Genomic DNA, 57,092 nt, shown 5'->3' with positions numbered 1-57,092 from the left:
AGCCGCCGGGCAGGGCGGCGGGCCGGGCGAACCGATTCCGCCCGCTCCCGCGTCGGCCACCCCCGCGACGGGATCCGTCCCCGGCGTTCCCGAAGCGACCGCGCCCAACCCGGCCCCCGCCCTCCCGGGCGCTCCCGCCGGCCCGTCCGCAGGGGCGACCCCGACCGGCCCGGCCCCCGCACTCCCGGACGCTCCCGCAGGCCCGTCCGAAGCGGCGACCCCGACCGGCCCGGCCGTGCCCACGCCCGGCTCCCTCCCGGAACCCGCACCCGCCACCCCGACCGGCTCGGCGGAACCCGCTCCCGGCGCCACCGGCCCCGTACCCTCCCGGCCCGCGCCGGCGCCGCGGCCCGCGCAGCCCGCTCCGAAGCCGACGCCGAAGCCCGTCGCCGCGCCGATCCCGGCGTCCGCCCGGGCCGGCGTGGGCAAGGACTTCGGCGGGAGCCCGGCCGTCGGGCGGATGTTCGTCATGAAGGGCGGCGGCGCGTACTTCTGCACCGCGAGCGTGGTCTCCTCCCCCGGCCGCAACCTGGTGCTCAGCGCGGCGCACTGCCTGCTCGGACCCGACTCCCGCCGGGTGGCCTTCGTACCGCGCTACACCAAGGCGAAGCCGCAGCCGTACGGCATGTTCCCGGTGCTGCGCGACGCGGGCGGTCGGCCGAGGATGTGGATCGACCCGCGCTACCGGCGCGAGGGGCCCGACCGGGCCGCCACCCTCGACGTCGCCTTCGCCCGGGTCGGCCCGAACTCCCGCGGGACGGCGGTGGAGAACGCGGTCGGCGGGAACCGGCTGGTCACCGGGGCCACGTTCGCGCACTCCCGGGTCACCCTGATCGGCTACCCCTCGTCGGCGGCGCGCCCGCGCGTCTGTTTCAACCGGACGACGAAGTTCACCAGCAAGGAGGTGAGGATCCCCGGCTCCTTCCTGCGGATCGCCTGCACCGGCTACCCGGGCGGCACCAGCGGCGGCCCGTTCCTGACGCGCTACAACCAGCGGACGGGAACCGGCGACGTGGTCGGGGTCATCGGCGGTTGGAAGACCGGCGGGACCACGCCCGACATCTCCTACAGCTCGTACTTCGGCGCGCAGGTCAGGAAGCTGTATCAGGCTGCGGTCTCCGGGGCGCGGGTGGGCTGAACACGGGCGGGGGGAGCACGCGTGGACCGAGCACGCGTGGCGGGAGCACGGGTGGCGTGAGCACGCGTGGGGTGGGCACGGGCGGGGTCAGGCCCCGTACCCGGCGGGTCCGGCGCGGGTTGCCCACCGAACGCGGGGTGGCCGGTACGCCCTCGGCGGTCAGCGGGTCGGCCGGCGCGAGGGTGAGCCGGCGGCGCAGGTCCGCGAGGGCCGCGTGCACCGGCGCGAGGGCGACCTCGGCGCCGGGGTCGATGAGGGCGAGGGCGTGCGCGGTCGTCTCGATCGTCTCGGCGGCGTCCTCGGCGGCGGTCCGGCTCCACCCGCCGGGCCCGCCGTCGCCCCAGAGCCGGACGGCGTCGTAGAGGTGACAGGCGGCGTCGGCCGCGGCGTCGGCCCGTTCTGCGACGCCCGGCGCCGCGATGGTCGGCAGCAGCTCCATGCCCGCTCAACGAGCGGGACCCGCCGGGGGAACGAGCCCGGGGCGTCGCATCCGCCCCGAGTTCGCGCCCCGAGTTCGCGTCCGGGGTTCGCCGCGGGGTCGGACGACCTGCGCCTCATCGAACCGGCGGAGCGCGCCCCGGTCGCGGCAGTGGTCCGGGCACGATGACGGGGCGGTTCCCGGCCGGACACGGCCCCGTACCCGGGAAGCGGTCCGGCGGAAGCCGACGGGCGAGCGCCGGTCAGCTCGGGCCTCGGCACAACCGGCCCCGGGGACCGGCGGCGGTCCACGGGAACGACGGGCCACGGGAACGACGGGCCGCCGCCCCTGGCGTCGTACCGAGCCCGGCACTGCCGCGTGCGGGTCCGTGCCCTCTGCCACACCGGGCCCCTCTCCCCGCGTCCGCGCGGGCCCCCGGCGCATAGGGTGGTCCGATCATGAGTCTCAGAGACCGGTTCCGTGCCCGCGGCGCCGCCCCCGACGCGGGTCGCGCCGTCGGGGTCGAGCGTGCCGCCAGGAGTTCTCGTACCGGGCGGGGGGAGGCCGGCGCGCGGGCGCGGGTCTCCGTCCTGCTGCGGGCCCCCGCCCGGCCGGGCGAGCCGCTGTTCGCGCGGGCGCCGGCGCGGTGGCAGCGGATGCTGCCGTACGTGGTCGTCGGCATCTTCGTCGTGACGCTGATCCCGGTGACGATCGCCGTGCTGATCAACGACTACGGTCTGGGCGGCGGCTGGGCGGGTGCGCTGGGCGTGGCGCAGACGGTGCCGCTGCTGCTCGCGGTGACCCGGCCGGTGGCCGCGTGGGGCATGGTGCTCCTCGCGGACGTGGTGGGGGCCCTGCTGCTGATGGGCGCCGACCGGGTGGCCGGAGGGTCTTGGCCGTGGCCCCCGATGGTCATCGTCGGGTACCTGGTGCTGATGGCCTGTCTGGGACTGCGCGAGTCGATCCGGACGCTGGTCCAGGTGTGGCTGGCCACGGGCGCGGTCGGGATGGTGCTCGGCGGCTTCCTCCAACCGGGCGGGGTGACCAACACCGGCGCGTTGCTGTTCGTGTTGGCCGGTGCGCTGTTGGCGGTGACCGGGGTGCTGCGCGGGCTGGGTGACGCGCAGCAACGCGTCGCCGAGCAGGAGAGCATCAGCGAGGCGGAGCGGTCGCGACGGACGTTGCTGGAGGAACGGGCGCGGATCGCGCGGGAGTTGCACGACGTGGTGGCCCACCACATGTCGGTGATCACGGTGCAGGCCGATTCGGCGCCGTACCGGCTGCCCGGCATGGCGGAACCGGTGCGTGCGGAGTTCGAGGCGATCGCCGCCGGCGCGCGTGAATCCCTGGGCGAGATGCGGCGGTTGCTGACGGTGCTGCGCGGTGACGGGACGGGTGACGGCGAACGGGCCCCGCAGCCGGGGATGGACCGGCTCCAGCAGTTGGTGGAGGCGATCGTACGGGCCGGGCAGCCGGTGGAGTTGTCGCTGGCGGCCGGCGCGGCTGAGGGGGTGCCGCCCGCGGTGGACCTGTCGGCGTACCGGATCGTGCAGGAGGCCCTGGCGAACGTGGTGCGGCACGCGCCGGGCGCGCGGACCCGGGTGTCGGTGACCCGGGATGCCGGGGAGGTGCTGGTGTTGGTGGTCAACGGCCCGGCGCGGGACGCCGTGGTGGAGCTGGAGGGTTCGGGTACGGGCCACGGTCTGGTGGGGATGCGCGAGCGCGTACGGTTGACCGGCGGGACCCTGGACACCGGGCCGCTGCCCGACGGGGGCTTCCGGGTCGCCGCCCGCCTCCCGCTGCACGGCGGGGACGGGTCCGCCGAGACGAACGAGGACAGCAGTTGACCATCCGCGTGATCATCGTCGACGACCAGGCCATGGTGCGCGCGGGGTTCGCCGCGCTGCTGTCGGCGCAGGCCGACATCGACGTGGTGGGCGAGGCCGCCGACGGGCGCCAGGGCGTGCTGGTGTCGCGGACCGTGCACCCCGACGTGGTGTTGATGGACGTACGGATGCCCGAACTCGACGGGCTCTCGGCGGCCCGCGAGCTGCTCGATCCGCCGCCCGGGGTGGTGCACCGGCCGAAGGTGCTGATGCTGACGACCTTCGACATCGACGACTACGTGTACGAGGCCCTGCGCGCGGGCGCGTCCGGGTTCCTGCTGAAGGACGCCCCGCCGGCGGACCTGATCGCCGCGGTTCGGATCGTCGCCTCGGGCGAGGCGCTGCTGGCGCCGTCCGTGACCCGGCGCCTCATCGCGGACTTCGTCCGGCAGCGGCCGGCGCCGCGCAAGGATCCCGCGCTGCGGTTGAACGGGCTGACGCCGCGTGAGACCGAGGTGTTGGAACTCATCGCGCGGGGGCTGTCGAACCAGGAGATCGCCGCCCATCTGGTCCTCGCGGAACAGACGGTGAAGACCCACATCGGTCGGGTGCTGGGCAAGTTGGACCTGCGCGACCGGGCGCAGGCGGTCATCTTCGCGTACGAGGCCGGTCTGGTCCACCCCGGCGACTCCGCCTGACCGGCGGACGCCCTTCGACCCCGGGTCCGAACGGGTCCGCCACCGGACCCGAACCGGCGTCGTCTCCTCCACCCCCTACTGGGGTATGACCCTCGGGTTGGCTCCCCGGTGGGACGTGCCTGGCGGTACCTCCTTCTTACCTTCCTCCTCGTCACGAGGAGAGGAGAAGGGGCATGCGCCGCTTCGCAAGGACCATGGGGGCGGCCGTGCTGGCCGTGGCCGTCGTCGCGGGAACCGCCGGTTGGGCCGCGGGGGACAGTCAGGTCGTGGTCACCGGGCCGCCACCGGGTGCCGCCGCATGGCGGGCCGCCGGCACGGCGGAGCGGCCGTTGCCCGATCCGTGGACGGCGACGCCGGCCGAGGTCGCCCGGTTCTTCGGCGGACTGGACACCGACCGCGAGCGGGAGTTGCTGCGCGCCCACCCGTTGGTGGTGGGCAACCTGGAGGGGACTCCTCTCCCCCTGCGGTACGAGGCCAACCGGCTGGCCATCACCGCCACGGGTGAGGCGCGCTTCGCCTCCCTCGCCGCTCCGGGCCGGCAGATCCTGGCCTTCGACCCCCGGGGGCGGGGTCAGGTCGTCGAGGTGTTCGGGGATCTGGAGCAGGCCGTGCACGTCTCGGTGATCGTGCCCGGGGCGGACAACGACGCCGTGTCCCACGACGCCCCGCGCAGGCCGGCCACCGGCCCGGCGGGCACGGCCCGCGCGTTGTGGGCGGCGGCGGGCGGGCGGGGCGCCGTCATCGCGTGGAGCGGTTACACGACGCCGGTCGGGGTCGGCGTGGACGCGGCGTCCGGCCGGCTCGCCGAGGCCGGCGCGGTCCGGCTGGCCCGGTTCACGGCGGGCCTCGACGCGGTCGGCGCCCCCGATCCGGTGCTCTTCTGCCACAGTTACGGCTCGGTGGTCTGCGGACTGGCGGCCCGGCACACCGATGCCCGTGACGTCGTCGTGTTCGGCTCGCCGGGGATGCGGGCGGGCCACGTCGGCGCGCTGCGGACCGGCGCCCGCGTCTGGGCCGCCCGCGGCCCCTCCGACTGGATCGCCGACGTACCGAACGTGGAGGTCGGCGGGATCGGGCACGGCGCCGACCCGGCCTCCGCGGGGTTCGGCGCCCGCCGGATCCCCGCGGGCGACGTCGAGGGCCATACCGGCTACTTCGCCCCCGGCACCCGCACCCTGACCGCGTTCGCCTCGATCGCGCGGGGAGAGTCCCGATGAGCGCGATGTCCCTCGTGCGCGGGGCGGCCGAACGGATCGAGCGGCGGACCCCGTCGCACCGTGACCGGGCCGTCGACGGGCTGCGGGCCCTCGCCCTGCTCGCGGTGCCGACCGGGCACTGGCTGCTCGGCGGCTTCACCCTGGACGCCGACGGCGGCCTGCACAACGCCAGCCCGCTCGCCGCCTTCGGGGGCCTCGCCCCGGCGAGCTGGGTGCTCCAGATGCTCGGCGTCTTCTTCCTGGTCGGCGGTTACGCCTCGGTGCTGTCCTTCCGGCGTCGCCCGGGCTCCACCGGGGCCTGGCTGAAGGCGCGGATCGTCCGGCTGGGGCGGCCGGTGCTCGGGGTGACGGCCGTGTGGGCGCTGGTCGCACCGGTGTTGTACGCGGCGGGGGTGCCGGAGGTCACCCTGCGGACCGGGGCCACGCTGGTGGTCCAGCCGCTGTGGTTCGTCGGGGTGTACGTGGTGGTCACGGCGCTGACCCCGTACTGCGTGCGGGCGGCGCGGCGGCTCGGCGGATGGGCGGCGGCTCCGCTGCTCGTGTCCGTCGCGGTGGTGGACCTCCTGCGCTACGGGCCGTTCGCGGAGGCCGTGCCGTCCTGGCTGCCGGTGCTGAACGTGCTGCCGGGCTGGCTGTTCGCGTACCAGCTGGGCGTGTCGTGGGGTGAGGGGCGGATCGGGCGGCGCGGGGCGTGGCTGCTGCTGGCGGGCGGGGCCGCGCTGTTCGCCGTACTGCTGGTGGTGTTCCACTACCCGGCGTCGATGGTCGGGGTGCCGGGTGAGGCGCGGACGAACTCGCACCCGCCGTCGCTGCTGGTGGTGGCGCTGGCCTCGGCGCAGTCGGGGGCGGCGATCCTGCTGCGGGACCGGTTGGCGGGGCTGCTGGCGCGGCCGCTGCTGTGGGCGCCGGTGGTCGTGGTCAACCTGTGCGCGATGACGATCCTGTGCTGGCACCAGAGCGCGATGCTGCTGGCGGCCGTCCCCGCCTCCCTGGTGGGTGAGGTGGCCGGTCTGACGACGGCGCCCGTGACCGCGGGGTGGATCGCGGCGCGGGCCGCGTGGCTGCCGGTGTTCGCGCTGCTGCTGGTGGTCATCGCCCGGTACGCGCGCCGCTTCGAGGCGCCGCCCGCGGCCGGCCGGCGGTCTTCGGTGGCGCGCAGGGCCGTGGCGGGGCTGCTCGCGGCGGGGTTCGCGGTGTTCGCCCTGGGTCTGGCATAGCAGCCGCGGACAAGGCGAGAGCGCCGCTCCCGATGGGGAGCGGCGCTCTCGTGGGTGCCTTGCGGGCGCCGGGTCAGGCGATGGAGGCCGCCACGATGGCGGCGACGGCGAGGTTGCAGCACGCGGTGACCCAGACGGCCGGGTGCGGCTCCGGGTCGACGACGATGGCGCCGAGCTTGCCCGGGGTGACGAGGTCCAGCACGAGGAAGGCCACCGCCATCAGGATCAGGCCGAGCAGGCCGAAGGCCGCGGTGGACAACAGGCCCTTGCCGAAGTCCTCGTACGTGGTCCAGATCGAGGTGAAGACGATGCCGCCGATGCCGAGGAGCGCGGAACTGAGCAGGAGGGCGGCGTTGCGGTTTCGCTCCTCCCAGATCTGCTTCGGGAGCTTCCCGGGCGTCAGCACGTCCACCAGGACGATGCCGAGGATCAGCAGCACCAGGCCGAGGGCGCCGAACGCGCTGGTGCGGCCGAGTCCGTTGATGATGTCGCTCATTGAGAAGCCTGTCTCCGGGTGGGTAGGAAGGGTGGCGGTGGGCGTACCTGCCGTGGGCTGGCCGAATCTATCGCACGGCCCGGTGGTGGACCATGGGGAGGTCAGGAAATGGCAAAGGTCAGAACCGCACGGCCCGCGGAGGCGGCGGAGCTGACGGCGCTGGTCCTGCGGTCCAAGGCGTACTGGGGGTACGACGCGGAGTTCCTCGCCGCCTGCGCCCCGCAGTTGCGGATCGCGGGCGCGCAGGTGGCGGCCCGGCGGATCGTGGTGGCGCAGGACGAGGGCGACGGGCGGGTGTTGGGTCTCGCCTCCCTGGAGGGGTCGTGGGAGCGCGCGGAACCGGCCGGCTCCGAGGAGTCCCGGGGCGGTCGGGTGGCGCGGCTCGGGCTGCTCTTCGTGGAGCCGGACGCCATCGGGCGGGGCATCGGCCGGCTGCTGTACCGGGACGCGGTGCGCCGGGCCGCCGCCCTGGGGGTCGGCCGGCTGCTCATCGACGCCGATCCGCACGCGGCGGGCTTCTACCGGGCGATGGGCGCGGCGCCCTCGGGCAGGTCGCCGGACGGTCTGTTCCGCTTCGAGGTGGCTCCGGTGCCGCCGGCCGGCTGGGCGCTGGCCTGGACGGGCGGCGTCGCTGCCGTGCACCTGGGCAACGTGGCGGAGTTCAACGCCCAGTTCCAGGACCCCTCCTTGGACGACCGGCAGCACGCCGCGCACCACTACGCCTGCCTCGCCGCCTTCTACAGCCCCTCCCCCGCCGTCCTGGTCCTGCCCCGGGCGGTGCCGCCGGGCTGGATCCGGCTGCTGGGCCGACAGTTGGGATGGGGGCCGGAGGTGGAGGTGTACGACGGGGTCGCGGAGCGGGATCCCGGGCTGTCGGACGCCGTACGGGCCCGGCCGGCGCTGGCCGGGCGGGTCACGGGGCGCGGGCTGCCCCTCGTACCGTGGGGGCGGACCGCGGCGTTCAGCGAGCTGGCGGGCCTGCCGTGGCGGCCGCGGGAGTTGCGCCACGAGTCGAAGTCGGCGGCGCACGAACTGTTCGGCCGGATCCTGGCGGGCGGCGGGCATCCGCTGATCGTGCTGCCCGGGCAGTGGCGGGCGGGTACCCGTCGGACCGCGGTACGCCTGCTGGCTGCGCGGGCCCGGGCGGGCGAGAGCACCGTTCTCAAGTCGGAGCACGGCGTGGGGGGTTCGGGCACCACGGTGGTGACGCCCGCCGGGGTCCGGGCGGCGGGCGGGGCGCGGGCCGTGCTGCGGGGCCTGCCGCGCGGGCCCCTGCTGGTGGAGGAGTACGTCCCGGGCCCGGCGGGCGCGGACGCCGGCCCCCGGGACCTCACCTACGACGGTTTCGTGGACGGGGCGGGCCGGCTGCACGAGGTCGGCGCGGCCGTGATGGACGTGGTCGACGGCGCCTACCGGGGTGCGACGGTGGGGCCCGGGGTGGTGCCGGGGGCGCTGGAGGGACCGCTGTCGGCGTTCGGTCGGGCGGTGGGCCGGGGGTTGGCGGAGTACGGCTACCGGGGCTGGTTCGACGTGGACTTCGTCGTCGACGGGCGGGGGCGGCTCGCGCCGACGGAGACCAACCTGCGGCTGACCGGACCGTCGGTCGCGTTCATGGTGGCGGCGCGGCTCGACGTGCTGCGGGGCGCCGGGCACCTCGTACGGATCGTCGACCGGGTGGAGCTCGGCGCCCGGCTGCCGCAGGCGCAGTGGGACGAGCTGTGCGCGGGCCTGGCGCGAGCCTGCGCGGAGCTGGGCGCGGTGTTCGTGCCGTCCGTCCCCACGGCGGCCTTCGATCCGGCGCCGTGGTTCGGGATGCTGGTCGCCGCGCGCGAGGCCGGAGTGCTGGACGCGGCCGAAGAACTGGTGCGGGCGCGGGCCCTCGCCGTCGGCGAGGGCTTCGCACCGGCCGGGGTTCAGTCGTCGAAATCGAACGGGCTCGTCGGTCTGCGGGTGACGTAGAAGGCGAGGAGGCCGGCGGCGATCATCAGGGGGACGTTGAAGGCGTAGACGAGGGCGGCTTGGCGGGGCCAGTCCTGTTTGGCGGCCAGCCGGTAGAGGTTGTCCTGCGGCCACCAGGAGACCAGCAGGTACACGATCGCGAGGTGCGCGGCCGTGGTGATGCGCCGGCCGCGCCGTTGGGCGAGCATCCGGCGGCGGCCGTTGAACAGGAACATCACCCCCAGCCCGAAGGCCACGCATTCGAGCGCGTGCAGGAGGCCGAAGAGGACCGCCCAGGTGAAGGGGATGCCGGTGAGGTCGGTCGATCCGGGCCACAGCAGGTTCGTGACGATACGGGCGAAGAGCCCGACGGCGAGTGCGCCGCAGGCGACGGCGCACGACAGCGAGCCCTCGCCGGTGCTCGCGCCGCCGTACTTGGTCGCGCCGGGGCGCGTGCCGTACCCGGGCGGGGTGGGGGCGAGGAGGAGCGGCGGCTGCGGTACCCGCGTCCGGTCCTCCTGGCCGCCGCGGGTGCGGGGCAGGGTGCGCAGCCGGATCACGGCGCGGGGGGCCAGGCCGGCGGGCACCTTCTCGGCGAGGTGGGCGCGGAGTTCCCAGGTTTCGGGGAGGGTCGTGCCCGGGGTCCGGGGCGGGTCGCCGTGCGGCGGGGCGACGTAGGCGACGAGGCGGTCCTCCCCCTTGCCCGAGGGGACGGCGGCCACGATGGCCGCGCCGATGCGGGGGTGGGTGCGGATCGCCGCTTCCAGGGGGTGGGGGTCGACGGGCCGGCCGGCGAGGGTGAAGCGGTCGCGGAGCCGTCCCCCGAACTCCAACAGCCCGTCGGGGCGGAGCCGGCCGAGGTCGCCGGTGGGGACGGCGTCGCCGCCGCCGGGCGGGACGAGGTGGATCTCCCCGTCGTGCACGTCGGCCCGGCAGCCGGGGTGCGGGGCGCCCAGCAGGCAGAGCCGCTCGGGGTCGTCGAGCGGTCGGGGCAGCTGCGGGAGTTCGAACCAGGTGCCGTTGCCCGCGCACTCGGCGAGACCGTAGACGTTGAGCACGCGGGCGCCGGGGCGCAGGGCGGCCTGGAGGGCGGACTGTTCGTCGAGGTGGAGCCGGTCGCCGGTGACGGCGACGAGCCGCAGCGTTGCGGTTCCGGGGTCGGCGTCGCGGCGGGACTGCGCGGGCAGGGACGTCCTGGCGGGGTCGGGCAGCAGGGCGAGGGCGCCGGCGGGGTCGGTGTGCAGCACGCTGACCCGTTCGTCGGCGATGGTCCGCAGCAGGTCCTCGGCGTGCCGCCCGGGTTCCTCGGCCTGCCGCACGGGGTCCCGGGGCAGGACGAGGGCGCCGCCGGAGCACAGGGCACGGGTCCAGCCCGCGGCGAAGGCGGTGGCGTCGGGCCCGCAGGTGAACAGGTGGCGGTCCTCGGGGGTCAGCCGGGCGGTCTCGGCCCAGCCCTCGTGGGCGGCGAGCAGCAGCGCGTGGCCGGTGCGGACCGGGCGGGGTGCGGCCGACCCGGTGAACAGGACGGCGGCGGGCGGGCCGGCCGCGGCTCCGTGCGGTGCCGGGGCGGCGTCCGGTACGGGGCGGGCCGGTGGATCGGCGGGCCGTTCGGCGATCCGGGCGGATTCCGCGTCGAGCAGCAGGGTGCGCGGGCCGTCGATCCGGTCGAGGCGGGCGTGGTGCGGGGTGTGGGTGAGCAGCAGGTCGGGGTCGAGGGCGGCGAGCAGGTGCTCGGCCGTGTGCGGGTCGCCGGTGTCGAGGAGGGCGTACGTACCGCCGGCCTTGAGGACGGCGAGTACGGCGACGAGCAGGTCGGGCCGGGCGGCGCCGGCGACGGCTATCAGGGGGTGGGCGGGCAGGCCCGCCGCCAGGAGGTGGTGGGCCAGCCGGTTGGCCCGCGCGTCGAGCTCCGCGTACGTGAGGCCGTCCGGGCCGGCGAGGAGGGCGGGGGCGTCGGGGGTGTCCCGGGCCCACCGTTCGAACCGCTCCAGGACCGTGTCGAGGGCGGGCCGGCCGGGGCGGGCGGACTTCGGTGCCTGCGTCATCCCCTGATGATGGCACCGCGGGCCGGGCGGCACGAGGAGCCGGGGCGACTCCGAAAGACGTTCGTACGGGCGGGAGTTGGCGGCGCGTACGGGTGGGTTCGACCCCGACACCTTGACCTGAACCAATGTTGAGGTTTTACCGTGGACGCCATGGACATGGAAGTCACCGCGTGGACCTCGCTCCACAGCGCGATCAACGCCCAGCAGGACCGACGCCCCTTCAACCGGACGAGCCTTCGTCGTATCGGGGCCTTCGCCGGTCCGCACCGCCGCGGGCTCCTCCTCTTCCTCCTGCTCAGCGTGCTGGGCGCCCTGCTCGCGGTGGCCACCCCGCTCCTGGCCAGCCGGATCGTGGACGCCATCGTCAAGGGCGGGGACGGCGGGGTGGTCACCCGGCTGGCCCTGCTCATCGCGGTGATCGCCATCGCCGAGGCGGCCCTCGGCCTGCTGACCCGCAAGCTGTCCGCCACGCTGGGCGAGGGGCTGATCCTCGACCTGCGGACGGCGGTGTTCGACCACGTCCAACGGATGCCGGTCGCCTTCTTCACCCGTACCCGGACGGGAGCCCTCGTCAGCCGCCTCAACAACGACGTCATCGGCGCCCAGCGGGCCTTCAGCAACACCCTGTCGGGGGTGGTCGCCAACACGGTGACGCTGGCGCTGACCCTGGTCGTGATGCTGAGCATCTCCTGGCAGATCACCCTGCTGGCCCTGGTGCTGCTGCCGGTGTTCGTGCTGCCGGCCCGGCGGATGGGCGTACGGATGGCGGGCATGCAGCGGGAGGCCTCGGAGCTGAACGCCGCCATGGGCACGCAGATGACGGAACGCTTCTCCGCGCCCGGCGCCACCCTCGTCAAGCTCTTCGGCCGCCCGGCGGACGAGTCCGCGGAGTTCGCGGCCCGCGCGGCGCGGGTCCGGGACATCGGGATCCGTACGGCGATGGCCCAGTCGGCCTTCATCACCGCCCTGACCCTGGTCTCCGCCCTCGCCCTCGCCCTGGTGTACGGCCTGGGCGGCTACTACGCGCTGCGCGGCACCCTGGACGCCGGTTCCGTCGTCGCCCTCGCCCTGCTCCTGACCCGGCTGTACGCCCCGCTGACGGCCCTGGCCGGGGCCCGCGTCGAGGTGATGAGCGCCATGGTCAGCTTCGAGCGGGTCTTCGAGATCCTCGACCTGAAGCCGCTGATCGCGCAGAAGCCGGACGCCCGCCAGGTGCCCGAGGGGCCGGTATCGGTGGAGTTCGACGCGGTCTCCTTCGGCTACCCGTCGGCCGACAAGGTGTCCCTGGCCTCCCTGGAGGAGGTCGCCACGCTCGACACCCGGGGCGGCAGCGAAGTCCTGCACGAGGTGTCCTTCCGGGCGGAGCCCGGCCAGATGGTCGCCCTCGTCGGCTCCTCCGGCGCCGGCAAGTCCACCATCGCCCAACTGCTGCCGCGCCTGTACGACACCGACGCGGGCGCGGTGCGCCTCGGCGGGATCGACGTACGGGACCTCACGGCCGACTCGATCCGCGACACCCTCGGCATGGTCACCCAGGACGGCCACCTGTTCCACGAGTCCGTACGGGCCAACCTGCTGCTGGCCCGGCCGACGGCCACGGAGGAGGAGATCTGGGAGGCCCTGCGCCGCTCCCGCCTGGACGGGCTCGTCGCCTCGCTCCCGGACGGCCTGGACACCGTCGTCGGTGAGCGCGGCTACCGGCTCTCCGGCGGGGAACGCCAGCGGCTGACCATCGCCCGGTTGCTGCTGGCCCGCCAGCGGGTGGTGATCCTCGACGAGGCCACCGCCCACCTGGACAACACCTCCGAAGCCGCCGTGCAGGAAGCCCTGGCGGAGGCCTTGAGCGGGCGGACCGCCCTGGTGATCGCGCACCGGCTGTCCACCGTACGGGCCGCCGACCTGATCCTGGTGGTGGAGGACGGGCGGATCGTCGAACGCGGGACGCACGACGAGCTGCTGGCCGCGGGCGGCCGGTACCAGGAGCTCCACCGGACCCAGTTCGCGGCCACGGGCCGTGCGCCGGGCGGCGCCGTGGCGGCCTCCGGAGCATGATGGCGGCGGGGCCCCGACGCGGGCCGTCACCGATCCGGGAGTGCGTGATGGACATCAAGCTGGAGCTGGTCGCCGTCCCCGTCACCGACGTGGACCGCGCCAAGGCCTTCTACGAGCGGGTCGGCTTCCACGCCGATCACGACGTGACGGTCAGCGAGGAGATCCGCTTCGTCCAGCTCACCCCGCCCGGATCGGCCTGCTCGATCGCCCTGGGCAAGGGCCTCACCCGGATGATCCCGGGGTCGCTGGACAACCTGCAGGTCGTGGTCGGCGACATCGAGGAGGCCTATGCGGACCTGCGGGGCCGGGGCATCGAGGTGACCGAGATCCAGGACATGCCATGGGGGTCGTTCGTCTACTTCTCCGACCCCGACGGCAACGGTTGGGCCGTCCAGCAGACGAAGCCGCGCCCGACCGCCACCGGCTGAGCGCGCGGCCGTCCGCGTCGATCCGTCCCCGCTCCGTCCCGCTCCGTCCCGCGGCGCCCCCTGCCCTCGTCAGTCGTCGAGGAAGACGATGCGCCGGGTCGGCCCGGAGGGGCCCTGGGCGGCCGTCGCCGTGAACCGGCCGGCGGGGACGGCCCGCTCGCGGCCCCAGGCACGGATCTCCTCGATCTGCTCCGGGTTGTTGCGGCTGAGCGGCACCGTGTTGGCGAAGGTGTCCAGGACGAACGCGGGCCGCATGTGCTGCGGGCCGCCGCCCAGGTAGACCTCGGCGCCGACGTCGTGCAGCGCCGCCTCGATGTCGGAGCCCGCGAACCCGTCCGACAACTCCACCAGCCGGGCCAACTGTTCGGGGTCGGGTTCGGTCTTCAGGTAGCGGCGGTAGTAGATGCCGATGATCTCCTCGCGGTCCTGCGCGTCGGGCAGGTCGACGAAGAAGAGTTCGTCGAAGCGGCCCTTGCGGAGCAGTTCGGGCGGCAGGCTGCGGACGTCGTTGGCGGTGGCCACGACGAAGGTCCGCGACTGGGACTCCTGGAGCCAGAACAGGAACTGGCCGATGATCCGCTGCGGGACCCCCGTCCCGTCGCCCGCGCCGGCCAGCCCCTTCTCGATCTCGTCGATCCACAGCACACAGGGCGCCACCCGGTCGGCGGTCTCCAGCGCCTCCCGGAAGCGGCCCTCCGACTCACCCAGGTACTTTCCGTGGATGGATCCCATGTCGAGGCGGTACAGGGGCAGTTGCCACTGCGCGGCGATCGCCTTGGCCGAGAGGGACTTGCCGCAGCCGGGAACGCCCACCAGCAGGACGCCGCGCGGGGGCCGCAGGTCGGTGTCGCGCAGGTCGGCCTGGAGCAGCCGCCCCCGGCGCCGGAGCCAGTCCCGGAGGTTGGACAGGCCGCCCACCGTGTAGTCGGCGTCCTTCAGGGGCACCTTCTGCAGGCCCGTCAGGTCGTTGAAGATGCGGTCCTTGGACTGGGCGAGGACCACGACGTCCCCCGCCTCCACGGATCCCTTCGCGGCGACCGTGGCCATCAGGTTGATCGCCTCGCCCTCGGTGACCCCCACCAGGAACTCGGCGGCGCGCCGGGTGTCGCGTTCGTCCCAGGCGATGGGGATGTGACCCCGGTGGTCGTCGAGGAAGGCGGAGATCGTCGCGTACATCTCGTCGGCGTCGGGCGGGTCCAACTGGAGCCCCATTCCCAGGCGTTGCAGGCCGCTCCAGACCGGACTGTCGGTGATCAGGATGATGCTGCCCATGTTGGTGTCGGCGAGCCGCGCGAGTTCGGCGACGTGCCGGGTCAGCGGGGTGTCGGCGTCCAGGTCGTCCGGTTCGACGAGGACCAGGGTGGCATTGGGGCGTGAGGTGAACTGGGACGCGGCGAACTCCATGGCCCCGGTGAGGGAACGGTCGTCCATCAGGGGCGCGTTGGTCCGCAGGTCGCGCAGCCCGGTGGCCCTGGTGTAGATCCAGAACGGCATGGTGCCGCGCCGGGCGTGGGTGGCGGCCGTGCGTACGAGGCGCAGCGCCCGCTGTTGTTCGATGGTGCGGATGCAGATGACCGGGACCCGGGCGGAGATGTAGCTGTCGAGATCGCGATGGCATTCGGCGTGGTTGGACATGGGGGTACCGGTCTCCGTCAGTCGGTGATGATGCGGCGGCGGGCGGGGGCCGCGGGGTCGTACGACCAGCCCTCGCCCGGCGCCGGTCCCGGCCGGCCCGCCCCGGGTCCGGGGGCGCCGGAGCCGGGCGTGGTCAGCGGGTTCTCGCGCAGGGTGCGGCGGCGGTCCTCCAGGAACCGCGGGTCCGAGCCGCCGCGCGCGGCCCGGTCCAGGGAGGCTTCCAACTGTTCCTGGAAGCCGGTGATCTGGCCCTCGACCAGCTCCGACAGTCGTTCGCGCAGGTCCTCGGGCAGGGACGGGTGCGCGGCGAGGGCGCGGACGGCGTCGAGGCCGGTGCGTGCCTGGACCAGGGCGCGGCCCGCGTCGAACTCGTCGCGGGCGGCCTCCAGGGCGGCGGTCAGGGAGGTCGCCCAGTCGCGCAGGCGCCGGTCGAAGGCGTCGGTGAGGTGCTGGGAGAAGAGCGCCCAGGTGTCCTGGTGGTAGTCGTCGGGGTGCAGTCGCGGGAGCCGGCCGGCCGCCTCGGCGGTGGCGGCGGCCCCGCCCGCGCTCCAGTCCCGCAGGTACCGCGTCCATGTCTGGTAGGCGCCGCCGTGGCCCCACAGGCTGCTCATGGTCAGGGCTGGTCCCGTCGGGCGCCGGGGCGGCGGACCAGTTGTTCCCCGGGTGGCAGCGGGGACCATGCGGGCAGGCCCTCGACGACGCGGCGCAGCCGGGCGGTGGTGCGCTCCTCGGCCGGTTCGGCGCCGGCGGCCCACAGCCTGCGGCGGGGCTGGGGGGCTTCGGAGTCGGATGTGGTCATGAGGGTCGCCCTTCCGGGGTGACGGTACGGCCGGTGAAGGGGGAGTTCCCCTCGGTGGCGGTGGCCAGTGAGGCGATCAGCTCGCGGACCCCGCCCTCGCCGGCGTCGGCCTCCTGGTAGGCCTGTTGCCAGTTGGTGAGGTCGGCGGCGGCGCCGACGAGCCGGTGCAGGGCGTCGCGGCGGGCCTCGCCGAGCAGGAGCTTGGCGGAGTCCTGCGCCTGGCGGGTCCGGGAGGCGCCCTGGTGGATCAGGAGCCAGCCGATGCCGCCGATGAGCAGGGGGATCACGGCGGCCGCGGCGGGGCTGATCGCGTTGCCGATGAACAGGCCGATCACGGCGGCGGCGAGGAGCGCGATCACCTTCGCGGGGTACTTGTAGCCGAGGGCGGCCACGAAGGGGGCGGTGTGCCGGTCCCAGTGGTCACCGAGCTGCTGCTCCAGTTCGGGCAGCGGGGTGTGGTACGAGCCCGTCCAGACGGGCAGGACGAAGTGCTGTCCGGCCACCGGGTGGGTCGCTTCGAAGCGGGCCTGGACGTCCTGCGGCAGGGCGGCCCGGTAGTCCCGGGAGAAGCCCTGGTGGGCGTGGTGGAACCAGTCCCGGCAGGCGGCGACGGCGAGCCGCCGGGTGGCTTCGGACAGGCCGATGGCGCCGGGGTTGAGGGCGGCGGTGCTCTGGACGGTGAGGTAGTCAAGGGTCACGTCGTAGGAGGCCGAGTCGGCGTCGGCGTCGACCCGCGCCCGGGTGGTGTCGCCGTCGTGCGCGACGACGGCCTCCTGGTAGGCGAGGTCGCGGCGCAGGGGCAGTTCCTCGTTGTCGTACTCGGAGACGAGCCGGTCCAGGATGTCGTCGACGGCGTCCTCGATGCGGTGCGTCGGGGCGGGTTCGATGTTCAGGAGGGCCGTGTACTTGTCGAGGACGACCTGCTGCGTGCGGGCGGCGGAGAGCACTTGGCCGAGTTGCGGCCACTGCGGCGAGACCTGGTGCAGGAAGGGGAACTCGGCGCCGGTCACCGTCGGGCACAGGGAGCCGATCTCGGCCCGCCAGCGGTCGATCTGGGCGTCCTGGGCGGCCGTGTCGCTGCCGAGCAGCTCGTGCCATTCGTCCAGGGCCTCGCGGAGCATGGCCCGGCCGGCCGGGCCGAAGGCTCCTTGGGCCACGGATTCCAGGATGACGGCGAACTCGCGGCCGAGGGCGGCCGGGTCCTGGGCCAGCAGGTAGTGGCGCAGCCAGCGCGCCGATTCGGCGTGCCGGCCCTGGCGGCGCAGGACCAGGGCGAAGAACAGCGAGGTGCGGTCCGGGGAGCGGCGGAAGGATTCCTGGACGGCCCGTTCGCACAGGGTGGGGTCGTCGGCCGACCAGGCGGCGAGGGCCACGAGCGCCGGTGCGAGCCAGTACCGGGGGGTCTGGAGCATCAGCTGGTCGCCGACCATCCGGACGGTGTCCTCGGCGACGAGGCCGATGTCGAAGGCCTGGAGCATGCCGACGGCGGTGCGCCGGACCACCTTGTGGTGGCCGAACTCGTGGTCGATCCGGTCCTGGATTATGCCGACGCGGGTCTCCGCCCGCTGGAGCGCCGCCACGAGCCGTGCCTGCGCCGCGAACGCCTGGAACTCGTCGCGCAGTTGCTGGAGTTCGCTGCGGGTCTGCTGCTGCTTCGCCTCGACGGAGTTGACCTGCCCCGAGACGTGGCCGACCTGTTCGGCGACGCCGGCCACCAGTCGGTTGATCTCGGCGACCTTGCGGTGCAGCCCGTGGTCGATTTCCGTCACTTGCCCTCCCCCGATCGCGGCCCGCTGGGCCGCACCACCGAACCGTTCTCCAGTACGGGCAGGACCAGCCCGTCGGAGTAGACCTCCACCCAGGCGTAACTGGGGTTGCGCGCCAGCATCCGGGCCGCGCCGTAGGGATCGGGCAGTACGTCACCCGGTGCGTAGTGGGTGAGGATCGCGCCGAAGAGGTTGAGGATGTGGTCCACGTACGGCGGGCCGAGGTGGCAGCGGGCGAGGAACCCGATGGGCGCGTTGTGGTGCTGGACCTCGTACTGTTCGCGGATCCAGTCGGCGAGCCGGCGCCCGGCGGCGGCGTCGAGTCCCGCGTCGAGCCGGGCCACGGCTTCGAGCAGCTCGGGCGATCGGCTGCGCAGCCGATCGGCCTGGAGTCCGGGCGCGTTGGCGGCGCCGGTCGCGGCGGCCGCCCGGCCGGTGTGCTGGTGGAGGTCCTGTGCGGGTCCTACGACACGGCGTGGACGCTCGATGTAACCCATGGTCTCCCCGTAATGACGCGTGGAGCACGCAGGCTAATGACGTTGCGTCGATCGTGCGACCCCAAAAGGGATTTGCGCCACCAACACCCCGCAAGTGACCTCGATGCGACCGGTTTTCAGCCAGTGGCCGCCCCGACGGCTGCGCCAGACTTGGGTCATGGCGAAGGTGTACGCCCTGCTCGTGGGCATCAACGAGTACCGCACGGCCGTCCGGCACGGCTTGGCCGATCTGCGCGGGTGCGTGGCCGACGTGGCCGATGCCCGCGCCGCGTTGGAGGCGTCGGCGCCGGGCCGGCTCGACGCACGGGTGCTGCTCAACGGTGAGGCCACGGCCCGCGCCGTGGAGGAGGCCATCCGCGGTCACCTGTACCGCGCCGAGGAGGGGGATACGGCGCTGCTGTGGTTCAGCGGGCACGGGACCGAGTACGCGGCGAGCACCCCGCAGGAACTGCTGCTGGAACCGACGGGCCGCTGCCAGGCACTGGTCTGCGCGGACGGGCCGCTGCCCGACAAACTGCTGGGCGCGCTGCTCGACGGGGCCGCGGCGGCCGGCGGCCGGGTCGTCGCGGTGCTCGACTGCTGCTTCTCGGGCGGCGCGAGCCGTGAGGGGGACGTGCCCCGTTCGTCGCGCCCGCTGCCGCACTGGCGGCCGACCGTCGGCTCCCGGGACCTGACCGGGCCCGACACCGCGCCGCGGCACCTGCTGTTGGCGGCGAGCCGGCTCGGACAACCCTCCTTCGAACGTCCCGTCGACGACGCGGACGGTCGCACCGACCCGGACGGCCCGGCATGGTCCGACGACTTGCCCGTCCGCGGCGTGTTCTCGTACTCCTTGGCCCGCGCCCTGCGCCGGGCCGGTCCGAGGACCACCGCGCGGGAACTGCTCGCGGAGGCGGACGCCGGGGTGCGGCGACTGGTGTCCGGGCAGCAGCCCGTCCTGTTCCCCGCCGATCCGGGCGGGCTCGCGGACCGGCCGCTGCTCAGCGCGGCGCTCCGCGGCGACCTGCCGCGGGAGGGCCCGGTCAGCGCCCACCTGCTGCGGGAGGGGCCGCAGGGCTGGGAGGTGGACTGCGGGCGGGTGCACGGCCTGAGCGGGGGTCCGGGTACGGAGTTCACGGCGGCGGGCGGCCCCGTACGGGTCACGGAGGTGCGGACCGACCGGGCGCTCGTCGACCCGGACGGCTGGATCCCGGACCCGGGGTCGGTGCACGCGGTGACCCTGTCGGCGCTGGCGCTGCCCCCGGCGGCCGTGGTGCTGACCGGGGACGCCGCCGCGCTGCCCCCTTCGCCGCTGCTGCGCGAGGTCGCGGACGGCTCGCCGGAGGAGGCCGGGGCGGGGTTGCTGTTCCGCGTCGACGTGCGGGGCGGTCGGGCCCGCGTCCTGCGCCGTGACGGGTCCCCGTACGTTCCGCCGCTGCCGCTGGCGGGTCCCGCCGACGCCCGACGGCTCGTCGACTGCCTGACCGGCCTGACCCACTGGCACCGCCTCCGCGACCTCAGCGCCGGCCTGTCCCCGCTCACCGGGCACGTCCGGGTGGAGGTGCTGCCCTGGGAGCACCAGGACGGGGAACCGCTGCGCCCCGACGGGAACGGGGAGATCGTCCTCTCCTACGAGGACGGGCAGGAGCCGTTGGTCGCCATCAGGATCCGCAACTCCGGGCCCCGGCCGCTGTGGTGCGTGCTCGTCAACCTCAACGACCAGTTCGGCGCCGGGTCGGCGCTCTTCCCCGGCCAGTTCATCGGGCCCGGGATGACCGGATACGCACTCGACGGGGCGCAGGTGCGGATGGTGCTGCCCGCGTCCCGGCCGGTGCGGCCCGGGGCCTCGGCGCGGGACTGGCTGACGCTCATCGTGGCCGAGGGGGAACTCAATACGGTGCCGTTCCACCTGACCGCCTGGGACCCGATCACCAACCGCTGGGGAACGACGGCGAGCCCGCTCCCGGAAGGCCTGCTGCGGCTGGCCGGGGCGGCCCCCGCGCCGGCGGGCGGGCGGGACATGCTGCCCGCCCGGCCGTTCGCGCCCGGGCAGTGGGCGGCGAGCAGCGTCGCCCTGCGCACGGTGGTGCCCGCGCTTCCCGCCGGCGAGGACTTCACTGTCCGAGGTGGGTGAACCCGGCCCAGGCGGTGAGGTCGTGCGGGTCGAGTGTCGCCAGCCGGGCGGCCAGGGCCGGGGGCAGCCCGGCGGGAGCCGTCCGCGCCGGGTCCAGCATCCACAGCTGGGCCCGGCGCAGGGCCCGCGCGGGTGGCTCCTGTTCGCGGCGCAGGAAGTGGTGGGTCAGGAACATCAGGACGGACGTCGTGTCGTCCGGCACCGGCCACAACGAACCGATCACCGAACGGCTGCCCGCCACCAGGAAGGCGGTGGACAGGCTGTACGCCTCGTTGTGGCCGCGCCCCGAGACCTGGCTGCGGCAGGCGGCGAGGACGACGAGCCCCAACCGGCCGTGCACGGCCCCCGCCAGCTCCTCCGCGGTCAACTCGCCGCCCTTGAGGGAGAGGTAGGAGCTGCGGGGCCGGTTCTCCTCGACCGTGCCGTGGCAGGCCAGGTGCAGGACGGCGCCCTCGTCGGCCCGCTCCCGCAGCCAGGCGGCGACCTGACCGGGTTCGCCGTCCCCGGTGCGCAGGCCGAGGTACTGGCCGTGGGGGTAGAAGAGCCGCTGGAGGGCGTCGGCCTCCTCCCCCGCGTAGGGCAGGTCCCCGGTGGGGTTGCCGACGATCAGCGCGGTGCCGGTGTGCGGGGCCGGCGGGCGGGCGCCGACCTCGCAGAGCAGGCGCGCGGAGGCGGCGTACGAGAACTCGGCCCGTTCGATGGCGTAGCGGCGGCCCCGTCCCTGCTCGGCGTAGGCCGCGTGCCAGGGGACGAGCCCGAGGGCGCCCATCGGGACGAGGACGAGGCGGGGCACCCGGCCCGGCCGCGCGGGGACGTCCATCACCTCCAGGAGCGGCTGGACCGCGGCCCGCCAGGCCCAGGCGCAGAGCCGGTCGAGCTGGTCGCGCAGCGGCGGGGCGGGAGGCGGGCCGAAGGTCGTGTGGCCCGGGGCGGGTTCCATGTTGCGGGGCCCGCCACCCGCTGCCGGGCGGTAGTCCCGCAGCGGGGCCGCGTCCTCGCGCAGTCGGGGCAGCGGGACCGCGTGCACCTGTCCGGTGGCGGTGACGAGGAGGGCGGTGCCCGGGCAGGACTCGCCGGCGGGCACCAGGTAGACGAGGGCGTCCTTGCCCTGGACCCGCAGGGCCGCGCCGATCTCGGCGGGGTCCGGCGGGTCGAGCAGGCGGGTGCCCTCCCCGGTGAGGGCCTGCACCACGCGGCGGCGCAGGTCACTCGGCACGTCGTCGGGGTCGCCGCCGGCCGCCCCCCACTCGGCGGCCAGCGCGGCGTGTCCGGCGGCGGCCAGGAGTTCGGGTACCGAGCGACTGGTGGTGGCCGTGTGCAGGATCAGGCCGCGACAGGCGTCGAGCGCCCGTACGGCGTCCTGCGGGGCCCGGTCGGCGAGGCACCAGCCGACGAGGTCCGTGGAGAGCTGCTCGGCCAACCGGGCCGCCTCGGCGACGTCCTGGGTGCCGGACTGGAGGAGCGCGGACCAGACGAAGCCGCGCATCGCCTCCAGGCCGAGCCGCCGACCGCGCTCGCGGTCGCGGTCGCGGTCGCGGCGGGCCAGGCTGCCGCGGTCCCGGTAGACGGCCGCGAGGGCGTGCGCGGTGAAGGCCCACAAGCGGTGTTCGGGCCCGCCCGCGGCCGAGGCGGCGCCTTCGAGGAGGGTGACGGCGCGCTCCAGGTCGCGGCCCCCCGCGGCGGAACGGAGGTTCCCGCCGGCCAGCGCGAGCCCGTAGGAGAGGCTTCCGGCCTCGGAGGCGAACCGGATCCAGTCCGCGCTCCCCTCCTCGGCCAGGGAGATGGCTTCCTCGAACAGGGCCAGGCACTCGCGGACGCGCGGCAGGTCCAGGCCCCGGAGCGCGTCGCGCACCCACGCCAGGGCCATGTTGCCCAGCACCCCGGCCCGGGCGTCACGGGGCAACCGGGAGGCCATGCGCCGAAGTTCGGTGAGGGAGGGGCGGCCGGTGAGCGGCGGCAGGGGCGGCGCGCCGAGCCGGTGCGCGAGGTCCTCCCGGGCCAGTCGCACGGTCTCCAGCTGCACCCAGCACTCGATGCGGGAGACGTCGTCGGGGGCGAGTCCGGCGACGGCCTCGGCCGCCGCTTCCACGGCCCGGTCGGCGCCGATCAGATCACCGCGCCTGGCGGCGGTGATCCCCCGGCCGGTCGCCTCCTGCGCCCGCGCGATCAACGCCAGGCGGGGGGAGAGACCCAGTTCCCGCACCATGCGATCCCACTGCTCGGGGCCCGGGGACACACCGGCCGTGATGCCGTGTTCCTGGGCGAGCGTGACGGAGACCAACATGACGCTGAAGTCCAGCCACGGGGAGTCCACACCCGCCCGACGCGCCCCTTCGAGGTGCTCCAGCGCCTCGGTCAGGCGGCCCGGGTCTCCGCCCATGCCCTGGTGGAGGCGCAGCTTGGCGAGCGCTAGGTGGGCGGTCCCCCACCAGCCGGAGTGTGCTTCGGCGTAGCGCAGCACCGCGTCGACGAGTTCCGCCTCGCGCTGCGGACCCACGCGGTCCCGGTGGGGGTCGAGTACGGGCAGCAGGGACACCAGCATCGCGGCCCGCTCGGCGTGCGGACGGCTGCCCGGCTCCGCGGTGCGCCATTCCTCGAACTCGCGGGCGAAGCGGCGCTCCCAGCGCAGCCTCGCCTCCTCGGTGTCGCCGAGCAGGATGTGGTCGTCACCGAACTCCGCGGGCATCTCGTCGCCGAACCGACGCATGAGCTCATGGAAGAGGCGCTCCAGTTCCTCTCCGGACACCGACTGCGGATGCTCGGGGCCCAGTTGGCGTTGGACGTCGGCCAGCATGAGCCGCGCGGCGTCGCGCAGCTCCGCCGCGATGTCGGGGTCGTCCAGGGCCAGCAGGGCCGCCCGTTCCACCTCCGACAGCCTTCGCCGGTCCCCGTCCATCTCGTGCCGGGTGTGTTGACCCGCGGCGAGCGCCCAGGCCGCCATGGTGATCGAGCCCGCGCCCGCCGCCTGCCGGCGGTCGACGGCCCGGGTGAGGAGCGCGATGGACAGGTCGAGGAGGTCCACGTCCAGCGTGGGCTGACCCCGTGCGAACAGCAGCCGGCCGAACACGTCGAGGTAGAGATGGGGGAGCGCGTCGATCTCCGCCTCGCTGACGAGGAGTGCGGTCAGTTCCGCCTCGGCCGACGCGCCCTGCTCCTCGTCCTGCCAGGTCCCGGCGATCACCACCCGGGCGAACGTGACGCGCAGCCGTGCATCGCGTTCCCAGGCGGGCCGGCCGGGCGCTTCGGCCAGTGCGCGCAGGGTTTCGTCGCGGGCCTCCTCCAGGACGGCCCGGTCGGCCGTGTGGTAGCCCTGCAGGGTGAGGGACATGCCCCGGGACTGGCGGACCAGCGGCAGGTCCCGGTCGGGGTCGCCGGCCGCCAGGACCTGGGCGTAGTAGCCGGCGGAGCGGGCGTACGAGTCGGGTCGGTCGGCGCGGACTCCGTGCTGTTGCCACAGGTAGCCGAGCGCCTCCTGGAGGTCGGCGTCCCGTCCGTCCTGGTCTTCGAGGGCGGCCGAGCCGCGCCGCAGGGCCTCGTCGAGGAGGGCGGGGTCGGAGTCCCCCTCCTGGATCCGGATCTTGGTGAGGTTGGCGAGGAGCCGGCGGGCCAGGACGGCCGTGTCCCGGAACTGCGGTGTGTCGGGCAGCTCCGCGAGTCCCTCCGCGAGCAGGGCGTGGGCCCGGGCGGCGAGGTCGGCGTCGGGCCGCAGGTCGTACTGCAGGGCCAGGACGTGGCCGTACATGATCCGCCACAGTGTCCAGGTCGGTCCGGTCGCGGGACGGCGGAAGGCGTGCGCGAAGGCCTCGGCGGCGAGGTCGAGGTCCTCGTGGTCCTCGACGTGGGGGACTCCGGGGTCGTCGAGCTGGTTGTGGGCCAGGTAGCTCAGTTCCCCGGCCCGCCCGCACAGCTCGGGCGCCCTCGGGTCACCCGCCGGGAGGGCGGCGAGTTCGGCCATGACCTCCTCGTGCTCGGCGCGGGCGTTGGGCACGGATGCGGACACGACGGCTCCAGGAGTCAGGGGGCGAGACGCGCGTGGTACGGCTGCAGGATCCGATCCAGCCAGTGCCGGCCCTCCGGGGTGGCGAAGTCGACCGGGTCCTCCCCGGTGGGGGCGAGCAGTCCCGGCGGGCAGCGGTCCGAGAACAGGACCAGGGCCCGCTCGCCGGGTTCGCGTTTGGAGGACCACAGGAAGCCCTGCGCCCACGGGTCGGTGTGCCGGCGGATCCAGTGGGCCCAGTCCCTGGTGTACGGGTAGTCGCGGGCCTCCGTCTGGACCAGCCAGCTGTCCTGGTGGACGGCGGCCAGATCCTGCCCCGTGACCAGGGCGACCACGTCCACGGAGGTCGTCAGCCGCAGCGCGGAGAGCCGGCGTCCGGTGACGGCCACCCGGGGCACGAGCCGGGCCGCGCCCGAGGGGTCGAAGGGAAGCGAGTGCAGGACGCTCTCGCCGACGGCCGCCGCCGGGGTCAGTCCGGCGTAGAGGTAGCCGTACGGGTCGCAGGAGGTCGAGTCGAAGCGGCCGCCGCCGTAGAGGCAGTGGGAGGGCACGGGATTGAAGGTCGCGCCGTCGCGGCGCGCCGAGTGCACCCGGTAGAGCGCGGTGCCCGCGGGGAGGGTCGCCTTGACGGGGGTGGCCCGCGGTGCGGCGGGCGGGCGGTAGTGGGGCACGTCCGCTACTCCCCTTCCGTGAGGAGCCGGGCGGTGTCGGGCAGGCGCGGTTCGGCGGCGGTCCCGAGCAGCCGGGCGGGTTCCGCGTCCAACCAGGCGTTCGGGGAGAGCCACCAGTCGGCGGCGGCCCAGGGGTCACCGTCGGCGTCCAGCAACAGGTTGACCTCACGGACCGTGTCCCGGAGGCGGCCGTCCGGGGCGAACTGGAAGGCGGGCAGCCGGATCGGGCCGCCGGTCGCGGGCAGCCGGATCAGGGCGGGGGCGTACGGGTCGCAGCCGGCCAGGAGGACCTCCTCGTCGCCGAGGGAGGGCGCGGCCAGCAACCGGTCCCGTACCTCCCCGAGGACGGGGCCGACCATCCGGTGGCCGTCGAGGAGCAGCACGGCCAGGTCCTCGGCCCGGAAACCCAGGTGGCCGCCGGCGGGCGCGTCGGGCGTGCTGACGAGCCGGCTGCCGGCGGGGAACCGGTCGGGCAGCAACTCGCCCAGCAGGCGGGCCGCGCGGAAGGCGGCGTCCCGGGCGGCGGCTCCGGTCGAGGCACGCCACTCGGCGAGCCGGAGCGCGAGCCGGTGCAGGTCGTCCGGGGTCAGCCGGGGGGCGAGCGCGTCCCAGTCGGCGGCCGCGGCGGCCAGCCGGGTCAAGGGGTCGGTCATCGCGATCACGCCCCCCTGGTGGGGTCGTCCACCGCTGCGGCGTCGACAGCGGTGGAGCCGAGTAACTCTCTTACCAGTAGGGCTCGTTCGGGGCTGCGGACCACGAGGTGGACGTCCCAGTCGGCGCCCCGGGCCAGCTCCGCCTCGACGGCGGCCCACACGGCGGCCAGGCTCCCGGCCGCGGAGAGCCCGCCCCGACCGGCGCCGAGCAGCGGCAGACAGACGGAGGTGGGGGGCGCGGGGCGCGCGGGACGCGCGGGACGCGCGGGGATCGCGGCGTCGGCGGCGGATCCGGAATCCGGGCCGGAGCCGACTCCGGATACGGCGCCGGCGCCGGTGGCGCCCCCGGTCCCCGCGTCGGGACCGGGGCCTGGGCCGGGACCGGGACCGGGGCGGGCTCCGATACCGGTCCCGGGCACGGTCCCGGGCACGGTCCCGGGCGCAGTCCCAGGCGCCGTCCCGGACGCGGTCCCGGACGCAGTCCCGGGCGCGGACGCGGACGCAGCCCCGGGCACGGACGCGGTCCCGAACGCGAACGCGGACGCGGACGCAGCCCCGGGCATGGTCCCGGCCCCGGACGCAGTCCCAGGCACGACCCTGGACGCAGTCCCCGACGCGGCGCCTCCGGCGCGGGCGCCCGTTCCGGTCCCGGTCCCGGCCAGGGCCTCCGCCTCCGCGCGGGCCTCGCCGAGCAGGGCGAAGACGCGGGTGACGGCGCGGGTGACGTCCACGGACTGGACGTCGTAGTCGTTGGTGCCGGGCCGCGGGACGGCCACCGCCGCGTGGTGGATGTACCGGACGCCCTGGCGTTCGAGGGCTCCCGCGCCGGTGACGGCCACCGTGCCGGGCGCGACCGGCAGGCCCTGCGGCGCGTACCGGTCCGTCCAGGCCCGGAGTTCGTCGCGCACCGGCTCCCCGACGATGCGTCCCGCGGGATCCCGCAGGGCGGCGGTGCGGCGCAGCGAGGCCGCCACGGAGGACTTGTAGGGCTCGGGCAGCGCGAAGTGGGTGTTCGACGAGGACACCACGACGTCGATGTCGCGCAGCAGGTCCACGGCGTGCACGTGCAGGGTGATCCCGTGGTCCCGGCCACCGATCCGGACGGCTATCCGGTGGTGTCCGGCGGGCAGTTGGCGGCCCGCGCTCCCGGCGTCGGAGGCCGCGTCCGACCCGTGCGGGGCCCGTCCCTCCGCCGGCTGCTCGGACGGGTCGGTGTCGGTCGCGCGTCGGACGATCTGTTCGGCGACCTGCCCGAGGACCATCAGCTCGTGGTGCTTGCGGAAGCGCTCCACGCTGACCCCGTAGACCTGGGCGGCCCGCCTGCGCCGGTCGGCCGGCGGCCAGTCCCGGGTGCCGCGGGCCAGGCCGAGGCTGTACTCGGCCGCCTCCTGGAGCGTGCCGCCGCCCATCGAGGCGACGGCCGTGCGCAGGAGTCGTTCGACGGCGGGGAAGTGCGGCCCTCCGGGTTCCCCCTCCCCCGGTCCGGCCGACAGGCCGGTGAGCACGGGTATGCCGAGCTCACGCAATCGGACGATGCCGGCCCGCCGCACTTCCCTCACCTCCGCGAGGACCGCCCCGTAGTCCGGCAGTTGTGTGTGCGACATGGCGGAAGGATCGCACCGCCGCGCGCACGCCTACAAGCCGGTTCCGGCCCTCTCCTTCCATCGTGGGGGGCGGGCCGGTCGCGGACGGGGCGTCCGGTGGTCGCGTCCGGTCGCATTCGGGGCGGATCACGGACCCGGGGGACGGAGACCGCGACAACCCGGTGCGCGGTTCCCCCGGCGCCGTCGGGCACCGCCCCACCGGGCGGCGTTTGACCTTCAAGCGGCATGAAAGTCGACAATCAACGTCATGGACGGCACCCCTGAACTGATGAGCATCAGCGCGTTCGCCCGGCGGGTCGGGCTCGCGCCGAGCGCCCTGCGCTTCTACGACGACTGCGGCGTCCTGCACCCCGCCCAGGTCGACGGAGTGACCGGATACCGCTCCTACTCCGCCGCGCAGCAGGACCGGGCCGTGCTCCTGCGGTCCCTGCGCGCGGCCGGCCTGGCCCTGCCGGACGTGGTGACCGTGCTCGACGGTCCCCCCGACGGCGCCCGGGCGGTACTGGAGCGGCACCGTACGGCGGTACGGGAGAACGGGCGGGCCGCCGACGCGGCGATCCGCGCCGTCCTGGACGGCCTCCCCGGGGGCTCCGGCCGGACCGAGTTCACCCTGGGCGGCGCCGAACTGGCCAGTGCGGCCCGGCAGGTGGCCCCGGCCGCCGGGCGGGACCCCGCGTACCCGGTGCTCGGCTGCGTGCTGGTGGAGTTCGAGGAGGACGAGGTCCGCTTCGTGGCCACCGACCGCTACCGGCTCTCGGTGCGCACCCTGCGGCCCGCCGCCGTGAGCGGGCCGCCGGGGCAGGTGCTGATCGGGGCGCAGGCCCTGGTGGCGCTGGGGGCCTGGGCCGCGCGCGCCGCCGAGGTGGTGCTGTCGGTGGGGTCCGCCGGGAGACCGCTGCTCGTACGGCATCCGGGCGGCGAGCGCGAGGTGGCCGTCGAGGCCGGGGCCTACCCCGCCTACCGCGAGGTGCTCGCGGCGTTGGCGGCACCCGCCCACCGGGTGGTCGTGGACCGGGCGGCGTTGCTCGGCGCCCTGGAGAGCGGCCCCGACGCGGTGGCGGTCCCCGTCGAGCTGGGGCGGGACCGGCTGTTGGTGGGGCGGGCCGCGCTGGCCGCCGTACGCGAGGAGTCCGAGGCGGTGCGGCTCGCCTTCGACCCGGCGGTGCTGGCGGCGGCGCTGGAGGCCGGGGTCGGGCCGGACGTGCTGCTGGAGGTCTCGGGACCGACCCTGCCCGTACTGGTGCGCTCCGCCGACCAGGGCAGCTTCACCACCCTGGTCATGCCCGTCGCCCTCCCCGACGCCTGACCCGCCCACGTCCCGCCCGACCGCCATGCCGATCCGCCCGGGCCCCGCCCGACCGCCCGACCGCCCGGGCCCCGCCGGACCCCCCGACAGCCCTACCGATCCGCCCGGGCCCCGCCGGGCCGCCCGACCGCCCTACCGATCCGCCCGCGTCCCGCCGGACCCCCCGACTGCCCGACCGCCCTGCCGATCCGCCCGGGCCCGCCCCGCCCGAGCACCCGACCGGCCCCCCGAAGGAGATTCCATGGACCCCCGCAACACCGTCGTCCGCCTGTGCACCGAGGGGATGACCGCCGAGGCCGCCGGTCGGGGCGACGAGGCACACGCCCTCTTCCGTCGGGCCTGGGAGGCGGCCTCCGACGACTACGAGTCCTGCGTCGCCGCCCACTACCTGGCCCGACACCAGTCCACCCCCGAGGACACCCTGCGCTGGAACCGCGCGTGCCTGGAGCTCGCCGACCGGGTGGGCGACGCACGCGTCCGCCCCTTCTACCCGTCGCTGCACGGCGCGCTGGGTCGCGTCCTCCTCGAACTCGGGGAACGGGCCGAAGCACGCGCCCAGTTCGAGGCGGGGGCGGCCCGCCTCGACGACCTGCCCGCCGGCCCCTACGCCGATTGGCTGCGCCTGCGCATCGCCGACGGCCTGCGCGCGACGGATCCCCGGCCGGCCGACGGCCCCGATCCGTTGGGGCCGCTGCTGGATCGGCTGTGCGCCCGCGCCGACCTCGCCTCGCTCGCCCTGCTGCTGCCCCCGTACCTCGCGAACCTCCACCGGCCCCGGGACGAGGAGCGCCTCACCACGGTCCTGCGGATGCTCCACGCCGAACGCCGGCTCCCCGAGCCGGACCTGACCGCGCTCGCCGACGTCATCGCCGCCCGCGAACCGGCCGCCCCCGCGTAGGACCCGACGGGCGCGGCCGGGCGCCGGGTCAGGTGGCGTGGGAGCGGCCGCGCTGGGCGTGGCCGTGCCGGACGCCCTCCTCGAAGGCCTCCTCGTAGGCCCGGTCGCCGAGCACGCTCCGCGCGGTGCGTTCGAACTCGGCCCGCACCGGGCCGAGTTCCGGGGCGCCGCGTTGGGGGTGGCCGACGGCCTGCCAGTGGGCGTGGCCCGCGCCGTAGGCGTGCGCGGCGCCCACCTCGTCGCCGGCGGCGGCGCGGGCGGCGGCCAGCAGGTCGAGGCCGTTCGTCGGCCCGGATGTCCCGAACGGTCTCCCGAAACGGTGTCCGTACGCTGCGCGGTCGGCGTCGGCGGCGGTGTCAGGGCGCGAGGACGTCGAGTTCGTCGAGGGCGCCGAGGGCGATCCGGCGGGTCAGGGCCTCGGCGGCGACCGCGTCCCCTTCGCGGACGGCTTCGGCGACCCGTACGTGCAGGGTGACGGCAGCCGGGTCGGGGTCGTGGAACATCACGGAGTGCTCGGTGCGGCCGGTGAGGACTTCGGCGACGACGTCGCCCAGCCGGGCGAACATCTCGTTGCCGGAGGCGTTCAGCACGATCCGGTGGAACGCGATGTCGTGGTGGAGGTAACCCTCCAGTTGGTGGCCGCGGGAGGTGCGGACCATGCCGAGGGCGGCTTCGGTGAGCTGGGCGCACTGATCGGGGGTGGCCCGTTCGGCGGCGAGGCCGGCGGCGACCGGTTCGACGGCGGAGCGCAGCACGGTCAGGGAGCGGAGCTGGCGGGACCGGTCGGTGCCGGCGAGGCGCCAGCGGATGACGCGGGGGTCGTAGACGTTCCATTCGTCGGCGGGCCGGACGGTGACGCCGACGCGGCGGCGGGATTCGACGAGCCGCATCGATTCCAGGACGCGGACGACCTCGCGGACGACGGTGCGGGAGGCGTCGAAGCGTTCGGCGATCTCGTCGGTGCGCAGCACGCTGCCCGCGGGGTGCTCACCGGCCGTGATGGCGAGGCCCAGGGTGTCCAGCACGAGGGAGTGGAGGCCCTGCGCCGGGCTGCCGTCGGTGGTCATGCCGTAAGCGTACGGTGACCGCCGGACGAACGACTGGTGTGATGTTTTACCTCCGACTCTTGAATAAGTAGTACTTAATAGGTTTCAGTGGTGCCACACGAACCGATGTCGACGAGGACAGCGAGGTACTACGTGAGCTCCCAGCGCGTCATTGTGGTGATGGGCGTCGCCGGCACGGGCAAGACGACCGTGGGGCGGCTGCTCGCCGGCGCGCTCGGTCTCGCCTACGCCGAGGGCGACGCCTTCCACCCGGCGGCCAACGTCGCCAAGATGTCCGCCGGCACCCCGCTGGAGGACGCCGACCGGTGGCCCTGGCTGGACGCCATCGGGGAGTGGATGCGCGGTCGGGCCGGCACCCCCGGCGGGGTCGTCGCCGCGTCCGCGCTCAAGCGCGCCTACCGCGACCGGTTGCGGGCCGCCGCTCCCGGGACGGTGTTCGTCCACCTGGCCGGTGAACGTCCGCTGATCGAGCGCCGGATGGCGGCGCGCCAGGGCCACTTCATGCCCACCGCCCTGCTCGATTCGCAGTTCGCCACGCTGGAACCGCTCCGGGCGGACGAGCCGGGCGTCGTCGTCGACGTGTCCGGGTCCCCCGAAGAGATCACCGCCCGGGCAGTGGCCGCGCTCGCCGCGCTCCCCCTGCCGCACCGCCCCCAGAGATTCGAGGATCCGTCACCGTGACCAGTCTCAGCGTCGAGACACTGGCAGCGGCCACCACCGAGCCGATCACCTCGGCCGGGAACACCCAGTTGGGCCTCGCCGTCCTCGCGGGTATCGCCGTCATCGTCCTGCTCATATCCCGGCTCAAGCTGCACGCCTTCCTGGCCCTGACCATCGGCTCGCTCGCCCTCGGCGTGTTCGCGGGAGCCCCGCTCGCCAAGACGGTCACCAGTTTCACCGCCGGGCTCGGCTCCACGGTCGCGGGCGTCGGCGTGCTGATCGCGCTCGGCGCGATCCTCGGCAAACTGCTGGCGGACTCCGGCGGCGCGGACGAGATCGTGGACACCATCCTGGCCCGGGCGAACGGCCGGGCCATGCCCTGGGCCATGGTCCTGATCGCTTCCGTGATCGGCCTGCCGCTGTTCTTCGAGGTCGGCATCGTCCTGCTGATCCCGGTCGTGCTGCTGGTCGCCAAGCGCGGCAACTACTCCCTGATGCGGATCGGCATCCCGGCACTGGCCGGGCTCTCGGTGATGCACGGATTGATTCCGCCGCACCCCGGTCCGCTCGTCGCCGTCGACGCGCTGCACGCGAACCTCGGTGTCACCCTCGCCCTCGGCGTGCTCGTCGCCATCCCGACCGTGATCATCGCGGGTCCGCTGTTCGCCCGGTACGCGGCCCGCTGGGTGGACATTCCCGCGCCCGAGCACATGATCCCGCAGAGCCCTTCCGTGGATCCCGCACACCGACCGCGCTTCGGGGCGACCGTCTTCACCGTGCTGCTGCCGGTGGCGCTGATGCTGGTCAAGGCGCTGGTCGACATCGTCATCAACGACCCCGCCAACGGCGTCCAGCGGGTCACCGACGTCGCCGGCTCCCCACTGATCGCCCTGCTGGCAGCGGTGCTCGTCGGGATGTTCACCCTCGGCCGGGCCGCCGGCTTCACCAAGGAGCGGCTCTCGACCACCGTCGAGAAGTCGCTGGCGCCCATCGCGGGCATCCTGCTGATCGTGGGCGCGGGCGGCGGCTTCAAGCAGACCCTGATCGACGCGGGCGTCGGACGGATGATCCTGGAACTGTCCGAGAACTGGGCCGTTCCGACCCTGCTGTTGGCCTGGCTCATCGCCGTGACCATTCGGCTCGCCACGGGATCGGCGACCGTGGCCACCATCTCCGCCGCGGGCCTGGTCGCTCCCCTCGCCGCCGATATGGACACCACCGGGACCGCCCTGTTGGTCCTGGCCATCGGCGCGGGTTCGCTGTTCTTCAGCCACGTCAACGACGCCGGGTTCTGGCTGGTCAAGGAGTACTTCGGGATGACCGTCGGACAGACCCTGAAGACCTGGTCCGTGATGGAGACCATCATCTCGGTGGTCGGCCTCGGCTTCGTCATGCTGCTCTCGCTCGTCCTCTGAGCGTTCCGCCGCACCGAAGTCCGGCGCCGCCCGCGGGAATCAGCCGCGCGGGCGGCGCCGGCCGCCGTCCAACTGCGCGGCGGCAAGCGCGAACCCGTCGGCCGCCGTCGCGAGGCGGTCCGCGAGCGCGGTGACCTCGGCCCGGAACGCGTCGCCCTGCGGACCGCGCCAGTCCAGCGCTGCGGCGCCCGCGCGCAACCGTCGGGCGTGCGAGCGCAGGGCGGCGCAGTGGGTGCGCAGGCCGTCGGCCGGGGCGGACGGACCCGGAACCGGCCGGGGGCGGTCGCTCACGGGCTCCTCCAAGGGAGTGTCGTCGGCGGGGAGCCGGCCGGGATCAGTCACGGTCGGGCAGCGGGACCAGCCGCGAGAGCGCGATCCCGCCGCCGAGGTCCGCCGCGTCCGCGGCTCCCGCCCCCGGTACGCACCACAGCCGGGTACGGGGACCCGCGTGCGCCGCCACCCCGGCGGGCAGGCCGACGGCCACGACGTGCGTGACGGCGTAGACGGCGGTGAAATCCCGGTCCCGGGACAGTTCCAGTGCGGTGGCCGCGCCCAGACCCCGGCCGACCAGGGCCAGTTCGGCGCCCGAGGGGACGTCGCCGCGCACGGCCCGCGCCACCGCGCGGGGCGTCACGCGGTCCCGGTCCGGTAGGTGGACCACGTGCCGCAGCGTGCCGTCCGTACCGGTCAGCTCCTGGACGAGCACGGCGTCGAGGCCGCCGATCAGTCCGGTGTTGCGTACGTAGCCGGCCAGGGTGGCGGTGGTATCGGCGCCGAACGGCGCGCCCTCCCCCGGGGCCGGCGGATCCTCCCGTACCGGGCCCGGGTCGAAAAAGGCGCGCAGCGCGGCGCCCAGGCCGAGGAGGGGACGGGCGGTCACGGCCCGGCCGGTGGCGACCTGCCAGCCCGCGTGGTCGTTGAAGGGGTTCTCATCGGTCAGGGCCCGCCAGGCCAGGATGTCGGCGAAGGACGGCGCCAGCGCAGTGAAGGCGTACCGGGTGCCCCGCTCGCGGACCACGGCCCGGAACGCGCGGGTGGCCTCGGCCTGCCGGTCCTGCGCCACCGCCAGCAGGACGGCCGCGCAGTCGGGGTCGGCGTACAGCTCGGGCCGGTCCAGGCCGGCTACCCGGATCCGGGCCTTCAGACCGCACACGGCGGTGCTCACGGCGAGGTTCTCCCGGCCGGCCAGGATCCCGGCGAGCCAACCGGCGCTCGCCACGCCCCGCCCGCGCGGGGCCCAACCGAGTCCGGCGGGGTCGGTGAGGATGCGCAGCAGGGTGCGCCAGGCCCGGCGGCGGCCTCCCCGGCCCAGCAGCGCGGCCGCCGGCATCCGGGCTCCGAGAGCGAGTCCGGATGCGTACCGGGCGGCCTCGCCGACGGCGTCGGCTGCTTCGGCGAGCTCCCGGCACAGGGCGTCCAGCGTTTCGGCATCCGGGTCGGTGGCCGGTACGGTCACGGCGTCGGACATGGGGTTCCTCGCGTCGTGCGCAGGGGGCGGGGGGCAACCGGGGACCCCCGCAACGTCGGCGGTCCACGGATGGTGACTTCCGGATCACCGTACGTCGCCCTCCCGGGGCGCGCGCTCCGACTGCGCTACGGGAGTGGGTCGAGCCCGCCGAGCAGGGCTGCCGTGTCGAGGCCCGCCGTGAGGTATTCGGTGAAGACGGTGTTGTGCAGGGCCCAGGGCGAACGACGTCGGCGGATCAGCTCGATCGCGGCATCGGCGGGCACGCCGCGGTCGACGAGGCACTGGGCCACGACGAGTCCCGATCGGTTGTATCCGGAGTAACAGCGCACGAGGGTGCGGCGGCCGGAGTCCAGGGCCTGTCCGGCGGCGCGGGCGAGGTGTTGGACGTCGCGCAGTTGGACGGTGGTGAGGGCGGCGTCCGGTATCTCGTTGACGATGTGCTCGGCGCCCGGACCCGGTCCGTGGCCCGGAAGGGTGAACAGGCTGATGACGAGGTCGAACTCGTTCGCGACGACGGCGGTGCGCAGGCCCCCGGTGTCGTCGGCCCAGATGTGCCCGCCCATCCACAGGCCGGGGGTGATCTCGTCCCAGCGGGTTGCGGGGTCGGGCACGTCGGAGGGCTTCCGGTTGGTCTTGGTCATGCTTTCGGATCGTACAACAGCAGTTCAGTCAACGGGAGTTGCCCCAAACACGGCTCCCCGGAACGCGGCGCGCAGGGAGCTGCCGCGGCCGGGTCCCGGGGTGGTGCGCAGGGTGGCCCAGCGGCCGTGGCGGGGGGAGATCCACAGGGCGGGCCCGGTCCCGGACGGGTCGTGGTGGGCCCATACCCCGGCGGGCGCGGGGTGCCAGAGCAGGCCGCGGGCGGGGGTGAGTTCGCCGGTGCGGATGCGCAGCGATTCGGCCGTCCAGGCGCGGGCGATGGGCTGGTCGGCGCCGGACAGCAGGTGCCGCAGGAACCGGCCGAGGTCGGCGCCGGTGGTGTGCAGGGTCCCGCCGGCGGGCCGGGTGCGGGTCATGCCGAGGGGGGCCCAGATGCGGGTGGCGGCGAATTCGGTCGGCGGGACGCCGCACAGGTGCTCGGCGAGGCGGGTGAGCGCGGCCAGGGCGGCCGGCGCGTCGGCGTGGGTGAGCAGGTGGTGGGCGGTGGTCGCGCCGGGCAGCCCGTCGGCGGCCGGTCCGCCGTAGACGCCGAGGGGGGTGTGCAGGGCCAGCTCGCCACGGGTGACGAGGCTGCCGAGCACGGGCCACACGGCCAGTACGCCCGTCAGGGCGCCGGCGTCGAAGGGGCTCTCGTCCTCGCCGTCCGAGGCCGCGGGGTCGGGCTCCGCCGAGCCGACCGCCCAGACCGCGTCCGGGTCGGCGCGGCGCACCAGGGCCTCGATCCGGGCGCCCTGCTCGCTGTGCGGGGTGGTCATGGTCGGCCACGCTACGTCGCCCCGCGCGGAGCGCCGGGCAGGAGGTGGCGAAGTCGCCGTCCGCCACCCGAATGCCGGGGGCGGGGCGCCCGGGCAACCGCCCGGACGCCCCGCCCGCTTTCCGTTCCGGCCCGTCCAGCGGGTGGGCGTCAGCCCCGGTCGGGGCGGTCGGTCACCCGCAGCGTGTTCAGCAGGGGTTTGCCGAACCCGCTGTGCGTGACGAAGCGGAGGTTGAGCACCCCGTCCGTGACGGTGACCGTGTAGCTCTTGGTCAGGGCGGTGTAGGTGCCCGCCTCCAGCGAGATGTCCAGGGAGGGCAGGACCTGCGCGCCCTCGGCCAGGACGTCGAAGACGCGCTTGTTCGGCTTGGCGGCGGAGAGCTCCGCGAAGCCCAGTTCCACCGTGTAGGTGCCGTTCGGCACGTTGTCGAAGCGGTACTCGTACATGCCCTCGCGGGCGTTGCGGAACAGCCGCTGGTCGTCCGTACCGGCGATGGCTCGGCCGGTGGACTGCACGGTGGCGTTGCCCTGGTAGCCGTAGGAGCCGGGGGTGTACTTGCGGTCCGGGGACCAGGCGTCACCGGCGGCGTCCGTGGCGGGGTAGTCGGAGCCCGCGTCCAGGGCGAGCTGGTAGCGCGGGATCACGATCTTGACCGGGACGGTGAGGACCGGGCTGCGGCCACTGGCCGAGCTGATCCTCAGGTCGGCGGTCAGTACCGTGCCGGCGGCCAGGCCCCCGGTGTCCACCGCGAGGCTGAGCGCCGCCTTGCCGCCGGTCGGCAGGTTGCCCTCGGCCGGGGTGACGGTCAGCCACGCGGCGTCCTCGGCCACCGTGAACGCGGTGCCGAGGCCGGGGTTGGTGAGGTCGAGGGTGCGGGTGCGCTTCTGGCCGGCGGGCAGGACGATCTCCACCGCGTTCTTGGCGGCGGTGACCTTGCCGGTGCGCAGGGTCCGCGTCACGGTCGTGACGTCGGCCGGCTTGACGTCGACGGCCGCCTGGGCGGACTCGTAGGACGGGGCCGTCAGGGAGAGCGGCCGGTTCCCGGACGGGCTCTGGACGACGTAGCCGCCGTCCGCCGCGGTGACGGCGGAGACGGCGCCGTCTCCGCTGCCGACGGTCACGGTGGCGCCGCCGACGCCGTTGCCGTCGTTGGCGTCGAGGACCCGGCCGGCCACCACGCCGCTCTTGGTGGTGCGGAAGCCGATGGACAGGCCGTCGGTGATGACCGGGGTGTTGAAGGAGTACTTGAAGGCGTCGGTGCCGGTCGCGTTCTCCAGGCCGACGGTGGCGGTCGAGCCGCCCTTGATGCCGGTGCCGCCCGTGCCCTTGTAGGAGTAGGTCACGGCGCCGTCCTCACCGATGGCCGCCGCGAAGGAGAACTTCTCCGTCTGCGCCGACCAGTGGGACACCTCGCGCCACTCGATCACGTAGCTGCGGTGCGGGGCGGTGCCGGTGACCGCGGTGAAGACGCCCGAGCCGCTGCCCGCCGCGCCGACGACGAGATCGTCCCAGAAGGGGTACAGGGCCGCGTTGGGCGTGGCCGTGCTCGGCAGGTCACCGTTGATGTCGCCGGTGTGGTTGCCGCCGAAGCTGACGGTGCCGTTCGTCCCGATCCAGGCCTGGGCGTACGTCTTTCCGTACAGCGGCAGCGGGAAGGGGAGGTCGACGCGCTCGGTGGTGTTGTCACCGGTCAGCGCGAGCTGCCGGTTCCCGGCGGGGTACGGGCGGTCCCCGGCGGCGGCGCAGGCGTAGCCGTAGCCGTCGGTGCGTTCGGGGAGGTCGATGGCGGTGGTGGTGTCCCCGCCGACGGTGACCTTCGCCGTACCCGCGGTGACGCAGCGGGAGGGGTGCGCGGCGTTCACGTCGTACGTGCCGTGCGGCAGGGTGACCTCGAAGCGGCCCTGGGCGTCCGTGGTGGCGCTCACGGGGGTGTCCGCGACGGTGACGGTCGCGCCGGCGGCGGGCCCGGCGGCCGAGGAGACGGTACCGGTGAGCTTGCCGGAGGCGGCCTGGACGAGGGTGAAGTCGCCGGTGGCGGTGGCGTTCTCGGTCACCGTGGCCGTCGCGGTCCGCTGTCCGTAGCCGAACTTGGACGCGGTCAGCGCGTACGCGCCGACGGACAGGGCGGTGAACCGGTAGCTGCCGTCGGCGGCCGTGGTGGCCGTACGGTCGATCGGGCCGTCGGCGGTGACCTTGACACCGGCGACGGGCTCGCCGCCGGCGGTGCGGACGGTGCCGCCGAGCGCGCCGATGGCGCCGCGCGGGGCGGCGTTCAGGGCGGCGAGGGCGTCGAGCCGGCCCTCGCCGAAGACGTTGTTGTCGGCCGCGCTGCCGCCGCACTGGCCGTTGTCGGTGTCCGCCGCGGTGCCGTCGAGGAGGGACTCGGTCTGCGCGACGTCCCCTTCGAGGGCGGGGGCCGCGGACCAGAGCAGCGCCACGGTGGCCGCGGTGTGCGGGGAGGCCATGGAGGTGCCGGAGAAGGCCTCGTAGGCGCCGCCCGGGACGGAGGACCGGACGTTCACGCCGGGCGCGGCGATGTTCGGCTTGACGATGCCGCCGGGGCCGGCGCCGCGCGAGGAGAAGGACGCGATCGTGTTGTTGATGTCGAAGGCGCCGGAGCTGTAGGAACTCGCGTAGTCGCCCGGGGAGCCACTGGTGGAGCAGCCCGGTCCGGCGTTGCCGTTGGAGAAGGCCGGGAAGATTCCGGCGGCGCGCCAGGTGTTGACGATCTCCTGGTACCAGGTGTCGCCGCCCGAGCCGCCCCAGGAGTTGTTGACGACGTGCGGGGCCAGGTCGGGACGCGGGTTCTGGCCGTTCAGGTCGGTCGGGGCGACGATCCACTGGCCGGAGGCGAGCAGGGAGGCCTCGGAGCAGGAGTTGGACTCGCAGCCCTTGGCGGCGATCCACTTGGCCCCGGGGGCCACGCCGATCTTGTTGGCGCCGCCGTCGTCGCCGACCATGGTGCCCATCGTGTGGGTGCCGTGGTCGTTGTTGTCGCAGGGCGCGGCGGTGTCGCAGACGCCCGCCGGGTCGAACCAGTTGTAGGCGTGGTCGTAGGACCCGTCCGCGTTCTTGCCGCGGTACTGGTTGTTCACGGCCGGGTGGGTGTGGTCCACGCCGCTGTCGATGTTCGCGACGACGATGCCCTCGCCGCGCACTCCGGTCTGCTCCCACACCTGGGGGGCCTTGATCCGGTCGATGTTCCACTCGACGGCGTCGGCCAGGGCCTTCTCCCGGTGGCCCTCGGCGGGCTCGGGGAGGGTGACCTGGTCGTCGGCGTCGATGCGGGAGACCTCGGGTCGCTGTGCGAGCGTCCCGGCGAGCTTTTGGCTGCCCACGACGCGCACCGCGTTGACGATCCAGTACGAGGTGTACTCGGCCTTCGCTCCGGCCAGGGCCTTGACCACCTCCGCCTGACTGCGGGCGGCGTGGTCCTTCTTCAGGCGCAGAACCGTTTCTGCCTTGGCGGCGCGGGTCTGCTGTTTCCCCGCGGCGGTCAGGTCGGCGGCGCTGTCGAGATAGACCCAGAAGACGGCTTTGGCCGACTCGTCGAGCTGGGTGCGGAGCTCGGGCTCGATCTTGCGCTCGGCCGCGCTCGGTACGGGGCCGGGTTCCGGCGCGGCGGCGGCGACACCCGCGCCGACGGGCAGGAGCAGGACCGAGGTGAGCGCGGCGAGCGCCGTGCGTAAGGATCGTCTGTTGCGTTGGGCCACGTGGGGTCTCCTCGTACGCCTTGTGGACAGGTTGTGCGGAACGTGCGCATGTGACGTGCGCGGGTCATGCTGAATGAGATGCCATGCTCATAACAAGAGGGCCTTATGAGCCGTCCCGGAGGGCCTCGCGGCCGGGTCGCGCGCGCGTTCGCCGGGTGGCCTTCCGCCACCGCGCGCGCCAGCCTGGGGTCATGACCTCACCCGCGCCCGACGTCCGCCTCGCTTCCGCTCGGGGCCGGTGGATCCTGTTCACCACCGTCCTCGGATCGGCCATGGCCATGCTGGACTCGACCGTGGTGAACGTGGCGCTGCCGCGCATCGGGCGGGATCTCGACGCCGACCTGGCCGTCCTGCAGTGGACGGTGAACGCCTACCTGCTGACCCTGGCGGGGCTGATCCTGGTCGGCGGGGCGCTCGGTGACCGGTTCGGACGGCGTCGGATCTTCGTGCTCGGCGTGGTGTGGTTCGCGGCCGGATCCCTGCTGTGCGGGCTGGCGCCCAACGCCGGCGTGCTGATCGCCGCCCGCGCCCTCCAGGGGGTCGGGGGCGCGCTGCTGACCCCCGGCTCCCTCGCGCTCATCCAGGGCTCCATCCGGGCGGAGGACCGGGGGCGGGCGGTCGGCCTGTGGTCGGGCCTCGGGGGTGTCGGCGCGGCGGTGGGGCCCTTCCTCGGCGGCTGGCTGGTGGACGGGCCGGGCTGGCGGTGGGTGTTCCTGCTGAACGTGCCGCTGGCCGCGCTGTGCGTGCCCGTCGCCCTGAGACACGTACCGGAGTCGAGGGATCCGCAGGCGCACGGGCGGTTCGACGTGCTCGGCGCGGTACTGGGCGCGGCGGCGCTGGCGCTGATCACCTACGCGCTGATCGAGGCCCGGTCCGGATCCCCGTTCGTCGTCGCGGCGGCCGTGGGCGGGCTCGTCCTGGCCGGGGCGTTCGTGACGGTCGAGCGACGGCGGGCCGATCCGATGGTGCCGCCCGCCATCTTCGCCTCCCGCCAGTTCACCGCGGTCAACCTGGTCACCGTCTGCGTGTACGCGGCCTTCGGCGGGTTCTTCTTCCTCATCGTGCTCCAGCTCCAGGTCGTCTCCGGGTACTCGGCGCTGGCCGCGGGGGCCGCCCTGCTGCCGACCACCGCCCTGATGCTGCTGCTGTCGGCCCGCTCCGGAGAGCTCGGGGAACGCATCGGACCCCGGATCCCGCTGACGGTGGGCCCGCTGCTGTGCGCGGCCGGCATGCTGCTCACGATGCGGGCCGGACCCGACGCGTCCTACGTACGGGACGTGCTGCCCGCCCTGCTCATCCTGGGCGCCGGCATGGTGACCCTGGTGGCCCCGCTGACGGCGACCGTGCTGGCCTCGGTGGACCCCGGGCGGGCGGGCCTGGCCAGCGGCATCAACAACGCCGCCGCCCGCGCCGCCGGTCTGCTGGCCGTCGCCGCACTGCCGCTGCTGGCGGGGATGGGCCCGGACGCGTACCTGTCCGCCGAGGCCTTCGACGGCGCGTTCCGGCGCGCCATGCCCTGGTGCGCCGGGGTGTTGGTGGCCGGATCCGCGCTGGCCTGGGCCACCGTACGCTCCCCCGCGCCCGGCGCCCCCCACCCGCAGTGCCGCACCCAGTGCGGGATGACCGCGCCACCGCTGGAGCCCCCGGGGACCGCGCGGACGGGTCCGCCCCGATGAAGGGGAGCCGGGCGGGGGCCGTCCGCGCGGGCGCCGGCCCGCGGCGCCCGCGGCCTCGGCGTCGCCCGCCCGGACCGTACGCCGCGGCGGTGGCTGCCGGACGCGGTCCACGGCCGATCGGGGGCGCCGCGACCCGCGCACCGCTGACGCCGACTCCCACCGGCGGCTGACTCCGTGTGCTGGAACGCGGCGGCGGACCTCACGGCGGGCACGCTTGTCTCCGGCGTCGGGGTGGTGTGCCTGGCGCGCGTGCGGCCGCCCCGTGACCTGCCCGTCGCCGCGCTGCGCCTACTGGTTCTCGGCGCCCAGCACGAAGAGCAGGTAGACGAAGAAGGCGAAGAGGTGGCCCACGAAGAGGTAGGCGATCAGTCGGATGATCAGGCCGCGGGGGAACTTGGACTCGATGCGGCTGATCAGGGTCGGCGCACCCGCCGACTGCGCGGCGACCTCCGCGGGTGCGGCGACGTTCGCGGCTGCGGCGGCCCCTGCCGGGGTGTCGGCCCCCGCCGGGGTGGCGCTCTCGGTCCTCGCGGTGGTCCCGGTGACGTGCGGCACGTTCTCTCCCTCGGACTGTGACGGGTTCTTCGACGGGGCCGGTGACTGCGGCCGGGCCGGCGACGGGGGCCGGCTCTGCGAGTGGGGCTGCGACGACGACACGGATGCGGCTCCTCGGTCAGCGGGGGTGGTGCTCGGCGCCGCCGAGGCACAGCCCCGCGAGGCTGCTCTGCAGCAGGGTGTGGACGAACAGCAGGTCGACTCCGTCAGCCGTGGCCGCGGCGATCCGGTGCGGGGTGAGCGAGTCGAAGTGCGCGCTGTCGCCCGGCTCCAGGAAGTGCTCGCTCTCCCCCAGGTGCAGCCGCAGCCGCCCCCCGAGGACGTACAGCCACTCCTCCCCGGGATGGACGCGGACCAGTTCGCCCTGTCCGCGTTCCCGCGCCCCCTTGCCGACGGGGGCCGGCGCGGGGACGTGTACCCGTAGCGCCTGCATGCCGCGGCCGGAGCCGCCGGCCTGCCAGTACGTCCACCCGTCGGCCTCGCGGGCCCCCGGACCGCCGGCCCGTACGATGGGATCGGCCGTGGCCGGTGTTTCACCCAGCAACTCGGAGACGGTCGTCCCGTAGGTCCGGGCGAGTCCGAGCAGCAGCGGGAGCGAGGGCTGACGGCGACCGGTCTCCAGGCGGGACAGGTGCGCGGGCGAGAGCCGCGCCCGCGCGGCGGCCGCCTCCAGCGTCAGTCCGGCGCGTCGGCGCAGGTCGCGCAGTTGTGGGGCCACGGTGGGCAGCTCGGCGACGATGCCGTCGGGCGTGTCGGGGTCCGGGGCGGTCTCGGGGTCGACCGCGTCGACGGAACCGACACCGGGGGCGGGAGTCATACCCCGATTGAGCCAGAGACTTGCCTTTCTGGCAATCTCCCTTGCCTCCGGGGCAAAATCACCCGTCCCCCGCCTCCGCCTCCCCCACTGCGGACCCCTCGGAAGACGGGGCGGTGGCGCCCTGGCCGAGGACGGCCTCCACCGTATCCGCCTCCTCGGCCGTCTTGTCCGGGCGGTGGCGCAGGACGCGGGCGAAGCGCAGCGCCACTCCCGCCGGGTAGCGCGTGGAGCGCTGGAGGCCGTCGTAGGCGATCTCGACGACCAGTTCCGGGCGGACCCGGATGGTGTACCCGTCGTCCTCGACCGCCAGCTCCGTCAACCGCTCCGTCTGCCAGGTCAGCATGGCGTCGGTGAGGCCCTTGAACGTCTTGCCGAGCATGGCGTAGGTGCCGTCGGCGGCCCGGGCGCCGAGGTGCAGGTTCGACAGCAGGCCGGTGCGGCGCCCGTTGCCGCGTTCCACGGCGAGCACGACCAGGTCGAGGGTGTGCACGGGTTTCACCTTGAGCCACTGCTTGCCGCGCCGGCCGGCCGCGTAGCCGGAGTCGAGCGCCTTGACCACGACCCCTTCGTGGCCCCGGCCCAGGGTCCGCGTCCAGAACTCCTCGGCCCCGGCCGTCGCCGTCGCCGGGTCCTGCGCCACCAGCCGGCGCACCCGGTGCGCCTCGGGGACCAGCGCGGCGAGTTCCGCGTACCGCTCGCGCACGGGCAGGTCGAGCAGGACCCGGTCGCCGGAAAGGAGCAGGTCGAAGAAGTACGGGGTCACCGGGAGCGTCCGGCGGGCGGCGGCCACGTCCAACCGGGAGCCGACCCGGCTCGCGATCTCCTGGAAGGGCACCGGGCGGCCGTCGGGGGCCTGTCCGATGACCTCGCCGTCCAGGATGAACCGCTCCCCGGGGAAGGTGCGGACCAGTTCGGCCACTTCCGGGAGCCGGTCGGTGATCTCGTCGAGGGAGCGGGTGTGGATCCGTACGTCGTCCCCGTCCCGGTGCACCTGCACGCGGATCCCGTCGAGCTTCTCCTCGACCGCGCAGGGGCCGAGCGCGCTCAGGGCGGCGGCCACCGACGGGGCGGTGCCGGCCAGCATGGGTTGGACGGGCCGCCCGACCCGCAGCGTCACCCGCTCCAGCGCGACGGCGCCCTCGGCCAGGACGGCGGCGGCGACCCGGGACAGCGACCCGTCGAGCATCACGGCCCGGCGCAGGGCCACCGCGGGCACCCCGGCCGCGGCGGCCACCCCGTCCAGGGCCACGGCGTCCAGGGCGCCCTGGCGGACCTCCCCGGACAGCAGGCTGCGCAGGAACCGCTGTTCGGGCCCGGTCGCGGAGCCCATCAGGGTGTCGACGATCCGGGCGCGCTCGGCCTGCGCGCCGGGTCCGGCGACGGCGGCGAGCTCGGTGACGGCGGCGTCGACCCCCGACACGGTGAGGGACGGCTCGGGAGCGGCTTCGCTCGTCCGGCCGAGGGTGCGCCACCCGACGCCCGGGCGGCCCTGCGGGAGCCGCCCGGCGAGGTAGGAGACGACCAGGGCCGCCTCCTCGGGCGGCGCGGCGGCGAACAGCTCGGCCAGCAGGGCGGTCTTCCGGGACCTGGCGGAGGTTTCGGCCACCTCCAGGGACACGCGCGCGACCTCGGAGAGCAGCATGGGGTCCATCCTGCCGCCGACGGCTCCGCGGCGCAGCCCGACGTGCCGACGGGGCCGTGTACCGCAGGCGCGGTACGGCGGTGACCGGGTGTAGTCCTGGAGAAGGTGGGGGGCTACGCCTGGAGGAGCTCGGGTGGGGAGACCAGGGGCTTTAGGGTTCCGGTATGAAGCTCCGACTGCCACGGCGCCGCCGAGACCGCCTGCTCTCCGGTGTCACCGCGTTCGCCGTCCTGGCCGGCGCCGGTACCTGGACCGCGGCCGCCGCGTCCGGGGACGCGCCGGCCGTGCGCCGCCAGGACCAGGTCCTGGCCCTGCCAGGTGCCGGGATCGACACCTCCTACTTCACGGCCGGCGGCGGGGACGGGAAGCGGCCCGCGGTCCTGCTGGGCCACGGCTTCGGCGGCAGCAAGGACGACGTCCGCGCGCAGGCCGAACGGTTGGCGCGCGACGGATACGCCGTCATGACCTGGTCGGCGCGCGGATTCGGCCGCTCCGGCGGCCTGATCGGGCTGAACGATCCCGAGCACGAGGTCAAGGACGTCTCCGCGCTCGTCGACTGGCTGGCGAAGCGCCCCGAGGTGCGCCTGGACGCCGCCGGTGACCCCCGGGTGGGCGTCGCGGGCGCCTCGTACGGCGGCGCGGTCTCGTTGTTGGCCGCGGGGTACGACCGGCGGGTCGACGCGATCGCCCCGCAGATCACGTACTGGAACCTGGCCGACGCCCTGTTCCCGCAGGGCGTGTTCAAGAAGCTGTGGACCGGGATCTTCTTCACCACCGGCGCGGCGGGCGGCCTCCAGGCCGGTCCGCAGGCCCCGGCCGCCACCCCCGCGGGTCCGCCCGCGGCTGCGGGCTGCGGCCGGTTCGAGCCGCAGCTGTGTGCCATGTACGAGCGGGTCGCGGTGGCGGGCAAGCCCGACGCCGAGGCCCGGGAGCTGCTGGAGAAGCGCAGTCCGTCCGCCGTGGGCGACCGGATCAAGGTTCCGGCGCTGATCGTGCAGGGTCAGGACGACTCCCTCTTCCCCCTCGACCAGGCCGACGCCATGGCCAAGGCCATCGCGGCGAACGGCGCGCCCGTCGCCGTCGACTGGGCGGCGGGCGGTCACGACGGCGGCATGCGCGAATCCGCCCGGATCGAGGCCCGGACCTCGGCCTGGTTCGACCGTTACCTGAAGGGCGATGAGGGCGTGGACACCGGCCCGGCCTTCCGGGTCTCGCGCTCCGGCGGCATCGACTCCACCGACGGGCAGGTCAAACTCCGCGGCGCGACCGGCGACACCTACCCGGGACTCGGCTCCGCGCCGCGCGAGTTCGCCCTGTCGGGCCGGGAGCAGACCTTCGCCAATCCGGCCGGCGGGACACCGCCCGCGCTGTCGGCCCTGCCGGGCATCGGCGGGCAGCTCGCCGCGCTCGGGACCGGCGTCGCGCTCGACTTCCCCGGGCAGAACGCCCGCTTCGAATCGGAGCCGCTGACCGAGGACGTACGGATCACCGGGACCCCGGCTGTGACCCTGAAGGTGAGGTCGACGGCTGCCGACGGTGCGGCCGTCCTGTTCGGCAAGGTGTACGACGTGGGCCCCGACGGGCGCCAACAGGTGCTGCCGAACCAGTTGGTCGCCCCGGTGCGGGTGGAGGACGCCCGGGAGAGCGCGACCGTACGGCTGCGGCTCCCGGCCATCGACCACGCCGTCCGGGCCGGACACCGGCTGCGGCTGGTGGTCGCCGCCACCGACCTCGGCTACGCGTCCCCGGCCGCCCCGGCCGCGTACACCGTCTCGGCGGAGGGGCCGCTGGCCGTGCCCGTCGCGGCCGGGGTCGCCACGGCCGCGACCGACCTGCCCGCCTGGACCTGGTGGCTGCCGCTCGGCGCGGTGGCGCTGGCCGCGGCGCTCCTCGGGATCCGGCGCACCGGCGGGGGTCGCGGCGGGAGCCGGGTGGGAGAAGCGCAGCCCGAACCCGCGCTGGCCGACGTACCCCTGGACATCACCGGGCTGACGAAGCGCTACGCCAAGGCCGCGGACCGGTACGCGGTGCGGGACCTGTCCTTCCGGGTCGAGAAGGGGCAGGTGCTCGGCCTGCTCGGGCCCAACGGCGCCGGGAAGACCACCACGCTGCGGATGCTGATGGGGTTGATCTCGCCGGACGCCGGGGAGATCCGGGTCTTCGGGCACCTCATCCGGCCCGGGGCGCCGGTGCTGTCGCGGGTCGGGGCGTTCGTGGAAGGTGCCGGTTTCCTCCCGCACCTGACCGGCCGGGCCAACCTGGAGCTGTACTGGCAGGCCACGGGCCGTCCCGCCGAGGACGCGCACCTGGCGGAGGCGTTGGAGATCGCCGGGCTCGGTGACGCGTTGGAGCGCGCGGTGCGCACGTACTCGCAGGGCATGCGCCAGCGGCTCGCCATCGCGCAGGCCATGCTCGGCATGCCGGACCTGCTGATCCTCGACGAACCGACCAACGGTCTGGACCCGCCGCAGATCCGCGAGATGCGGGACGTGATGATCCGCTACGCCGCCGCCGGGCGGACGGTCATCGTCTCCAGCCACCTGCTGTCGGAGGTCGAGCAGACCTGCACGCACCTGGTCGTGATGGACCGGGGCCGGCTCGTGCGGGCGGGCGAGGTCTCCGAGATCACCGGCGGCGGCGACACGCTGCTGGTCGCGTTGGAGGGGCCGGTGGACGCGGTGACCGTGGAGAAGGTCGCCGCCCTGGAAGGGGTCGGTTCCGTGCTGCCCGCCGACGAGGGGCTCCTCGTCCGGCTCGACGGCGTGAGCGCCGCCGGGCTGATCGCCGAACTCGTACGGCTGGACGTCCCGGTGTCGGCGGTGGGGCCGCACCGACGGCTCGAAGACGCGTTCCTCACCCTGATCGGAGGTGCGGCGTGAGCGCCGTACAGGAGACCGCGCCGGGCTACCGGGCGAACCACACCCTGCCGCTGCGGGTGGAGGCGCTGCGGCAGTGGCGCCGGCGGCGGACGCTGGTGATGGCCGGGGTGCTGGCCGCACTGCCGTTCATCATGATCATCGCGTTCGCGGTGGGTGGCGGCGACGACGGGCCGGGCGGCGGCAACGGCCGGATCAGCCTCATCGACACGGCGACGGAGTCGGGCGCGAACTTCGCGGTCACCTGCCTGTTCGTGTCGGCCGGTTTCCTCCTGGTGGTGCCCGTCGCGCTGTTCTGCGGGGACACGGTGGCCTCGGAGGCCGGTTGGTCCTCGCTGCGCTACCTGCTGGCCTCGCCGGTCCCCCGGGCCCGGCTGCTGTGGAGCAAGCTGGTGGTGGCGCTCGGGTTCAGCCTGGCGGCGATCGTGCTGCTGCCGGTGGTGGCGCTCGTCGCGGGCACGGCCGCGTACGGCTGGGGGCCGCTGAAGCTGCCGACGGGCGGGGCGTTGGCGGCCGCGGACACGCTGCCGCGGATCGCGCTGGCCGTGGCGTTCGTCTTCGTCTCGCAACTGGTCACGGCCGGGCTGGCGTTCTGGTTGTCGACGCGGACGGACGCGCCGCTGGGCGCGGTGGGCGGAGCCGTCGGCCTGACGATCGTCGGGAACGTGCTGGACGCCGTCACCGCCCTCGGCTCGTGGCGCGAGTTCCTGCCCGCCCACTGGCAGTTCGCCTGGGCGGACGCCCTGCAGCCGCAACTGGAGTGGGGCGGGATGATCAAGGGTGCGGCGGTGTCGGTGTCGTACGGGGTGGTGCTGTTCGCGCTCGCCTTCCGGGGGTTCTCCCGCAAGGACATCGTGTCCTGAGGCGGCCGGGATCCGCTTCGCGGACCCGCCCGAGGGCCCCGCACCGTGCCGACAGGCGGGTGCGGGACCCTCGGGCGTTCGGGGCTCCTGCCGCGGGTTGCGGCCGGGTGTCCGGCCCGGCTCCGCTACGGGAGGACGCGTACGGGTGAGCCGTCGAGGAAGGCGAGGACGTCCTCGACGGCTTCGCCGTAGTACGTGGCGTAGTTGGCCCGCGTGACGTAGCCCAGGTGCGGCGTGGCCAGGAGGTTCGGCGCGCTGCGCACCGGGTCCGCCGCGGGCAGCGGTTCGGTGTCGAAGACGTCCAGGGCCGCGCCGGCGATGCGCCCCTCGCGCAGCGCGTCGAGGAGCGCGTCCTGCTCGACGATGGCGCTGCGCGAGGTGTTGACCAGGTACGCGTGCGGTCGCATCAGGGCGAGTTCGGCGGCCCCGATCAGGCCCCGGCTGCGGTCGCCGAGCGCCAGGTGGACGGAGACGAAGTCGGCGTCCGCGAGGAGTTCCTCCAGGGACCCGGCGAGGCTCACGCCCACCTCGTCGGCGCGTTCCTTCGTGAGGTTGGCGCTCCAGGCCGACACCTCCATCCCGAAGGCGAGGCCGATCCGGGCGACCCGGCTGCCGATCTTGCCGAGACCGAGCAGGCCGAGTCGCCGGCCGTGCAGGTCGGCGCCGACGGTCCGCTGCCAGGGCCCCTCGCCGGAGCGCAGGGCCGCGCTCTCCACGGCGATCCCCCGGGCAAGACCGAGGAGCAGCGCCCAGGTCAGCTCGACGGGCGGGGTGGAGGAGCTGGCGGTGCCGCATACGGTCAGGCCGGTGCGCGCGGCGGCCTCGTAGTCGATGACCGAGTTGCGCATGCCGCTCGCGACGAGCAGTTTGAGGCGCGGCAGCCGCTCCAGGAGGCTCGCCGGGAAGGGCACGCGTTCGCGGAGGGTGACCACGACGTCGAAGTCGGCGAGCCGGGCGGCCAGTTCGTCCTCGTCGTCGAGGTGGTCGGCGTACGTGACCACCTCGACGCCGCGGGCGGTGACCTCGGACCAGTCCGCGAGGGTGGTGGCCGCGCCCTGGAAGTCGTCCAGGACGGCGCAGCGCAGGGGCGCCGCCGCGGCGCGGGTGTCCGTCACGCGACGTCCCCGGCGACGGCGTCGATCTCCGCCAGGAGTTCCGCTTCCAGCGGCCGGTCGGCGACGGCCGCGTTGGCGCGCACCTGCTCCGCGGAGGTGGCGCCCGCGATGACGGAGGCGCAGCCGGGCTGGGCCGAGAGCCAGCCGATGGCGAGTTCCAGCACGGTGCGGTCGTACTTCTCGGCGATCGCGGCGAGCGCCTCGACGGTGTCGAGGCGCTCCTCGGTGAGGTAGGCGTCGCGCCCTTCGAGGCGGGAGCCCGCCGGGACGGCCGCGCCGCGCCGGATCTTGCCGGTGAGCAGGCCGTTGGCGAGCGGGAAGTAGGGCAGGACGCCCACTCCGTAGTGCAGCGCGGCGGGCACGAGTTCGCGTTCCGCGGAGCGTTGGAGCAGCGACCATTCGTTCTGTGCCGACACGAAGGGCGTCGCGCCCGTCTCGCGGGCGACGTGGGCGGCTTCGGCGAGCTGCCAGCCGCTGAGGTTGGAGTGCCCGATGTAGCGGATCTTGCCCTCGGTGACGAGCTCGGTGAGGGCGGCGAGGGTTTCGGCGATCGGGGTGGCCGGATCGGGGCTGTGCAGCTGATAGAGGTCGATGTGGTCGGTCTCCAGGCGGCGCAGCGAGGCTTCGACGGCGCGCCGGACGTAGGCGCGGCCGCCGCGGGCTCCGGCGGCGGCCCCGTACCCCATGTCGACGCCGTCGTAGCCGAACTTGGTGGCGAGGACGACCTGGTCGCGGCGCCCCTTGAGGGCTTGGCCGAGGTGGCTCTCGGAGCCGCCGCTGCCGCCGTAGATGTCGGCGGTGTCCAGGAGGGTGATCCCGGCGTCGAGGGCGGCGTCGACGACGGCGCGGGTGGCCCGGGCGTCGAGCCGGCCGCCGAAGTTGTTGCAGCCGAGGCCGACGGTGGAGACCTGAAGTCCTGAACGGCCCAGGGGGTTGTACTGCACGTGTTCGCTCCTCCGCGATCGTCCGGTGCCTTGTGCGGCAAGTGATCACTCTAGGCCCGCCGATGGGGCGGCGGTACGGGGCCGTGTGAACGCTCCGTGTCGCGCGTCCGGCGGGCGTGGGCCGGCGGCCGTGTGACCCCGGCCGGTGCCCGCCCCCGCGCTCTTCGGTACGCCCGGGGCGTGTTGCGAAAGTGGCGCCGAGCGCCCGAGGGGCCGGGCGGGACCTTCACAACACGCCCTTAGAGGATCCGGGCCGCGCCGGCGGCGGGCACGGCCCGGGTCACGTGCGGAGCGGTGAACCCGGCGGCGGCGAACGCGCCCTCGACGGCTCGGGTCACCTCCGCCTCGGCCTCCGCGTCGATCAGGGCGAGGGCCGAGCCCCCGAAGCCGCCGCCCGTCATCCGGGCTCCGTACGCGCCGGCCGCGTTGGCCGTGGCCACCGCCAGATCGAGCTCCGGGCAGGACACCTCGTAGTCGTCGCGCAGCGAGGCGTGGCCCTCGGTGAGCAGCGGCCCGGCGGCGCGCAGCCGGCCGGCGCGCAGCTCCGCCTCGACCCGCAGGACGCGTTCGTTCTCGGTGACGATGTGCCGGACGCGGCGGCGCCCGATCGGGTCGGTGAGCCGGGACAGCGCCTCCGGCAGGTCCGCGTACGCCAGGTCGCGCAGCGCGGGCAGCCCCAGCGCGGCGGCGGCCCGATGGCAGGAGCTGCGGCGCGCCGCGTAGGCGCCGTCGGCGAGGTCGTGCTTGACCCGGGTGTCGATGACGAGCAGCCGCAGCCCCGACGCGGCGCAGTCGAAGGGGATGTGACGTTGTTCGAGGGTGCGGGTGTCGAGGTGCAGGGCGTGCCCCGCGGAGGAGCAGGCCGAGGCCATCTGGTCCATGACCCCGCAGGGCACGCCGACGTACGCGTTCTCGGCGCGCCGGGCCAAGGTCGCCAGCTCCGCGCCGGGCAGCGGGATCCCGTACAGCTCGGTGAGGGCCATCGCGGTGGCCACTTCCAGGGCCGCGGATGAGGACAGGCCGGCCCCGGTCGGCACGTCGGAGCGCACGTACAGGTCCGCCCCGCCGACCGGAAGGCCCGCCTCCAGCAGCGCCCACGCCACGCCTGCCGGGTACGCCGTCCAGCCGGCCGGGCCGCGGGGGGTGCCGCCGGGGGTCAGGTCGGTGAGGTCCAGGGTGACGACGCCGGAGGGCACGTCGGCGGAGTGCAGTCGGAGCTCGCGGTCGGTGCGGCGGGCCGCGGCCACCTCCGTGCGCTGCGGGAGCGCGAAGGGCAGCGCGAACCCGTCGTTGTAGTCGGTGTGTTCGCCGATCAGGTTGACCCGGCCGGGCGCGGCCCACACGCCCTCGGGCGGGCTCCCGTACAGGTCCTGGAACCCCTGGGCCGCGCGGTTCACGGACTCGCCACCTCCCGCAGCCGGGCGGCCGCGTCCTCGGGCCGGACGTCGTTCATGTAGGCCTCCATTCCGGACTCGGTCCCCGCGAGGTACTTCAGCTTGTCCGCGGTGCGCCGGACGGTGAACAGCTCCAGGTGGAGCGCGAAGTCCTCGCGTCCCTCACCGGTGGGCGCCTGGTGCCAGGCGGAGATGTACGGGGTCGGACCGGGCAGTGCGAACAACCGGTCGAAGCGGCGCAGCAGTTCCAGGTAGAGCCCGGGGAGTTCGGCGCGGGCCGCGTCGCCGAGGGCCGGGAGGTCGGGTACCCGGTCGTGCGGATGGAGGTGGACCTCGTAGGGCCAGCGGGCGGCGTACGGGACGAAGGCCGTCCAGTGCTCCCCTTCGAGGACGACGCGGGTGCCCTCGGCGCGCTCGGCCGCGAGGACCTCCTCGAAGAGGTTGCCGCCGGTGCGGGCCCGGTGCGCGGCGACGGTGGCCAGCATGCGGCCGGTGCGCGGGGTGACGAACGGGAAGGCGTAGATCTGGCCGTGGGGGTGGGCGAGGGTGACGCCGATCTCGGTGCCCCGGTTCTCGAAGCAGTAGACCTGCCGGACGCCTTCGCGTGCGGCGAGTTCGGCGGTGCGGTCGGTCCAGGCGGCGAGGACCAGTGCGGCGCGGGACTCGTCCAGTTCGGCGAAGGAGGTGCGGTGGTCGGGGGTGAAGCAGATGACCTCGCAGCGGCCGGTGTCGCCGGCGAGGGAGGGGAAGCGGTTCTCGAAGACGGCCACCTCGTAGTCCGGGGCCGGGACCTCGCTCGCGTGCGCGGCGGTGGAGGGGCACAGCGGGCAGTCGTCGGCGGGCGGCAGGTGGGTGCGGCCCTGACGGTGGGAGGCGATGACGACGGCGTCCCCGAGGAGCGGGTCGCGGCGCACCTCGGAGGTGGGGGCGGTGGCGGCTCCGAGGGGGCGGGTGTCGGGAACGGTGCGGACGGGGGCTTGGTCCCCGTCCGGATCCTTGTCCGTGTCGTAGTAGAAGATCTCGCGGCCGTCGGCGAGGCGGGTGCTCGTGCGATTCACGTACCGATCTTCCCTCACTGGGGGGTGATGGCGGTGGGGCGGCCCAGGTCGGGTCGGTCGCTCAGTCGGAGTTCGGCGCCGGGGCGTTCCATTTCCAGGACCACGATCTCGTTCCCGGCGGCGTGCCACAGGGGGGCGGGGGCGTACAGGGTGCGCTGCGGGCCGCGCGGGGTGTCGTAGTGGCCGAGGAGGAATCCGTTCAGCCAGACCAGGCCGGTGCCCCATCCGGAGAGGTCGACGAAGCCGTCCGCCGGGGGTGCGTCGGGGGTGTGGGAGAACCGGTGGAAGGTGGGCTCCTGCGCCGTGGGCTCCTGCGCCGTGGGTCCGGCGGGGTCGGTCAGGGGGGCCGGGGCGGTCCCGGTGTCCGTCGGTGTGGACCAGTCGAGGCCGCTCAGGTCGGTGAGCGGGAGCGGGGTGATCTCCCACTCGAACAGGTGCTGGTGGCCGTGGCGCACGCCGCGCCAGATGCCCTTGCGGTCGTCGAGCAGCGGCCCGTAGTTCACCCGCCCCAGGGCCCGGACCAGGATGTCGAGCACGACGCCCTCCTCGCCGACGGGCAGTTCGAGGCCCTCGTCGGGGGCGTTGCGGTCGAGGGCGCCCAGGGGCCGGCCGTCGGCGAAGAGGTACGCGTGGTCCCCGAGCCCGTCGATCCTGATGGGCATGGCGGGGCGCGGCCCGGTGATGGTGGTCCGGTAGTGGATCAGGCCGTGGTCCTGGCCGAGCTTCTCCATGGACTCGGGTGCGGGACGCAGGACCGGTTCGCCTCCGAGGGTCCCGAGCGCGCCGAGCAGTGGGGCGACGCCGGCCGGGATCGCGCGGGCCGGGGCCATCCGGGGCGGCGGGGCGGGCAGCGGGCCGTCGGGCAGGGGGAGGTACTTGCCGATGACCTCGCGGAAGGCGTGGAACTTGGGGGTGAGTTCACCGGCTTCGCCGATCGGGGCGTCGTAGTCGTAGCTCGTGACGGTGGGCTGGTAGCCGGGGTCCGCGGGCCGCGACCCGGTGTGGTTGGCGCCCGCCCGGAAGCCGAAGTTGGTGCCGCCGTGGGCCATGTAGAGGTTGACGGAGGCGCCGGTGGCGAGGAGTTCGTCGAGGGATTCGGCGGCTTCCCGGGCGTCGCGGACGTGGTGCCCGTCGCCCCAGTGGTCGAACCAGCCGATCCAGAACTCCATGGCGGTCAGCGGGCCGGTGCGCTGGTAGCGGCGCAGGACGTCGAAGCGTTCCGCGGGCCGGGCTCCGAAGGTGGCGGTCGCGAGCCGGCCGGGGACGGTGCCGCCCTGGAGCATGGCGTCCTCGGGGCCGTCCGCGGTGAAGAGCAGGCAGTCGATGCCGCGGTCCGTCAGGGCGCGGTCGATGTGGGCGCGGTAGCGCGCGTCGTTGCCGTACGAGCCGTACTCGTTCTCGATCTGCACGGCGACCACCGGGCCCCCGCGGCTCGCGAGGTGGGGCAGCAGTTCGGGTACGACGAGGTCGAACCAGCCGTCCACCTCGGCCTGGAATCGGGGGTCGGAGCACCGCAGGTGCAACCCGTCGATGGCCAGGAGACGGGCGGGCAGACCTCCGAAGTCCCATTCGGCGCAGATGTAGGGTCCGGGCCGGACGACCGCGTCGAGCCCGAGGTCCTGGGCTATGCGCAGGAACCGGCCGACGTCGCGCCATCCGGTGAAGTCGCCCTTGCCCGGGCCGGTTTCGTGGAAGTTCCAGGGGACGTACGTGTCCACGGTGTTGGCCCCCATGGCCCGCAGCCGACGCAGCCGGTCCTCCCACAGGTCGGGATGGACCCGGAAGTAGTGCAGGGCACCCGAGACGATGCGGTGGGGCCGGCCTGCCCGGCGGAATCCGTCCTGGTCGTGCGTGAGCATGCGCTGGCTCCCGGAAAAGGTCGAAATGCCGTGAGGTGCGGGGCTGCAAGCCGAATATATGAACGGCCCGTCCGCGCAGTCAATGACCGGTTGAACGCAATCAATCGAAACGATCGATTCGATTGCCTATGATGACCGCGCGGACGGGCCGCGGAGCCCGCCCGCAGGGCTGCCGGCCGGCACGGCCCGGCACGGCCCGGACCCGCCGGACTTCAGGGGGACCTCGTGAGACCACATGTGGACCAGCGTCAGGCTCAGGTGCTCGCGCTGGTACGGGCCCGCGGCAGCGTACGGGTGGCCGACCTGGCCCAGGAGCTCGGTGTTTCGCCCGTCACCCTGCGCCGGGACATCGAGGCGATGGCCGCCCGGGGCGAGATCCAGCGGATGCACGGCGTGATCAGCCGGATCGAGGGCATACGGCCCGTCGCTCCCTCCCTCTCCCGCGACCCGGGCGCTACCGCGTCCGGCCGGTCCCCGGCGGGCCCCGGGGCGGGCCTGGTGATCGGAATGGTGGTCCCCACCACGGAGTACTACTACGCCGAGGTGGTACGCGGTGCGCGCGAGGTCGTCGAGGCGCGGGGCGCGCGCCTCACCGTCGGACTGACGCGCTATCTCCCGGGCGAGGACCGCACCCAGGCCGACCGCCTGCTGTCCACCGGTGCGGACGGACTGCTCCTGACCCCGAACTGGGCCGCCGGATCGGCCGCTCCGGGCGAGGGCGCCTGGACGGCGGAGCTCGACGTACCGACCGTACTGGTCGAACGCGCGGCCCCGCCGGGACACCCGGCGGCGGGGCTGGACCGGGTGATGTCCGACCACGCCCACGGGGCCGCGCAGGCCGTCCAGCACTTGGCGGGGCAGGGGCACCGCCGGATCGCCCTCGCCAGCCAGGAAACCCCGACGACCGCGCGCCTGCGCTCCGGATTCGAAGCGGCCGTGAACGCCCTGGGCCTGAAGCCACCCCCGCCGTGGCCCGGGGCGGCGGGGTCGGGGGCGGCGGGGTCCGGGGTCGCGGGGTCGGGGGTCGCGGGGTCCGGGTCTGCGAGCGACGCCGGCCTCTCGGTGGCCGACCGCTTCGCCCGCACCCTGGACTACCTGTGCGACGCGGTGACCTCAGGCGGAGTGACCGCGGCCCTGATCCACAGCGACACCGACGCCATCATGCTGATCCCCCGCCTCCAGGCCCGAGGCATCCGCGTACCTCAGGACCTGGCCGTGATCACCTACGACGACGAAGTGGCCGGACTGGCCGACGTACCGCTGTCGGCGGTCGCCCCGCCCAAGCACGAGGTCGGTGCACGGGCCGCGACCCTGCTCCTGGAACGCCTCACGACCGCCGCACACGAAACCCCCCGCCAACACGTGGAACTCCTCCCCCACTTGAACATTCGCACCACCTAGGTGTACGGACCCGCAGCTGCTCAGATCGACTTCGGGCACCTCCGTGTGTAGGCGGCGGGTGCGGCTGTCAGTCGACGCACCTCGCTGGAAGGCCGATGCGATCGGAACCCGGGGGCCAGGTGATCACGTAGGTCGTGTGCATCACGATGCGCGGCGGCCGGTTGAGGCCCCTTTCGGGCCCTGGGGCCGGTTACGGCTTCATGAGGGCGGCAGTGACTCTGGTGATCAGTGTCTGGGAGTGTTGGACGAGCCGTGCGTAGTCTCGTGCATGGCAGGTCGGGGCCCCTGGCCATCCCCGGGGGCCTCACGTGACTTCCTCAGGTTGGCGTGGGCGGCGCCCTTGCCGGTGAGCTGGACCGGCCGTCGTGACCCCGGTCGAGGAACGCGGGTCGAGGGCTCGCGACGTACCGCCCCGTCTCGGTAGCCGCTGTGCCGCAGACCCGTGCCGGCCCTCTCCTACTCGGCTTGTTGCCCCGCAGTCACCAGATGCTCCAGGTAGGACCGTCCCTGTTCGAGCAGGCCGGCGAGGTCGGCGGCGTGGGGGTACCAGCGTCGCTCGTACTCCCAGCACAGCCAGCCCGCCGGCGGTGCTGCTGCCACCGCTTCGGCCAGGGGGAGGACTCCGGCGCCGAGACCGAGCGGGGTGAGGTCCTGCGCCGAGGCCACGTCCTTCACCTGGACGTAGCCCAGGTGTCCGCCGAGTTGTCTTCGCGACCGTTGCGCCGACTCTCCCTCAAGCCAGGTGTGCAGTACGTCCCACAAGGCGCCCGCGGCGGGATGACCCACCTCGTGCAGGACCCGGGCCGTGGCCGTCGTGCTGCGATGGGAGTCGTGGGTCTCCAACAGGATTCGCACGCCGTGCCGATCGGCGAACGGGACCGCCTCCCGGAGCCGGCGCACGGCGTTGGCATCGGATCGGTGCGGTGGCAGGCCTTCCCCACCGGGAAAGACGCGCACGTACGGGGCTTCAAGATCGACAGCGAGCTGGACCAGGTCCCTGATCTCGGCGAGGACCGGCTCGTCCTCCCCGGCCGCCGCCACCCGGGCGTAACCGGCGACCCCGAGGACCCTCACATCGGCCGCGGTCACCGCCCTCAAGCCGGCAGCCCGGTCACCGCGCGAGCTCCCCGCGTGCAGCGGCTCCTCGGGGTGGGCGCGGAGTTCGAGGCCGTCGTACCGGTGCTCGGCCGCCAGCGCCGCGCTACGCACGAGAGGGGTTCCGGGCAGCCCCAGCGTCGAGAAGGCGTACTTCACGGCCGGCTCCCCTCGGGCGGCGGCGCCGTGGAGCCTCGCACCATCAGTTCGGTGGGCAGAGTGGTGATGCCGCCCGGGGGCGGGGACCTGCGGCCGGTCACCAGATTCGCGGCGAGCGCCCCGGCCTCGCGCAGCGGCACACGGACCGTGGTGAGCGCGGGCGCGGTGTCCACGCAGAACGGCAGATCGTCGAAGCCCGCGACGGATACGTCCTCGGGGATGCGCAGCCCCGCTTCGCGCAGCGCGGCGACCACACCCGTGGCTACGGCGTCGTTGGCTGCGGCGACGGCGGTGAAGGGCTCAGCACGACGGAGCAGTTCCTGGGCTGCGTCATAGCCGGCGGATCGTTCGAATCCGGCGTGCAGGGTGATCCGGGCGCAGGTATCGGGCAGGGTCGGATCGTGGCGTGCCAATGCGTCCCGGTGTCCGGCGAGGCGCTCGCGGGAAGTGCTCAACCCGGGCGGACCGGCCACATAGGCGATGCGCCG

General features: G+C 74.6%; 45 protein-coding genes and 2 pseudogenes (2 of these 47 only partly in view). 18 read left to right on the top strand and 29 right to left on the bottom strand.

Features of this window, described 5'->3' with window-relative positions; genetic code table 11:
- Positions 1–1,138: the 3' portion of a hypothetical protein gene (locus tag AB0D46_RS07340; protein ID WP_362876299.1), read on the top strand. The gene continues 542 nt to the left of window position 1, outside the view; the window shows 1,138 of its 1,680 coding nt (coding positions 543–1,680); its start codon lies off the left edge, out of view; its stop codon occupies positions 1,136–1,138.
- Here AB0D46_RS07340 and AB0D46_RS07335 read toward each other — a convergent pair.
- Complete coding sequence (locus AB0D46_RS07335; RefSeq protein ID WP_362876298.1) at positions 1,092–1,577, bottom strand: hypothetical protein; 486 nt, start codon at positions 1,575–1,577, stop codon at positions 1,092–1,094. The two genes, AB0D46_RS07340 and AB0D46_RS07335, sit on opposite strands and share 47 nt — an antisense overlap.
- Positions 1,578–2,014: 437 nt before the next feature.
- Between AB0D46_RS07335 and AB0D46_RS07330 the strand changes: the two genes are divergently transcribed.
- From AB0D46_RS07330 to AB0D46_RS07315, 4 genes are all read left to right on the top strand, one after another.
- Entirely contained in the window at positions 2,015–3,403 is a 1,389-nt protein-coding gene (locus AB0D46_RS07330) for a sensor histidine kinase (protein WP_362876297.1), read from the top strand.
- Positions 3,400–4,080, top strand: coding sequence for a response regulator transcription factor (locus tag AB0D46_RS07325; protein WP_362876296.1), 681 nt, complete (start codon positions 3,400–3,402; stop codon positions 4,078–4,080). The genes AB0D46_RS07330 and AB0D46_RS07325 overlap by 4 nt, the downstream gene beginning before the upstream one ends.
- Before the next feature lie 173 nt (positions 4,081–4,253).
- A complete protein-coding gene (locus AB0D46_RS07320) occupies positions 4,254–5,297 on the top strand; it encodes an alpha/beta hydrolase (protein WP_362876295.1) in 1,044 nt (347 codons plus the stop codon).
- Positions 5,294–6,514: an acyltransferase gene (locus tag AB0D46_RS07315; RefSeq protein WP_362876294.1), complete on the top strand. Its 1,221-nt coding sequence runs from the start codon at positions 5,294–5,296 to the stop codon at positions 6,512–6,514. The genes AB0D46_RS07320 and AB0D46_RS07315 overlap by 4 nt, the downstream gene beginning before the upstream one ends.
- Before the next feature lie 73 nt (positions 6,515–6,587).
- On the opposite strand, the gene AB0D46_RS07310 is transcribed toward AB0D46_RS07315, so the two are convergent.
- On the bottom strand, positions 6,588–7,010 hold the full coding sequence (locus AB0D46_RS07310) for a DUF350 domain-containing protein (RefSeq protein ID WP_281205358.1): 423 nt from the start codon (positions 7,008–7,010) through the stop codon (positions 6,588–6,590).
- 108 nt (positions 7,011–7,118) lie between these two features.
- On the opposite strand from AB0D46_RS07310, the gene AB0D46_RS07305 reads away from it, so the two are divergent.
- Positions 7,119–8,969 carry a GNAT family N-acetyltransferase gene (locus tag AB0D46_RS07305; RefSeq protein ID WP_362876293.1) on the top strand — a complete coding sequence of 617 codons (1,851 nt, stop codon included), beginning with the start codon at positions 7,119–7,121 and terminating at the stop codon, positions 8,967–8,969.
- On the opposite strand, the gene AB0D46_RS07300 is transcribed toward AB0D46_RS07305, so the two are convergent.
- Entirely contained in the window at positions 8,924–10,993 is a 2,070-nt protein-coding gene (locus tag AB0D46_RS07300) for an AMP-binding protein (RefSeq protein ID WP_362876292.1), read from the bottom strand. The two genes, AB0D46_RS07305 and AB0D46_RS07300, sit on opposite strands and share 46 nt — an antisense overlap.
- A gap of 150 nt (positions 10,994–11,143) precedes the next feature.
- Here AB0D46_RS07300 and AB0D46_RS07295 point away from each other — a divergent pair, with 150 nt between their 5' ends.
- Positions 11,144–13,045: an ABC transporter ATP-binding protein gene (locus tag AB0D46_RS07295; protein WP_362876291.1), complete on the top strand. Its 1,902-nt coding sequence runs from the start codon at positions 11,144–11,146 to the stop codon at positions 13,043–13,045.
- A gap of 47 nt (positions 13,046–13,092) precedes the next feature.
- Positions 13,093–13,473 (top strand): VOC family protein, encoded by a 381-nt coding sequence (locus AB0D46_RS07290; RefSeq protein ID WP_362876290.1) that lies wholly within the window; start codon positions 13,093–13,095, stop codon positions 13,471–13,473.
- A 69-nt stretch (positions 13,474–13,542) separates the two neighbouring features.
- Here the strand turns inward: AB0D46_RS07290 and AB0D46_RS07285 are convergent, their stop codons facing one another.
- From AB0D46_RS07285 to AB0D46_RS07265, 5 genes are read right to left on the bottom strand one after another with little or no spacing between them, the layout of a single operon-like run.
- Positions 13,543–15,108 carry an AAA family ATPase gene (locus tag AB0D46_RS07285; RefSeq protein ID WP_362876289.1) on the bottom strand — a complete coding sequence of 522 codons (1,566 nt, stop codon included), beginning with the start codon at positions 15,106–15,108 and terminating at the stop codon, positions 13,543–13,545.
- A gap of 17 nt (positions 15,109–15,125) precedes the next feature.
- Complete coding sequence (locus AB0D46_RS07280; RefSeq protein ID WP_362876288.1) at positions 15,126–15,719, bottom strand: hypothetical protein; 594 nt, start codon at positions 15,717–15,719, stop codon at positions 15,126–15,128.
- A 2-nt stretch (positions 15,720–15,721) separates the two neighbouring features.
- Positions 15,722–15,907 carry a hypothetical protein gene (locus AB0D46_RS07275; protein ID WP_362876287.1) on the bottom strand — a complete coding sequence of 62 codons (186 nt, stop codon included), beginning with the start codon at positions 15,905–15,907 and terminating at the stop codon, positions 15,722–15,724.
- On the bottom strand, positions 15,904–17,676 hold the full coding sequence (locus tag AB0D46_RS07270) for a hypothetical protein (RefSeq protein WP_362876286.1): 1,773 nt from the start codon (positions 17,674–17,676) through the stop codon (positions 15,904–15,906). The genes AB0D46_RS07275 and AB0D46_RS07270 overlap by 4 nt, the downstream gene beginning before the upstream one ends.
- Positions 17,673–18,170: a hypothetical protein gene (locus tag AB0D46_RS07265; protein WP_362876285.1), complete on the bottom strand. Its 498-nt coding sequence runs from the start codon at positions 18,168–18,170 to the stop codon at positions 17,673–17,675. Before AB0D46_RS07265 ends, AB0D46_RS07270 begins: the two co-directional genes overlap by 4 nt.
- A gap of 157 nt (positions 18,171–18,327) precedes the next feature.
- Here AB0D46_RS07265 and AB0D46_RS07260 point away from each other — a divergent pair, with 157 nt between their 5' ends.
- Entirely contained in the window at positions 18,328–20,283 is a 1,956-nt protein-coding gene (locus AB0D46_RS07260) for a caspase family protein (protein WP_362876284.1), read from the top strand.
- On the opposite strand, the gene AB0D46_RS07255 is transcribed toward AB0D46_RS07260, so the two are convergent.
- The 4 genes and pseudogenes from AB0D46_RS07255 to AB0D46_RS07240 all read right to left on the bottom strand — a co-directional run.
- A complete protein-coding gene (locus AB0D46_RS07255) occupies positions 20,264–24,283 on the bottom strand; it encodes a CHAT domain-containing protein (RefSeq protein ID WP_362876283.1) in 4,020 nt (1,339 codons plus the stop codon). The genes AB0D46_RS07260 and AB0D46_RS07255 overlap by 20 nt on opposite strands.
- A gap of 14 nt (positions 24,284–24,297) precedes the next feature.
- Entirely contained in the window at positions 24,298–24,951 is a 654-nt protein-coding gene (locus tag AB0D46_RS07250) for an RES family NAD+ phosphorylase (protein WP_362876282.1), read from the bottom strand.
- Between the two features lie 5 nt (positions 24,952–24,956).
- Positions 24,957–25,604, bottom strand: a complete 648-nt coding sequence (locus AB0D46_RS07245; RefSeq protein ID WP_362876281.1) for a hypothetical protein — start codon at positions 25,602–25,604, stop codon at positions 24,957–24,959.
- A 5-nt stretch (positions 25,605–25,609) separates the two neighbouring features.
- A pseudogene (locus tag AB0D46_RS07240) lies at positions 25,610–25,831 on the bottom strand (hypothetical protein); the annotation flags it as partial.
- A gap of 1,624 nt (positions 25,832–27,455) precedes the next feature.
- Here AB0D46_RS07240 and AB0D46_RS07235 point away from each other — a divergent pair.
- Positions 27,456–28,514, top strand: a complete 1,059-nt coding sequence (locus AB0D46_RS07235; protein ID WP_362876280.1) for a MerR family transcriptional regulator — start codon at positions 27,456–27,458, stop codon at positions 28,512–28,514.
- Positions 28,515–28,755: 241 nt separating this feature from the next.
- Entirely contained in the window at positions 28,756–29,412 is a 657-nt protein-coding gene (locus tag AB0D46_RS07230) for a hypothetical protein (RefSeq protein WP_362876279.1), read from the top strand.
- A gap of 28 nt (positions 29,413–29,440) precedes the next feature.
- Here AB0D46_RS07230 and AB0D46_RS07225 read toward each other — a convergent pair whose 3' ends face one another.
- Complete coding sequence (locus tag AB0D46_RS07225; RefSeq protein WP_362876278.1) at positions 29,441–29,647, bottom strand: hypothetical protein; 207 nt, start codon at positions 29,645–29,647, stop codon at positions 29,441–29,443.
- 121 nt (positions 29,648–29,768) lie between these two features.
- Positions 29,769–30,479, bottom strand: a complete 711-nt coding sequence (locus tag AB0D46_RS07220) for an FCD domain-containing protein (RefSeq protein WP_362876277.1) — start codon at positions 30,477–30,479, stop codon at positions 29,769–29,771.
- 132 nt (positions 30,480–30,611) lie between these two features.
- On the opposite strand from AB0D46_RS07220, the gene AB0D46_RS07215 reads away from it, so the two are divergent.
- Both AB0D46_RS07215 and AB0D46_RS07210 read left to right on the top strand, forming a co-directional pair.
- A complete protein-coding gene (locus tag AB0D46_RS07215; protein WP_362876276.1) occupies positions 30,612–31,160 on the top strand; it encodes a gluconokinase in 549 nt (182 codons plus the stop codon).
- Positions 31,157–32,554 (top strand): gluconate:H+ symporter, encoded by a 1,398-nt coding sequence (locus AB0D46_RS07210; RefSeq protein ID WP_362876275.1) that lies wholly within the window; start codon positions 31,157–31,159, stop codon positions 32,552–32,554. Before AB0D46_RS07215 ends, AB0D46_RS07210 begins: the two co-directional genes overlap by 4 nt.
- Positions 32,555–32,593: 39 nt before the next feature.
- On the opposite strand, the gene AB0D46_RS07205 is transcribed toward AB0D46_RS07210, so the two are convergent.
- The 5 genes from AB0D46_RS07205 to AB0D46_RS07185 all read right to left on the bottom strand — a co-directional run bounded on the left by AB0D46_RS07205 (position 32,594) and on the right by AB0D46_RS07185 (position 39,150).
- Positions 32,594–32,845, bottom strand: coding sequence for a hypothetical protein (locus tag AB0D46_RS07205; RefSeq protein ID WP_362876274.1), 252 nt, complete (start codon positions 32,843–32,845; stop codon positions 32,594–32,596).
- Between the two features lie 43 nt (positions 32,846–32,888).
- On the bottom strand, positions 32,889–34,022 hold the full coding sequence (locus AB0D46_RS07200) for a hypothetical protein (protein WP_362876273.1): 1,134 nt from the start codon (positions 34,020–34,022) through the stop codon (positions 32,889–32,891).
- 125 nt (positions 34,023–34,147) lie between these two features.
- The gene (locus tag AB0D46_RS07195) at positions 34,148–34,663 is read right to left on the bottom strand and encodes a protein phosphatase (RefSeq protein ID WP_362876272.1); all 516 of its coding nucleotides are present in this window, start codon (positions 34,661–34,663) and stop codon (positions 34,148–34,150) included.
- Between the two features lie 24 nt (positions 34,664–34,687).
- Positions 34,688–35,437: a hypothetical protein gene (locus AB0D46_RS07190; protein ID WP_362876271.1), complete on the bottom strand. Its 750-nt coding sequence runs from the start codon at positions 35,435–35,437 to the stop codon at positions 34,688–34,690.
- Between the two features lie 149 nt (positions 35,438–35,586).
- On the bottom strand, positions 35,587–39,150 hold the full coding sequence (locus AB0D46_RS07185; RefSeq protein WP_362876270.1) for a S8 family serine peptidase: 3,564 nt from the start codon (positions 39,148–39,150) through the stop codon (positions 35,587–35,589).
- Positions 39,151–39,341: 191 nt separating this feature from the next.
- On the opposite strand from AB0D46_RS07185, the gene AB0D46_RS07180 reads away from it, so the two are divergent.
- Together AB0D46_RS07180 and AB0D46_RS07175 are read left to right on the top strand one after the other, a co-directional pair.
- Positions 39,342–40,826 (top strand): MFS transporter, encoded by a 1,485-nt coding sequence (locus AB0D46_RS07180; RefSeq protein ID WP_362876269.1) that lies wholly within the window; start codon positions 39,342–39,344, stop codon positions 40,824–40,826.
- Positions 40,827–41,000: 174 nt separating this feature from the next.
- A pseudogene (locus AB0D46_RS07175) lies at positions 41,001–41,072 on the top strand (hypothetical protein); the annotation flags it as partial.
- Between the two features lie 42 nt (positions 41,073–41,114).
- Here AB0D46_RS07175 and AB0D46_RS07170 read toward each other — a convergent pair.
- From AB0D46_RS07170 to AB0D46_RS07160, 3 genes are all read right to left on the bottom strand, one after another.
- Positions 41,115–41,381 (bottom strand): DUF6126 family protein, encoded by a 267-nt coding sequence (locus AB0D46_RS07170; protein ID WP_362876268.1) that lies wholly within the window; start codon positions 41,379–41,381, stop codon positions 41,115–41,117.
- Between the two features lie 118 nt (positions 41,382–41,499).
- The gene (locus tag AB0D46_RS07165) at positions 41,500–42,198 is read right to left on the bottom strand and encodes an XRE family transcriptional regulator (protein WP_362876267.1); all 699 of its coding nucleotides are present in this window, start codon (positions 42,196–42,198) and stop codon (positions 41,500–41,502) included.
- A 58-nt stretch (positions 42,199–42,256) separates the two neighbouring features.
- Positions 42,257–43,840 carry an ATP-dependent DNA ligase gene (locus AB0D46_RS07160; protein WP_362876266.1) on the bottom strand — a complete coding sequence of 528 codons (1,584 nt, stop codon included), beginning with the start codon at positions 43,838–43,840 and terminating at the stop codon, positions 42,257–42,259.
- 164 nt (positions 43,841–44,004) lie between these two features.
- Here AB0D46_RS07160 and AB0D46_RS07155 point away from each other — a divergent pair, with 164 nt between their 5' ends.
- Positions 44,005–46,719, top strand: a complete 2,715-nt coding sequence (locus tag AB0D46_RS07155; RefSeq protein ID WP_362876265.1) for an alpha/beta fold hydrolase — start codon at positions 44,005–44,007, stop codon at positions 46,717–46,719.
- The gene (locus AB0D46_RS07150) at positions 46,716–47,579 is read left to right on the top strand and encodes an ABC transporter permease (RefSeq protein ID WP_362876264.1); all 864 of its coding nucleotides are present in this window, start codon (positions 46,716–46,718) and stop codon (positions 47,577–47,579) included. The genes AB0D46_RS07155 and AB0D46_RS07150 overlap by 4 nt, the downstream gene beginning before the upstream one ends.
- A gap of 125 nt (positions 47,580–47,704) precedes the next feature.
- Here the strand turns inward: AB0D46_RS07150 and AB0D46_RS07145 are convergent, their stop codons facing one another.
- The 5 genes from AB0D46_RS07145 to AB0D46_RS07125 form a co-directional block, all read right to left on the bottom strand.
- Positions 47,705–48,694 carry a D-2-hydroxyacid dehydrogenase family protein gene (locus AB0D46_RS07145; RefSeq protein WP_362876263.1) on the bottom strand — a complete coding sequence of 330 codons (990 nt, stop codon included), beginning with the start codon at positions 48,692–48,694 and terminating at the stop codon, positions 47,705–47,707.
- Positions 48,691–49,638 carry an aldo/keto reductase gene (locus AB0D46_RS07140; protein WP_362876262.1) on the bottom strand — a complete coding sequence of 316 codons (948 nt, stop codon included), beginning with the start codon at positions 49,636–49,638 and terminating at the stop codon, positions 48,691–48,693. Before AB0D46_RS07140 ends, AB0D46_RS07145 begins: the two co-directional genes overlap by 4 nt.
- A 239-nt stretch (positions 49,639–49,877) precedes the next feature.
- Complete coding sequence (gene galK / locus AB0D46_RS07135) at positions 49,878–51,035, bottom strand: galactokinase (protein WP_362876261.1); 1,158 nt, start codon at positions 51,033–51,035, stop codon at positions 49,878–49,880.
- On the bottom strand, positions 51,032–52,090 hold the full coding sequence (gene galT / locus AB0D46_RS07130) for a galactose-1-phosphate uridylyltransferase (protein WP_362876260.1): 1,059 nt from the start codon (positions 52,088–52,090) through the stop codon (positions 51,032–51,034). Before galT ends, galK begins: the two co-directional genes overlap by 4 nt.
- A gap of 14 nt (positions 52,091–52,104) precedes the next feature.
- On the bottom strand, positions 52,105–53,949 hold the full coding sequence (locus AB0D46_RS07125) for a beta-galactosidase family protein (protein WP_362876259.1): 1,845 nt from the start codon (positions 53,947–53,949) through the stop codon (positions 52,105–52,107).
- A gap of 225 nt (positions 53,950–54,174) precedes the next feature.
- On the opposite strand from AB0D46_RS07125, the gene AB0D46_RS07120 reads away from it, so the two are divergent.
- A complete protein-coding gene (locus AB0D46_RS07120) occupies positions 54,175–55,350 on the top strand; it encodes a substrate-binding domain-containing protein (RefSeq protein WP_362876258.1) in 1,176 nt (391 codons plus the stop codon).
- Between the two features lie 456 nt (positions 55,351–55,806).
- Here the strand turns inward: AB0D46_RS07120 and AB0D46_RS07115 are convergent, their stop codons facing one another.
- Both AB0D46_RS07115 and AB0D46_RS07110 read right to left on the bottom strand, forming a co-directional pair.
- On the bottom strand, positions 55,807–56,604 hold the full coding sequence (locus tag AB0D46_RS07115) for a sugar phosphate isomerase/epimerase family protein (RefSeq protein ID WP_362876257.1): 798 nt from the start codon (positions 56,602–56,604) through the stop codon (positions 55,807–55,809).
- On the bottom strand, positions 56,601–57,092 hold the 3' portion of the coding sequence (locus AB0D46_RS07110; protein ID WP_362876256.1) for a LacI family DNA-binding transcriptional regulator. The gene runs 582 nt beyond the window's last position; the window shows 492 of its 1,074 coding nt (coding positions 583–1,074); the start codon falls outside the window, past its right edge; the stop codon is at positions 56,601–56,603. Before AB0D46_RS07110 ends, AB0D46_RS07115 begins: the two co-directional genes overlap by 4 nt.

It is taken from the genome of Streptomyces sp. NPDC048383, from assembly GCF_040651775.1.
In the GTDB taxonomy this organism is placed as follows: Bacteria; Actinomycetota; Actinomycetes; order Streptomycetales; family Streptomycetaceae; genus Streptomyces.
The sequence above is the reverse complement of the archived record's forward strand: the minus strand, read 5'-3'. Positions and strand labels throughout refer to the sequence as shown.

Excerpts from the sequence above, each read along its gene's own strand:
- AB0D46_RS07305 (WP_362876293.1), top strand. The coding sequence starts at position 7,119 with ATGGCAAAGGTCAGAACCGCACGGCCCGCGGAGGCGGCGGAGCTGACG.
- AB0D46_RS07160 (WP_362876266.1), bottom strand. The coding sequence starts at position 43,840 with ATGCTGCTCTCCGAGGTCGCGCGCGTGTCCCTGGAGGTGGCCGAAACC.
- AB0D46_RS07245 (WP_362876281.1), bottom strand. The coding sequence starts at position 25,604 with ATGACCGACCCCTTGACCCGGCTGGCCGCCGCGGCCGCCGACTGGGAC.
- AB0D46_RS07275 (WP_362876287.1), bottom strand. The coding sequence starts at position 15,907 with ATGACCACATCCGACTCCGAAGCCCCCCAGCCCCGCCGCAGGCTGTGG.
- AB0D46_RS07235 (WP_362876280.1), top strand. The coding sequence starts at position 27,456 with ATGGACGGCACCCCTGAACTGATGAGCATCAGCGCGTTCGCCCGGCGG.
- AB0D46_RS07180 (WP_362876269.1), top strand. The coding sequence starts at position 39,342 with ATGACCTCACCCGCGCCCGACGTCCGCCTCGCTTCCGCTCGGGGCCGG.
- AB0D46_RS07295 (WP_362876291.1), top strand. The coding sequence starts at position 11,144 with ATGGACATGGAAGTCACCGCGTGGACCTCGCTCCACAGCGCGATCAAC.
- AB0D46_RS07190 (WP_362876271.1), bottom strand. The coding sequence starts at position 35,437 with ATGACCACCCCGCACAGCGAGCAGGGCGCCCGGATCGAGGCCCTGGTG.
- AB0D46_RS07330 (WP_362876297.1), top strand. The coding sequence starts at position 2,015 with ATGAGTCTCAGAGACCGGTTCCGTGCCCGCGGCGCCGCCCCCGACGCG.
- AB0D46_RS07260 (WP_362876284.1), top strand. The coding sequence starts at position 18,328 with ATGGCGAAGGTGTACGCCCTGCTCGTGGGCATCAACGAGTACCGCACG.
- AB0D46_RS07165 (WP_362876267.1), bottom strand. The coding sequence starts at position 42,198 with ATGACTCCCGCCCCCGGTGTCGGTTCCGTCGACGCGGTCGACCCCGAG.
- AB0D46_RS07220 (WP_362876277.1), bottom strand. The coding sequence starts at position 30,479 with ATGACCACCGACGGCAGCCCGGCGCAGGGCCTCCACTCCCTCGTGCTG.
- AB0D46_RS07335 (WP_362876298.1), bottom strand. The coding sequence starts at position 1,577 with ATGGAGCTGCTGCCGACCATCGCGGCGCCGGGCGTCGCAGAACGGGCC.
- AB0D46_RS07320 (WP_362876295.1), top strand. The coding sequence starts at position 4,254 with ATGCGCCGCTTCGCAAGGACCATGGGGGCGGCCGTGCTGGCCGTGGCC.
- AB0D46_RS07125 (WP_362876259.1), bottom strand. The coding sequence starts at position 53,949 with ATGCTCACGCACGACCAGGACGGATTCCGCCGGGCAGGCCGGCCCCAC.
- AB0D46_RS07155 (WP_362876265.1), top strand. The coding sequence starts at position 44,005 with ATGAAGCTCCGACTGCCACGGCGCCGCCGAGACCGCCTGCTCTCCGGT.
- AB0D46_RS07265 (WP_362876285.1), bottom strand. The coding sequence starts at position 18,170 with ATGGGTTACATCGAGCGTCCACGCCGTGTCGTAGGACCCGCACAGGAC.
- AB0D46_RS07300 (WP_362876292.1), bottom strand. The coding sequence starts at position 10,993 with ATGACGCAGGCACCGAAGTCCGCCCGCCCCGGCCGGCCCGCCCTCGAC.
- AB0D46_RS07285 (WP_362876289.1), bottom strand. The coding sequence starts at position 15,108 with ATGTCCAACCACGCCGAATGCCATCGCGATCTCGACAGCTACATCTCC.
- AB0D46_RS07230 (WP_362876279.1), top strand. The coding sequence starts at position 28,756 with ATGGACCCCCGCAACACCGTCGTCCGCCTGTGCACCGAGGGGATGACC.
- AB0D46_RS07310 (WP_281205358.1), bottom strand. The coding sequence starts at position 7,010 with ATGAGCGACATCATCAACGGACTCGGCCGCACCAGCGCGTTCGGCGCC.
- AB0D46_RS07280 (WP_362876288.1), bottom strand. The coding sequence starts at position 15,719 with ATGAGCAGCCTGTGGGGCCACGGCGGCGCCTACCAGACATGGACGCGG.
- AB0D46_RS07315 (WP_362876294.1), top strand. The coding sequence starts at position 5,294 with ATGAGCGCGATGTCCCTCGTGCGCGGGGCGGCCGAACGGATCGAGCGG.
- AB0D46_RS07195 (WP_362876272.1), bottom strand. The coding sequence starts at position 34,663 with ATGACCAAGACCAACCGGAAGCCCTCCGACGTGCCCGACCCCGCAACC.
- AB0D46_RS07200 (WP_362876273.1), bottom strand. The coding sequence starts at position 34,022 with ATGTCCGACGCCGTGACCGTACCGGCCACCGACCCGGATGCCGAAACG.
- AB0D46_RS07290 (WP_362876290.1), top strand. The coding sequence starts at position 13,093 with ATGGACATCAAGCTGGAGCTGGTCGCCGTCCCCGTCACCGACGTGGAC.